59 protein-coding genes, 3 tRNA genes, 1 pseudogene and 1 other annotated feature (1 of these 64 cut by a window edge) are annotated in these 57,358 nt (G+C 49.1%); of the genes and pseudogenes, 10 read left to right on the forward strand and 53 right to left on the reverse strand.

Annotated elements, in window-relative coordinates:
* A partial coding sequence (locus A3849_RS33330; RefSeq protein ID WP_218619241.1) for a hypothetical protein occupies window positions 1-199 on the reverse strand: 199 nt, incomplete at its 3' end.
* 404 nt (window positions 200-603) lie between these two features.
* Here A3849_RS33330 and A3849_RS15345 point away from each other — a divergent pair.
* Window positions 604-1,200: a recombinase family protein gene (locus tag A3849_RS15345; RefSeq protein ID WP_074112209.1), complete on the forward strand. Its 597-nt coding sequence runs from the start codon at window positions 604-606 to the stop codon at window positions 1,198-1,200.
* A gap of 411 nt (window positions 1,201-1,611) precedes the next feature.
* Here A3849_RS15345 and A3849_RS33995 read toward each other — a convergent pair whose 3' ends face one another.
* The 5 genes from A3849_RS33995 to A3849_RS15370 all read right to left on the reverse strand — a co-directional run bounded on the left by A3849_RS33995 (window position 1,612) and on the right by A3849_RS15370 (window position 3,789).
* Window positions 1,612-1,830 (reverse strand): tyrosine-type recombinase/integrase, encoded by a 219-nt coding sequence (locus tag A3849_RS33995; protein ID WP_372237770.1) that lies wholly within the window; start codon window positions 1,828-1,830, stop codon window positions 1,612-1,614.
* Between the two features lie 153 nt (window positions 1,831-1,983).
* Window positions 1,984-2,193: a hypothetical protein gene (locus A3849_RS15355; RefSeq protein ID WP_074112211.1), complete on the reverse strand. Its 210-nt coding sequence runs from the start codon at window positions 2,191-2,193 to the stop codon at window positions 1,984-1,986.
* A 164-nt stretch (window positions 2,194-2,357) separates the two neighbouring features.
* A tRNA-Leu gene (locus A3849_RS15360) sits at window positions 2,358-2,443 on the reverse strand.
* 140 nt (window positions 2,444-2,583) lie between these two features.
* Window positions 2,584-3,030, reverse strand: a complete 447-nt coding sequence (locus tag A3849_RS33580; RefSeq protein WP_074112212.1) for a WGxxGxxG family protein — start codon at window positions 3,028-3,030, stop codon at window positions 2,584-2,586.
* Between the two features lie 72 nt (window positions 3,031-3,102).
* Window positions 3,103-3,789, reverse strand: a complete 687-nt coding sequence (locus A3849_RS15370; RefSeq protein ID WP_074112213.1) for a M15 family metallopeptidase — start codon at window positions 3,787-3,789, stop codon at window positions 3,103-3,105.
* 205 nt (window positions 3,790-3,994) lie between these two features.
* On the opposite strand from A3849_RS15370, the gene A3849_RS32920 reads away from it, so the two are divergent.
* The gene (locus A3849_RS32920; protein ID WP_178382708.1) at window positions 3,995-4,156 is read left to right on the forward strand and encodes a hypothetical protein; all 162 of its coding nucleotides are present in this window, start codon (window positions 3,995-3,997) and stop codon (window positions 4,154-4,156) included.
* Between the two features lie 55 nt (window positions 4,157-4,211).
* Here A3849_RS32920 and A3849_RS15375 read toward each other — a convergent pair whose 3' ends face one another.
* Both A3849_RS15375 and A3849_RS15380 read right to left on the reverse strand, forming a co-directional pair.
* Window positions 4,212-4,547, reverse strand: coding sequence for a YolD-like family protein (locus A3849_RS15375; protein WP_074112214.1), 336 nt, complete (start codon window positions 4,545-4,547; stop codon window positions 4,212-4,214).
* Between the two features lie 268 nt (window positions 4,548-4,815).
* Complete coding sequence (locus A3849_RS15380; protein ID WP_074112215.1) at window positions 4,816-5,454, reverse strand: hypothetical protein; 639 nt, start codon at window positions 5,452-5,454, stop codon at window positions 4,816-4,818.
* Window positions 5,455-5,750: 296 nt separating this feature from the next.
* Between A3849_RS15380 and A3849_RS15385 the strand changes: the two genes are divergently transcribed.
* Window positions 5,751-6,251, forward strand: coding sequence for a PH domain-containing protein (locus tag A3849_RS15385; RefSeq protein ID WP_074112216.1), 501 nt, complete (start codon window positions 5,751-5,753; stop codon window positions 6,249-6,251).
* A 15-nt stretch (window positions 6,252-6,266) separates the two neighbouring features.
* On the opposite strand, the gene A3849_RS15390 is transcribed toward A3849_RS15385, so the two are convergent.
* Window positions 6,267-7,742 carry a glycosyl hydrolase gene (locus A3849_RS15390; RefSeq protein WP_074112278.1) on the reverse strand — a complete coding sequence of 492 codons (1,476 nt, stop codon included), beginning with the start codon at window positions 7,740-7,742 and terminating at the stop codon, window positions 6,267-6,269.
* Window positions 7,743-7,883: 141 nt separating this feature from the next.
* Window positions 7,884-8,300 (reverse strand): cytidine deaminase, encoded by a 417-nt coding sequence (locus tag A3849_RS15395; protein ID WP_074112217.1) that lies wholly within the window; start codon window positions 8,298-8,300, stop codon window positions 7,884-7,886.
* Window positions 8,301-8,484: 184 nt separating this feature from the next.
* On the opposite strand from A3849_RS15395, the gene A3849_RS15400 reads away from it, so the two are divergent.
* Entirely contained in the window at window positions 8,485-8,925 is a 441-nt protein-coding gene (locus A3849_RS15400; RefSeq protein WP_074112218.1) for a NucA/NucB deoxyribonuclease domain-containing protein, read from the forward strand.
* A gap of 62 nt (window positions 8,926-8,987) precedes the next feature.
* Here A3849_RS15400 and A3849_RS15405 read toward each other — a convergent pair whose 3' ends face one another.
* Entirely contained in the window at window positions 8,988-9,200 is a 213-nt protein-coding gene (locus A3849_RS15405; protein WP_143191829.1) for a hypothetical protein, read from the reverse strand.
* A gap of 560 nt (window positions 9,201-9,760) precedes the next feature.
* Between A3849_RS15405 and A3849_RS15410 the strand changes: the two genes are divergently transcribed.
* From A3849_RS15410 to A3849_RS32925, 3 genes are all read left to right on the forward strand, one after another.
* The gene (locus A3849_RS15410; protein ID WP_074112219.1) at window positions 9,761-9,937 is read left to right on the forward strand and encodes a YjfB family protein; all 177 of its coding nucleotides are present in this window, start codon (window positions 9,761-9,763) and stop codon (window positions 9,935-9,937) included.
* Window positions 9,938-10,049: 112 nt separating this feature from the next.
* Complete coding sequence (locus A3849_RS15415; protein ID WP_074112220.1) at window positions 10,050-10,592, forward strand: ImmA/IrrE family metallo-endopeptidase; 543 nt, start codon at window positions 10,050-10,052, stop codon at window positions 10,590-10,592.
* Between the two features lie 85 nt (window positions 10,593-10,677).
* Window positions 10,678-10,839, forward strand: a complete 162-nt coding sequence (locus A3849_RS32925) for a hypothetical protein (RefSeq protein WP_178382709.1) — start codon at window positions 10,678-10,680, stop codon at window positions 10,837-10,839.
* 100 nt (window positions 10,840-10,939) lie between these two features.
* On the opposite strand, the gene A3849_RS15420 is transcribed toward A3849_RS32925, so the two are convergent.
* A complete protein-coding gene (locus A3849_RS15420; protein WP_256700789.1) occupies window positions 10,940-11,704 on the reverse strand; it encodes a 2-phosphosulfolactate phosphatase in 765 nt (254 codons plus the stop codon).
* Between the two features lie 30 nt (window positions 11,705-11,734).
* The gene (locus A3849_RS15425) at window positions 11,735-12,013 is read right to left on the reverse strand and encodes a hypothetical protein (RefSeq protein WP_256700790.1); all 279 of its coding nucleotides are present in this window, start codon (window positions 12,011-12,013) and stop codon (window positions 11,735-11,737) included.
* A 132-nt stretch (window positions 12,014-12,145) separates the two neighbouring features.
* Here A3849_RS15425 and A3849_RS34000 point away from each other — a divergent pair.
* Window positions 12,146-12,715, forward strand: a pseudogene (locus A3849_RS34000) (transposase).
* A 449-nt stretch (window positions 12,716-13,164) separates the two neighbouring features.
* Here A3849_RS34000 and A3849_RS15440 read toward each other — a convergent pair.
* The 4 genes from A3849_RS15440 to A3849_RS15455 all read right to left on the reverse strand — a co-directional run bounded on the left by A3849_RS15440 (window position 13,165) and on the right by A3849_RS15455 (window position 16,230).
* On the reverse strand, window positions 13,165-13,830 hold the full coding sequence (locus tag A3849_RS15440; RefSeq protein ID WP_074112282.1) for an SDR family NAD(P)-dependent oxidoreductase: 666 nt from the start codon (window positions 13,828-13,830) through the stop codon (window positions 13,165-13,167).
* Window positions 13,831-13,951: 121 nt separating this feature from the next.
* The gene (locus A3849_RS15445) at window positions 13,952-14,704 is read right to left on the reverse strand and encodes an SDR family NAD(P)-dependent oxidoreductase (RefSeq protein ID WP_074112222.1); all 753 of its coding nucleotides are present in this window, start codon (window positions 14,702-14,704) and stop codon (window positions 13,952-13,954) included.
* Window positions 14,705-14,835: 131 nt separating this feature from the next.
* Window positions 14,836-15,423, reverse strand: coding sequence for a TetR/AcrR family transcriptional regulator (locus A3849_RS15450; protein ID WP_074112223.1), 588 nt, complete (start codon window positions 15,421-15,423; stop codon window positions 14,836-14,838).
* Between the two features lie 270 nt (window positions 15,424-15,693).
* Window positions 15,694-16,230, reverse strand: a complete 537-nt coding sequence (locus A3849_RS15455; protein WP_074112224.1) for a TetR/AcrR family transcriptional regulator — start codon at window positions 16,228-16,230, stop codon at window positions 15,694-15,696.
* A gap of 275 nt (window positions 16,231-16,505) precedes the next feature.
* Here A3849_RS15455 and A3849_RS15460 point away from each other — a divergent pair, with 275 nt between their 5' ends.
* Complete coding sequence (locus A3849_RS15460) at window positions 16,506-17,297, forward strand: SDR family NAD(P)-dependent oxidoreductase (protein ID WP_074112225.1); 792 nt, start codon at window positions 16,506-16,508, stop codon at window positions 17,295-17,297.
* Window positions 17,298-17,665: 368 nt separating this feature from the next.
* Here A3849_RS15460 and A3849_RS15465 read toward each other — a convergent pair.
* The 14 genes from A3849_RS15465 to lspA form a co-directional block, all read right to left on the reverse strand.
* A tRNA-Ile gene (locus A3849_RS15465) sits at window positions 17,666-17,739 on the reverse strand.
* 46 nt (window positions 17,740-17,785) lie between these two features.
* Window positions 17,786-17,862: transfer RNA gene (locus A3849_RS15470), tRNA-Met, on the reverse strand.
* Window positions 17,863-17,945: 83 nt separating this feature from the next.
* Window positions 17,946-18,110, reverse strand: a complete 165-nt coding sequence (locus A3849_RS32930) for a hypothetical protein (RefSeq protein ID WP_019909365.1) — start codon at window positions 18,108-18,110, stop codon at window positions 17,946-17,948.
* Window positions 18,111-18,229: 119 nt separating this feature from the next.
* Entirely contained in the window at window positions 18,230-19,726 is a 1,497-nt protein-coding gene (locus A3849_RS15475) for an ABC transporter substrate-binding protein (RefSeq protein ID WP_074112226.1), read from the reverse strand.
* 298 nt (window positions 19,727-20,024) lie between these two features.
* The gene (pyrE, locus tag A3849_RS15480; protein WP_074112227.1) at window positions 20,025-20,666 is read right to left on the reverse strand and encodes an orotate phosphoribosyltransferase; all 642 of its coding nucleotides are present in this window, start codon (window positions 20,664-20,666) and stop codon (window positions 20,025-20,027) included.
* The gene (gene pyrF, locus A3849_RS15485; RefSeq protein WP_074112283.1) at window positions 20,663-21,433 is read right to left on the reverse strand and encodes an orotidine-5'-phosphate decarboxylase; all 771 of its coding nucleotides are present in this window, start codon (window positions 21,431-21,433) and stop codon (window positions 20,663-20,665) included. The genes pyrE and pyrF overlap by 4 nt, the downstream gene beginning before the upstream one ends.
* A gap of 181 nt (window positions 21,434-21,614) precedes the next feature.
* On the reverse strand, window positions 21,615-24,836 hold the full coding sequence (gene carB / locus A3849_RS15490) for a carbamoyl-phosphate synthase large subunit (RefSeq protein ID WP_074112228.1): 3,222 nt from the start codon (window positions 24,834-24,836) through the stop codon (window positions 21,615-21,617).
* A 1-nt stretch (window position 24,837) separates the two neighbouring features.
* The gene (gene carA, locus A3849_RS15495) at window positions 24,838-26,016 is read right to left on the reverse strand and encodes a glutamine-hydrolyzing carbamoyl-phosphate synthase small subunit (RefSeq protein ID WP_074112229.1); all 1,179 of its coding nucleotides are present in this window, start codon (window positions 26,014-26,016) and stop codon (window positions 24,838-24,840) included.
* A 136-nt stretch (window positions 26,017-26,152) separates the two neighbouring features.
* Entirely contained in the window at window positions 26,153-27,433 is a 1,281-nt protein-coding gene (locus A3849_RS15500) for a dihydroorotase (protein ID WP_074112230.1), read from the reverse strand.
* A 103-nt stretch (window positions 27,434-27,536) separates the two neighbouring features.
* Window positions 27,537-28,445 (reverse strand): aspartate carbamoyltransferase catalytic subunit, encoded by a 909-nt coding sequence (locus A3849_RS15505; protein ID WP_074112231.1) that lies wholly within the window; start codon window positions 28,443-28,445, stop codon window positions 27,537-27,539.
* A gap of 2 nt (window positions 28,446-28,447) precedes the next feature.
* Window positions 28,448-29,029 carry a bifunctional pyr operon transcriptional regulator/uracil phosphoribosyltransferase PyrR gene (gene pyrR / locus A3849_RS15510; RefSeq protein ID WP_074112284.1) on the reverse strand — a complete coding sequence of 194 codons (582 nt, stop codon included), beginning with the start codon at window positions 29,027-29,029 and terminating at the stop codon, window positions 28,448-28,450.
* A 539-nt stretch (window positions 29,030-29,568) separates the two neighbouring features.
* On the reverse strand, window positions 29,569-30,822 hold the full coding sequence (locus tag A3849_RS15515) for an LL-diaminopimelate aminotransferase (protein ID WP_074085633.1): 1,254 nt from the start codon (window positions 30,820-30,822) through the stop codon (window positions 29,569-29,571).
* Window positions 30,823-30,969: 147 nt separating this feature from the next.
* Window positions 30,970-31,944 (reverse strand): RluA family pseudouridine synthase, encoded by a 975-nt coding sequence (locus A3849_RS15520; protein ID WP_074112232.1) that lies wholly within the window; start codon window positions 31,942-31,944, stop codon window positions 30,970-30,972.
* Complete coding sequence (gene lspA / locus A3849_RS15525) at window positions 31,937-32,440, reverse strand: signal peptidase II (protein WP_074085635.1); 504 nt, start codon at window positions 32,438-32,440, stop codon at window positions 31,937-31,939. The genes A3849_RS15520 and lspA overlap by 8 nt, the downstream gene beginning before the upstream one ends.
* Window positions 32,441-32,683: 243 nt before the next feature.
* Here lspA and A3849_RS15530 point away from each other — a divergent pair, with 243 nt between their 5' ends.
* Entirely contained in the window at window positions 32,684-33,412 is a 729-nt protein-coding gene (locus tag A3849_RS15530; RefSeq protein ID WP_074112233.1) for a TraR/DksA C4-type zinc finger protein, read from the forward strand.
* 142 nt (window positions 33,413-33,554) lie between these two features.
* Here the strand turns inward: A3849_RS15530 and A3849_RS15535 are convergent, their stop codons facing one another.
* From A3849_RS15535 to A3849_RS15645, 22 genes are all read right to left on the reverse strand, one after another.
* The gene (locus A3849_RS15535; RefSeq protein ID WP_256700791.1) at window positions 33,555-33,968 is read right to left on the reverse strand and encodes a DUF5665 domain-containing protein; all 414 of its coding nucleotides are present in this window, start codon (window positions 33,966-33,968) and stop codon (window positions 33,555-33,557) included.
* Between the two features lie 163 nt (window positions 33,969-34,131).
* Complete coding sequence (gene ileS, locus A3849_RS15540; RefSeq protein WP_074112234.1) at window positions 34,132-37,224, reverse strand: isoleucine--tRNA ligase; 3,093 nt, start codon at window positions 37,222-37,224, stop codon at window positions 34,132-34,134.
* Window positions 37,225-37,732: 508 nt separating this feature from the next.
* Window positions 37,733-38,010: a binding site (T-box leader), on the reverse strand.
* Window positions 38,011-38,088: 78 nt separating this feature from the next.
* Window positions 38,089-38,574: a DivIVA domain-containing protein gene (locus A3849_RS15545; RefSeq protein ID WP_074085638.1), complete on the reverse strand. Its 486-nt coding sequence runs from the start codon at window positions 38,572-38,574 to the stop codon at window positions 38,089-38,091.
* A gap of 366 nt (window positions 38,575-38,940) precedes the next feature.
* Window positions 38,941-39,723 (reverse strand): YlmH family RNA-binding protein, encoded by a 783-nt coding sequence (locus A3849_RS15550; RefSeq protein ID WP_074112235.1) that lies wholly within the window; start codon window positions 39,721-39,723, stop codon window positions 38,941-38,943.
* 9 nt (window positions 39,724-39,732) lie between these two features.
* Window positions 39,733-39,999, reverse strand: coding sequence for a YggT family protein (locus A3849_RS15555; protein ID WP_074112236.1), 267 nt, complete (start codon window positions 39,997-39,999; stop codon window positions 39,733-39,735).
* Between the two features lie 7 nt (window positions 40,000-40,006).
* On the reverse strand, window positions 40,007-40,450 hold the full coding sequence (locus A3849_RS15560; protein ID WP_074085641.1) for a cell division protein SepF: 444 nt from the start codon (window positions 40,448-40,450) through the stop codon (window positions 40,007-40,009).
* Complete coding sequence (locus A3849_RS15565) at window positions 40,450-41,142, reverse strand: YggS family pyridoxal phosphate-dependent enzyme (RefSeq protein WP_074112237.1); 693 nt, start codon at window positions 41,140-41,142, stop codon at window positions 40,450-40,452. The genes A3849_RS15560 and A3849_RS15565 overlap by 1 nt, the downstream gene beginning before the upstream one ends.
* 3 nt (window positions 41,143-41,145) lie before the next feature.
* Window positions 41,146-42,003: a peptidoglycan editing factor PgeF gene (gene pgeF / locus A3849_RS15570; protein ID WP_074112238.1), complete on the reverse strand. Its 858-nt coding sequence runs from the start codon at window positions 42,001-42,003 to the stop codon at window positions 41,146-41,148.
* Window positions 42,004-42,166: 163 nt separating this feature from the next.
* A complete protein-coding gene (locus A3849_RS15575; RefSeq protein WP_074112286.1) occupies window positions 42,167-42,478 on the reverse strand; it encodes a YlmC/YmxH family sporulation protein in 312 nt (103 codons plus the stop codon).
* Window positions 42,479-42,676: 198 nt separating this feature from the next.
* Entirely contained in the window at window positions 42,677-43,459 is a 783-nt protein-coding gene (gene sigG, locus A3849_RS15580) for an RNA polymerase sporulation sigma factor SigG (protein WP_019909334.1), read from the reverse strand.
* Between the two features lie 78 nt (window positions 43,460-43,537).
* A complete protein-coding gene (gene sigE / locus A3849_RS15585; RefSeq protein ID WP_074085644.1) occupies window positions 43,538-44,260 on the reverse strand; it encodes an RNA polymerase sporulation sigma factor SigE in 723 nt (240 codons plus the stop codon).
* Window positions 44,261-44,371: 111 nt separating this feature from the next.
* A complete protein-coding gene (gene spoIIGA, locus A3849_RS15590) occupies window positions 44,372-45,328 on the reverse strand; it encodes a sigma-E processing peptidase SpoIIGA (protein WP_178382710.1) in 957 nt (318 codons plus the stop codon).
* 373 nt (window positions 45,329-45,701) lie between these two features.
* Window positions 45,702-46,631, reverse strand: a complete 930-nt coding sequence (locus tag A3849_RS15595) for an Rpn family recombination-promoting nuclease/putative transposase (RefSeq protein ID WP_074112239.1) — start codon at window positions 46,629-46,631, stop codon at window positions 45,702-45,704.
* 118 nt (window positions 46,632-46,749) lie between these two features.
* Entirely contained in the window at window positions 46,750-47,859 is a 1,110-nt protein-coding gene (gene ftsZ, locus A3849_RS15600) for a cell division protein FtsZ (RefSeq protein WP_074085646.1), read from the reverse strand.
* Window positions 47,860-47,922: 63 nt separating this feature from the next.
* A complete protein-coding gene (ftsA, locus tag A3849_RS15605) occupies window positions 47,923-49,188 on the reverse strand; it encodes a cell division protein FtsA (RefSeq protein WP_074112240.1) in 1,266 nt (421 codons plus the stop codon).
* Between the two features lie 345 nt (window positions 49,189-49,533).
* Window positions 49,534-50,298, reverse strand: a complete 765-nt coding sequence (locus A3849_RS15615) for a cell division protein FtsQ/DivIB (RefSeq protein WP_074112242.1) — start codon at window positions 50,296-50,298, stop codon at window positions 49,534-49,536.
* A 65-nt stretch (window positions 50,299-50,363) separates the two neighbouring features.
* Window positions 50,364-51,647, reverse strand: coding sequence for a UDP-N-acetylglucosamine 1-carboxyvinyltransferase (gene murA / locus A3849_RS15620; RefSeq protein ID WP_074112243.1), 1,284 nt, complete (start codon window positions 51,645-51,647; stop codon window positions 50,364-50,366).
* A 221-nt stretch (window positions 51,648-51,868) separates the two neighbouring features.
* Window positions 51,869-52,984: an undecaprenyldiphospho-muramoylpentapeptide beta-N-acetylglucosaminyltransferase gene (murG, locus tag A3849_RS15625; RefSeq protein ID WP_074112244.1), complete on the reverse strand. Its 1,116-nt coding sequence runs from the start codon at window positions 52,982-52,984 to the stop codon at window positions 51,869-51,871.
* A 5-nt stretch (window positions 52,985-52,989) separates the two neighbouring features.
* Window positions 52,990-54,087: a stage V sporulation protein E gene (gene spoVE / locus A3849_RS15630; protein ID WP_074112245.1), complete on the reverse strand. Its 1,098-nt coding sequence runs from the start codon at window positions 54,085-54,087 to the stop codon at window positions 52,990-52,992.
* Between the two features lie 49 nt (window positions 54,088-54,136).
* Entirely contained in the window at window positions 54,137-55,555 is a 1,419-nt protein-coding gene (murD, locus tag A3849_RS15635) for a UDP-N-acetylmuramoyl-L-alanine--D-glutamate ligase (RefSeq protein ID WP_074085653.1), read from the reverse strand.
* Between the two features lie 3 nt (window positions 55,556-55,558).
* Complete coding sequence (mraY, locus tag A3849_RS15640; RefSeq protein ID WP_074112246.1) at window positions 55,559-56,524, reverse strand: phospho-N-acetylmuramoyl-pentapeptide-transferase; 966 nt, start codon at window positions 56,522-56,524, stop codon at window positions 55,559-55,561.
* A 14-nt stretch (window positions 56,525-56,538) separates the two neighbouring features.
* Window positions 56,539-57,358: the 3' portion of a UDP-N-acetylmuramoyl-tripeptide--D-alanyl-D-alanine ligase gene (locus A3849_RS15645; RefSeq protein ID WP_074112247.1), read on the reverse strand. The gene runs 596 nt beyond the window's last position; only the last 820 of its 1,416 coding nucleotides appear in the window; its start codon lies off the right edge, out of view; its stop codon occupies window positions 56,539-56,541.

Genomic DNA, 57,358 nt, shown 5'->3' on the forward strand with positions numbered 1-57,358 from the left:
CTATTATCGTTATGTAATATACAATTCTTATAAAAAGAGTTCGCCATTTGCTAATTAAAGAACCATAACATATACCTGCTATAGTGAAAAAAAGCGCACTAATATTAAGACATGCGAGTGTATAATCACTTAAGTTGAAAACACCAATCTGCATTAAAACTCCTAATACTATTAATAAAAACGCCAATACATAATTCATCGCTTTTCACTCCTCTCACTTACATCTTTTAATAAGTTCTTCATTGTGTGAGCATACAATTATATTCAAAAAGAGTTTTTCTTATTTCCAATATTAGCATATCAATTGGGACCCAATATACATTTAATTTTTTATACGAAGAATTAAAAGCCCGCGTATAATCACCAGATTCACATGGTACTTTGTTCTTAGAAAACTTATTTACTCTAAAATATTTTTTTAGAACACATATTGAATGTCCATCTTCAATAAATTCTTTATGTCGTCCAAAAGTTTCGACTTCTGCCATAGTCAAAATATTGTTTGGAAGTTTAAAACATTTAGACTTGCCATTGTCTAAAAGATAGTCTAAAATTTTTGGTATAGAAGTTATATAACATTTAGACTAATCGGAGTGATTGACAATGACTATTTACGGCTATGCTCGAACTTCTACACTTGGACAAGATAACGGATTAGACACACAGAAGCACCTTCTCAAAGAAGCAGGTTGCGCTAATATTTATCATGAACAAGTTACAGGAACGTCTACAGATAAACGTTCTGCACTTAAGGAACTATTACAAGCACTTTCAGAAGGAGATACGCTTGTCGTAACAAAGATAGACCGTCTAGCCCGTTCTATCATCGATCTAAACAACATCGTTAATGAATTGCTCGCTAAAGGTATCAATGTGAAGTTCTTGAAGGACAATCTAGACTTTGAAGCTGTAGAAAAGGCTAGTCCCATGCAAACATTGATGTTCAACATGTTAGGCTCATTCGCACAGTTTGAAAGAGACTTGATTGTAGAACGTACCACAGAGGGTAGAGAAAGAGCCAAAGCTAAGGGTACTCATATGGGGCGTCCTGCACAGGATGTTAGTATCATTAAACGTGCATTGGAACTATATGCTGGGAGAGAGTCAAACAAACTGACAGTAAGCGAGATAATTAAGTCCACTGGCATACCGAAAGCAACATTGTACGCTGAATTAAAGAAGCTAAATCTGGTGACTTAATCAAATTATTGTTACCTTTTCACAATAAAATCCTCTGATTTATGAAGTTCTCAATTCAATTAACAGCTTGTTCAATATCCTCAAATCACCTCATTGCTAGACGCTCATTTTTGGTTTGTATGCCTCTTTTTACTTGATGCGCACTTTCGTATTTCAACATCTTAAGTAGGCTTAAACTGGCGTTGAGCCATCTGTAATAGAGTCGTAGCATCAGTTGTTCCTAATAGTTCCCCAACACATTTTATTTTTGTAGTTTCCACTTACCAAGTGGACTATGATTTAGATATTTTTACACAATCTCTTGTTGCTATAAATGTATGACGATTCAGTGCCTTTCTCTCAAGTGTGCAAAAGATTGGAGCCTGTACACTCCACAATTCAGATCTGACATTTATCAGTTGTTGGATAGCCTTAATAGTAGGTATTGAGATAGGCAATGTTCTGGACCCTTGTTTTTGCCTTTTCTGAGGTGATATAAATCTCCTGCGAATGTGCATTAAAGTCTGGAATGATTAGCGACAGAGCCTCTTTCGGTCTGATACCTGTGTCTAAGGTTAAAAGAATCAAAGCATAGTCCCGTAATCCCACAAAAGTATCCCTTTTAGGAAGGGAAAGTAACTTTATTAGCACCTCTTGATCTATATTTACAACTCGTCCTTCGTCTTTGCGCTTCTTGAGCGATTTTATAGGATTAAAGTCGATCAGTTCTTGTTCAACACACCAATTCAAAAAAGTCCGTAGATAAACAAGACGGTTATTATAGGTACATGGCTTAATTCCATCTTATCCAAGATATTCAAACAGATTGTTTTTCAGATAACCTGCTGTCTCAAATGAGTTGCAGTATCTCTTGAAGAAGAGCTTTACATGCTGATCATTGTCCTTTTGTGTCTGTTCGCTTACTCCCTCTGCCTTCTTCCAAAATAGGAACTGCTTCAATGCCTCTGTCCAAACCACTACCTTGATGTTTTTGATTTTTGTAACTCTAGCCATAATAAAAAATCCTCTCCAGAACTTGTGATTAGACAAGCACTGAAAAGGAGTATTATCGTCAGGGTCCTGTGTGTTAGAAAGTTAATCCTAGACACACAGAACCTTTAGCTTTTGACGGAAGCTTTATTCAAGGGTTACAGTCGTATACCCTTATAAATCAAGGATGCCGAGGACGGGGGTCGAACCCGTACGGTAGTCACCTACCGCAGGATTTTAAGTCCTGTGCGTCTGCCTGTTCCGCCACCCCGGCATGGTTAGTGCGTTGCTTAACGCGACAAGAAATATGATATCACGTATTCTGTGAATACGCAATCACAATTTCCATTAAGTTGTGCTTAACAAAAAGACCCGCTCAGCCGGAGCTGCTGCGGGCCTCAGGTACTGCAAGAATTAGTGGCGTTCGCGTTCGCCGCTTTTGCTTCTCATGCCAGCCAGACCAAGCAGGCCGACCAATCCGAGCCAGCCCCAATTGGAGCGGTTGTTGTCGTTGTCTGTTGCGTTGGTCGTCGTGCTTGTGGCCCGGTATCTGCCAGTTGTCGTGGTGCCCGACAGTGGAGAGACAGTGGTGTTATCACCGGTGCGGATCTTGTCTCTCATGATCGTATCATTGTTACGCAGGGTGCCGGTGGTGTTATTCATCATGGTGTTGCCCTGCTCATTCATCATATGGGTACCGGTACCCGTGTTAGTCATACGGTCAGTGGTGGAAGAACCGTTATATACCGGTGCCGTCCCCCCCATACCGGTAGTACCGGAAGCACTGGATGCATATCCTACACCCAGCAGACTCATGGACAATACAGTGCCGCAGGCAAGACTTGTTATCAGCTTGTTCAAGATGTGATACCCCCTTATGTGGTTTTTCGCTGATAATTTCCCCCTTAGGCGCCTAAACTATGCAAGTCATTTTTACACAGTCACCACATTCACTGTCTTGCTGGCAGGATCATAAGACACCTTGGCTCCGAGCGCTTCAGCCAATGCACGTACGGGAACATAGGTGGTTCCATTATCCAGTACCCCAACCGTAAGCTTAATCCCATTCAGATTGATGGTAATTTCCACATCCTTGTTCACTTCAGCCTCACCTCCGGTGATCCGGCTTAAGGTTTCCTTCACCTGCTGGGCGGTCGGACGCTGACCTTCCTTAAGCTGTGCAATAGTCAGGCCAAAGGTCATCTGCAAATGCGAATAATCCTTAAAAGAAGTCCAGTCCCCACCCCACTCAAGTCCTAGCTTAGTCGCTTCCTGCACGACCTCCTGCCAGTCTGCCAGCTTATCTCCATTCCCATCCCGGTTCATGTCCCATGAGACGTTCTGCCCATCCGGCAGCAGCAGCGCGAAGTCCATCGCCAGACCATAATTATGATAGCTGCTGCCACCCCTGGCATTGGTTACAATGCTGCCCTTCTTAGTTCTCCCCTGTGCGTACAGCGCATCCTGTTCGGCTATGGTACGCATGCCCTGGGTAATGACAATAGGGATACCTTTGGCATAACATCGCTGTATCAGGACATTTGCAGCCGCCAGCAGGACGGGATGAAGACCGCCGAGCCGGGCTGCCGATTTACTTTTCAACTCATCTATAGTCAGCATCGAATCCCCTCCTGATACAGTAAATGCCCTATATTCCGCTGTTGCTTGTACCTTCTCACTTCATTGTAAAAGAAAAAACCCCGAACTATGCGGGGCCTGAGCATCTTGCCTATACGGGTGTGCGTTTACCACCATCTGCCCGCCGCTTTCCGGAATGATTTCTGCCCAAACAGGCTAAGATAAAAGTGAAAGGTGGGATAACAGCATGGACATCCATAGTGAAAGCTACAAAGTCGCTGCATTAAGTGAACAGGAGGATGCGGTAGAGATCATCCGCCAGGCCGAAGCGGCGATTGCTCAAATGAACGGCAATAAACCCGTGACCCTGATCGCTTATGAGAGAACAGAAGCCCCATTCCACAAATAGATGTTTTTTTAAATAAAGAACAGGGACCCTTCCTGAAATGGGTCCTCTCTGACCCTCAGACAATATATGCCTCCACAACATCATCGATATCAATCCACTTCCATTCCTCCGCCCACTGCAGCTTGATCTCGCGCGAGTGGGTGTGAATGGAGGTCACAAAGCCGTTCAGCTGCTTATTCTCAAAAGCATCAAACAACACCACCGTTACCCGGACATGACTCCGCAGCGACAGCGCCAGCGTGAACTCGATCTCCTCCAGCTTCTGCTCATCCAGAACAGGCTTCATGCGGCGAAGCATTTCCCGCTTATCATTCCAAATCCGGCTCTTGTGCTCCGGCAGCATCATCCGGCTGCTATCCCATAGGCTGTTCCTTTCCAGCTTTTCTCCCATTGCCATTCCTCCCCCCAGGGTAATTTTAATTCGTTTCAGTGATTGCATTCTCGCCATACACGAACGTATGTTTGTATTATACGCCCATCTCCGCTTTTTAATCAATCAGAAAAAAATGTATGCATCCGCCGCAATGGATGACTAAAGTGAAGTCCAGACACTTCAATTTCAGTCTTGTATAATAGCTAACAAAAAGGCGCTCACAGTTATTCTGTGCAGCGCCTTTGTTAATGTCTGATGTAAGGAAGTCGCTTATGCAGCGTTCCTTTTACTTAACGTCAGTGACCGAAGTTCCTGAACCTGACTTTGTATTCTTGTCTGTAGTGTCTGTATTGGCTTGTGTGTCTGCAGCGGTGCTGGTATCTGTACCAGATAAGGTTCCTTCCGCCGCACTTCCCTTCTCGATCAGCCCTGCGGCCACTCTGGCTTCATTCAGCTTGGAGATGCCGTACAGCATCGCCACATCCGCCTGCTGGTTCATATCTTTGAACTCATCGGCTGTAACGTCCGGGGAAACCGCACTTTTCGAGGCCTGCTCCTTAATGGAGTAAGCGCTCTGGAACGCAATTATGGAGTCTTTTAGCAGCTTTTGAATATTCTCGGGCAGGCTTTTGGAAATTCTCACATCTTTGACTTCATCAGCGATATCCGAAGCCGTGTCCTGAAATTGATCCATCGCCTTTTCCAATTCCTTGTCCGTTGCTTTTCCTGTCGAAAATGAGCTTAAGGTCGTGTTGAACTTCTCTAATGAGGATTTGCCCATTTCATCAAATTTTGACATTTCATTATAAAAGCTTTGTACCTTCTCCTGCACTTCTTCGTGGGAAGCTGGTGCCGAGTTATTGTTGCTGCAGGCGCTTAGAACCACAACTACCATTAGTAACGCTGCCAGTAAGGCTTGTCTCATATTTAAAATCCCTCCAATTAACAGAATAATATCGAGTATTATAAAGTGCAACTGAAAATAATGTAAAAATAGCAGGAATGATATATTTGGCGGAATTGAAGCATAACCATTCAGTGAAAAAAAGTAGAACGGTAATACCCCCTTTTAAGGATAACTACCGTTTCAGCGGGAAATAGAAGGATAAGGTATAGTGTTGAGCTTATAAATTTCAAAAAAAAAAGACCGCCAGCAGTGTCTGGAAATCTCTGTTTATACTATAATGATTGCAACATGATTGATAGAGAGGATGATAGCCCATGCCTTATTGCACTAGCTGTGGCGCAGAATACAAGCAAGGCGCCAAATTTTGCGGAGAATGTGGAGCAAGTACTGAGGGGGATTCGTCTGCACCCATACGCCGTCCCTCGGCTGGAGCAGCACCCGGATCGGGTTCAGGACCTGAAATTGAACTGTGGCAAGGCAAACCGGCCGGTATTTCCGACCGCCTCAAAGGCATTATACGCCTGAACACAACTACATATACAATCACCAGCCAGCGTATTATGGTCAAAACCGGACTGATTGGCAAAGACGTTGAAGAAATCGAATTATTGCGGGTAAATGACTTCTCTGTTGACCAGTCCATCATGCAGCGTATTCTCGGCATCGGAATCCTTACGGTATATTCGGATGATGCTTCATCGCCCCAGCTGATATTGCGCAGAATCCGCCATCCCCAAACCGTTAAGGATGTGCTCCGCAAAGCCGTGCGCGACGAAAAAATCGCCAATAATATCAGCTACCGCGAACAAATCTAGATACCGCCCTGCTTGTTAAGGAAGATAGAATGCCCCGGCCGGAATAACGCCTTTGACCTGTCTGGGGCTTTCCCACATCAGAACCGCCCGCGCATCACCCTGGTTTTCATAATACTCCACCTTCAATTCATGCAGCTTCCCGGCAATCAGATTCACCATACCCTGCCGTTCCTGCCCGCTCTGCTTCACCCAGCTGTCAATGACCAGCAACCCGTCTATCCACACCCGGATGCCATCATCTGAGGACGAATATATCGTATAGCTCTCTGTGTAGGCCGCACTCAGCCTGCCGCTCCAGCGAACAGAGAATACATCGACTGGAAGTGCCGGATCGGGAGCTGACAGCCGCCAGACAAAATTGATATCTGCATCGGTCCGCGTAACCGCGGGTGTTCCGCTAAGCGTTGCATTACTATAATATTGCCCATATAACCCCGGCATAGGGGCTGCTTCAGGCATAGAGGCATATATTGCCGCCTTTGCCGTATATTCATCCAGGGTGAACACAAAGGAATCCTTCATAAAAGACTTGATCGCCACATCACTGTTCTTCTCAAACAGCAGCTTGCCCCAGTTCATCTGGTAAGACCATTTATTCTGGGAATTGGCCAGCACAGCCGGAGGCGGAAGTTCCCCATTTTCACCAATGGCAATGAGTTTGCCGCGCCCCAGCTCCCATAGAGAATCTTGATGGCTAGCCTTGAAATCCGCATCATAGATATCCATTGCCAGTACGTCCACTCTGCTGCTGCCCGGATAATAGTTGCCCGGTTCATCTGACCATTGGTTCTTGGCATTGGGGCTCCACACCCACAACAGATTATGAAGTTTATGATATGCCGTATACCGTTCGAACATGATGTCCCACAACTGGCTGAACGAGCTTTTCCGCCCCCACCAGAACCAATCGCCATTCATCTCATGATACGGCCGCCAGAGCACCGGGACACCTGCATCATTCAGTTTTTTTAACGACTCGGCTGTCTTGTCCAGATCCGTAATTAGTGCATTGTACTGGACAGTACCCGGCGAAATATACTTGGCAAAATCTGCGTCACTGAGACTCATCTGGACATTCTGCCACTCCGGAGCTTTTCCCGGCAGTTGGGCATGATAGGTCAGCGTCACAATTCCGCCCGCTTTATTCCACTTGATCGCGCTGTCGACCACCGCTTGCCGCTGGCTGTCGATTTGCTGTACCGTCTGGTTCTCAATAGCTCCCAGCTCATAGCCGTGGATTACCGCATATTGACCGCTAAGCATCTTCAGCTTGCTGCTGGACTCATCGGGGCTCTCCAGATAATCATGTTGCCCACTGAGAATTCCTTTTCCTTGCAGCCGGTACAACATTTTCAGCAGCTTCACTGCCGCGGGAGCGAGCGCAGCATCTGCCGGAGTCATCAGCACATTTCGAAAGGCTGCCTGCCACTGCACGTCTCCTACCAGCCGTGAGGCGGAATCCAGTAAATCCCGAAGTATACGCGATTCCATCTTTTCCACCATCCTATCCCTTTTTTCTACATCATATGGGGACTTGTCGGACAAGTGCACGGCGAATCGACATGAAATCGGCATACCTATACAGGCACAGAATCTAAAAGCCATATTCAAACTATGTATATTCCTTTTCAGCTATCTCGAATACCTCATTGGCAGCAACCCGGCTGCATTCACCTTGGCCAAGCCTCCCTCTACAGGCACAATCACCTTGCAATCCTTGCCGTAATCAGCAATCAGCTCTCTGCACATGCCGCATGGCGAGACGACTTGAATCTCCCGTTCAGCACTATCCGGATCGGGATGTCTTACCGCAACTATTGTATCAAACTCCTTATATCCCTCGGATATTGCCTTTCCGATCACCATCGCTTCCGCACATACGGTAACTCTGGATAGACTGGCCTCCACATGAACTGCGGTAAAGATCTCCCCCGTCTTGGTCCGGAGAGCTGCTCCCACATGATGTCTCTCCCATTCATAGCGTTTCTTAATGATCTCCTGTGCGCAGGCAATCAGCGTCTGATCCCCGGCTGTAATCTCATAATCCATGATCTGTACCTCCTTTTTAATATTTTCAGTATACTAAATGGGACGGAATTTAAGATATACTGGTTAAGTCTACGTTTGGCGAAAACATAGGCTCACAAAACTTAGGCTTATGCTTTCGAAGCTGTTTTGTACGAAGCTGTACATTTAGAAGCATAGGCTCACAAAACTTGTAGGGGGCAGCAAAGTGAAGTCCAAGAAATTCATCCCAAGTCTTATCATCGTCCTACTGCTCTTGGTAGCCGCATACTGGTTTGAGGAGAAAGGGCCACTGCCTGGCAGTCAGTCTACTACAGGAGACACTGATGTTGTCCAGTTGGTGTTCCCCAGTGACCGTTACCCGGAGACAGCCAGGCACATTCAGGATGCCATCCGAAGTGGAGAATCGTCCATTTGCACCATTGACCGGCAGGAAGCCGAAGAGAACCGCAAAGAATCCTTGAAGGGGATTCCGACCAAAAAAGGATATGACCGCGACGAATGGCCGATGGCCATGTGTGAGGAAGGTGGCAGCGGTGCTGACATCGAATACATAACGCCTAAGGACAACCGCGGTGCAGGCAGCTGGGTGGGCAATCAGCTGGATGAGCTGCCTGACGGCACGCGGGTAGAGTTCATGTTCAAATAGCCCGGCACCCGCTATGGTGCTTCCCGGATTGGTACATGATCCGCAGTAGCTTACACGCTGTATCACCCGGCATGGCTTACCTTATCCCGCCGCCAGGCGAGAATCCGCTCCACCCGAAAAACCCGGGGGCCGCCGCTTGTAAAACAAGTTGTTCTGAGAAGCCCGGCTTTGTGTCCGTGCACTTCGATTCTCCGCTGTGTAATTTTGCCTGACTTATCTTCGTATATAATTTCAACCACCTCACCGATCAGCTTTTCTATATCCTTCGGTTTCAAATCAGCCCCCCCCTTCCAAGAAACAGAGCATTTGTATGTATTATATGCAAACAAATGTTCTGTATTCAAAAATCTGCGAAAAAGACGCATTATCAGAGAAATAGCCCCATCCGGCTTTTGCCAGACAGAGCCACATTTGCAGATTGAAATGCTATAATGCGGTTCTAGAATATACAGGCTCTAGTGATAATAACCAGCAGAATGAACAGTACCAGAATCGCACCTGTCGAAGTAAAGGGGCTACAAACCGGCATTACTGGAGGACCCTGATTTACTCCACCAACATTATTACCACAACCGCAACCATAATCTGCTCCCATAGTTAATTCCTCCTCATAAATATTGACTACAGCACAGAATATGTTGCAGGCTAATGTGCTGCATGGGCCAATTGGCAAAGAAATCCCATTCACCTAATCAATCGTGCGAAGAAAGTCGATATACAATAGGAATGCTCCTCTTCAAGCCATGCTCACAAAACTTAAGACTATGCTTCCGAAGCGAGTTTTGTACGAAGAAGGACAGGAAGCCATGCTCACAAAACTTTTAGGAGGTGTGAAATGGATATTGCCGCTTTATCCGTATCCTTAGGTCAGGCCAGTCTGCAACAGGCTGCAGGCCTGCAAGTGCTCAGCATTGCCAAGGATCAGGCAGAGATTCAGGGACAGAATATGGCTCAAATGCTTCAACAGAGCGTACACCCCAACTTGGGAAAAACACTTGATATTAGAGTTTGATTGCTTTATGCTTAGATACATAAGAACACAGGTTCGCGTTACCCTTAAGCCCTTCGGGCTTTTCTTTTGGCCATAAATACGAACATACGATCTTGTATCTGAGGTGAATCAAATGCATTCTTACTATCAAATGACTGCTCTGGAGAAGTGGACGGAAGATTTATATGAACGGTTGGATATCCATAAGCCTGCACAAATTTCGATTGCATATATTGCCGAGCGCCTGAATATTTGGGTGCATTATTTGGATGTGAGGAGCAAAGGAATTGAGGCCTCTGCTGGTATGTACAGCATGTTTATCGATAACCGGCTTCCGGATGAACTTCAGCGCCTGGAATTTCTGCATGAGCTCTGCCATCTGCTCCGTCATGCCGGCAGCCACACACTGATGCCTGAGCAATTTAGTCAAGCGGAACAGGATGAATCGGAACGGTTTATTCTGTATGCGGCAATGCCTTACTCCATGATTTCGAAGATGACTCTGCCTGAACACCGTGAAGATGCGATTCAGGAGCTTGCTGCTGCTTTTCAGGTACCCTGCGAGCTGGCTCTGCAGCGGATCGATCAAATTCAGCGGCGTGTGTTCCAGGGCCAGCTGATTGCTGTGATGGAGCGAAACGAGGACAGAAAATTAAGCCACAGACATATTCGGTAAACGCTGAGGAGATACTAATGCAGACATGCATTTATCTGAGATCAGAGCCTATAGATTCAAGAAATTACCCTTAGGGGGGAGCGGTATGGAAGCCATCGAAGTTATCCACCTGTTGTTGACCCACCCGGATTACAGCGTGGACGCAGTACACCCCGATATTCCGGATTTTGTGAACATCGAAGCCATTGAAGTGAACCATGAGACCCAGACTTTTTCCATTCTCCTGCAAGAACCGCAAGAAGATTAGAAACTTATGCCATAGCGTTGCCCGGTTATAAAAGCGGCCCCGCCGTCATCCGGCAGGGTCCAATTATTTGAATAGGAGGACCCCGCCTTCTTTTCCGAAATCACCTGTCCTCTGCTTCTGTAAAATACTCCTCATGCAGCATCGGCACCACAGCATACTTGTCGAGTTGGCAGCAGTAGGTCACATCTGCATCATACCCCCGCTCACGCAGTTCACGTGCACTTGCTGACTCCCTGATCAGCCTCTCTATCTTATGCCTCGAGTATTCATAAGCTCCTGCACAGACCTCTGCTTCCGGCGACTTGCTTCCTTGAAGCTGCGCAATGATCGCTCCTGCAGCCAAGTAGTCTTCAATGCCGGGACGCAGGTTATTTTCCTGATTGACCGCATCGGACCACTTCTCTCCGCAGGTAATGACAGTGATATCTCTATTCAGTTTCTGCGCAAACCGTTGGGCGGATTTTGCCACAGCCGAGGCGTTCAGCAGACAGCCAATGAGCAAAGCGGGAACCTGTGAGGCTGCAGATGTGCACAAAGCCCCGTTCAATGAGCACATGACATAATTACGTGCCCGATCCCCCGCTCCGAAAGACAATGGAGACAGCGAATGCCCGCCCTCTCTAAGGGCTTCAGCTCTTCCCCACACCATTTCTGCATTCTTAGTTTGGGCGTAAGCCTTGGCTTGCTCATTTAGGGGTGGCGGGTACGGGTATATGATTGCCTGATGCTGCACTGCAGTCACCACCGTGGAAGAAAAACTGAGCACATCCACGATAATCACAATATCCCCACGTTGCGAAGCTGCACGAGTCCCTCTGGCCCCCCACTCCAGCTTGATTTCATAATCCATTTGGTCATAAAACAAGAAATCTCCTCCTTGATGACAATCCAAACGTTAAACCCCTAGAACGATTACACCTAGCGTCATATACAAAAAAAGAAACAGCATTAATGCTACATTCCCGCCAATTGCCACCTTTTTGAGCTTAGGCTGTGTATTGTCCCTGTTGGTAATTGCCATTAGCAGCCCCAGCGGGCACAAAATGATGATCATCCCAAACCAAACACCTTGCAGTTTCTCTCCGGCCTCAAAGGGAAATACAAAGCTGTAGACCGTAAACAAACCCGTAAGCATGAAAAACAGTAACGGCAGAATAACCCCTAAATTCTTCAAATCATACCTCCTGAAAATATGTATTTGAAAGCATTCATTGAGGTTCCTATAAATAAAATTGCATTTATATTAGGCTGTGTCTGAAAACTAAATGACATTGTAAGATTTGAGAAAACGAATAGGGCGTCAAGCATGATTCCAAGACGGTACGAAATAAGCGATGAACAGTGGGAACAAATTAAGGGCATGTTTCCACCCTATAAAACTGGACGTCCGTCAAAATGAAGTGAAAGAACCATGTTTAACGCTTTTCTATGGATTGCTCGAAGTGGTGCTGCCTGGCGCGATCTACCGGAGGAACGCTATGGTTCATGGAAGACGGTCTACAGTCGCTTCTGCAAATGGCGAGACGAGATACCGGACTACTTGTCGCGATCTTCCAAACTCTTCAGGTCGAACCTGACTTTGAAAACTTGAGCATTGATTCTACATCGGTCAAAGCACATCAACATAGTGGCTTATGGATTAGAATCGATTCGGAATTGGATTACAGCCAAGCAGGCATCCTACACCATCCCGCCTAAAACGAATAGTCAAAACCCATGGAAAGTCGATGGGTATCGCTACAAAGAACGCCACTTAGTGGAGTGCTTTTTCAATAAAATCAAACATTTTCGCCGTGTGGCTACTCGTTACGACAAGTTGGCCAAGTCATTCCTGGCTTCTGTATACGTAGCTGCCATTTTCAAATTGACTGAATGAAAAGTTTTCAGACACGACCTAATTTCCCTGCCTTTTCAATATAATTCATAGACAAAAATGGGACTATCCCATAATCCATGAAATGGCTGCTTGGGACGCCCCTTCGTTATTGGAGTCGGATAGATGTTTGCACTTGGTGTGGACACTCCACGAACGGACCGTTGTTCCAATCGCAGTTGTATCCAGATTTCATTTATTTTCCTTTGCGGTAAAAATCCGGATACAAAGGTGACCGCTGACGCTTTTCCACAATCAGTCCGTCCTCTCCGCTGTTTAAGCGGGAATTGTTTCAACAATAAATCCCCGGGAAGACAAGTAGCCTATAGGATTGAGACATTAATGTCTCATCCCTACAGGTTTTTCTATTCCTGAAACATAGCTTCGTAAGCAAATCAAATTCGATACTTCATTTCCCATCTTACTATAAATATCAACACGAGTATTCTGTTTCAATTGATAAATTGCATGATTCCCTTTGGAAAAGTATCCTCCGCCTCTGTTCTTTTCTCATACAGATTGTACCAAGCTTCCGCCACTTGATCAGGATCAAAACCTGTACCCTTCTTGATTAGAGGACTAATGGATAAATGGCCCACAAATACTCCATGAGGAAGCAAACGCTCGTGTAAACTAAGAATATAGTTTCGGAGTCCTGACATGGCGATACCTGAATTTCCAAACATCGGGCTTGGACTCATTGCGGAAAGATCGCTTGTGAATAGAAGCGCCCCTTCACCCCGTTCAGTCATTTCTGGAATGACTTGTCTGGCTGAATTGATAGCCCCAATGACAACATTATTAAAAATTTGAAGTGCGCTCTCATCCGTCGTATCCAGAACGGATGTCGTAGCAACATTTCCACTATGCGGGCTAAACTCCATGACATCGATTGTACCAAACGTATTCTTAATTTCTTGAAAAGCCTTGATAAGCTGCATTTTGTTAGTAATATCGGCAGCAAAACCCTGAGCTTCAATTCCCATCTTACCCAGCTGCTCAGCATATTGGTCCAGCTTCTCCTGTGTTCTTGATACCATGGCGATACGGAAACCGTTTCTTCCAAAAGTCTTGGCCAATGAGAAGCCCAGACCTGGTCCTGTACCGATAATAACCATTGTTTTCAAATTACACACCTTCTTTCAACATAGAAACATTGATTATCTTGATACTGCCCATACTTAGACACTCCATAATTTTCCATTCTTTAATGAATTTAAGCGAATAGATGGATTCAAATTAAAACTCTGAAATGATTGGATAGATTTGGCCTCTCAGATTGAAATCATAGTTCTGGTCAACGATCCCTACCACTTCGTTGCTATCATATAGCTCTACCATGAAACCCGCCATTTGTTCGGCAGTGTGGTACTTAGGCATGTTTGCTTTGTAATCAAATTCTTCAGCATCGATCGATTTTTTCACAAATTCCGTTTCGGTTATTGCTGGTGCTAACACTTTTGCTTTTAATTTCGCACCTTTAAGCTCCAGTTCTTTGGCAAGCCCTTCGGTGAAGGCACTAACATAATATTTTGATGCAGAATAAGCAACGCTACCAACAGCAATGGCATATCCCAGTCCGGAGGATACATTAATTAACTGAGTGCCTTCTTCATCAGCATAATCCCGCACAAATAGTGTGGACAGGATCGTCAAGGATTCGATATTAACACGTAACATAGTTTCAACTTTAGTTAAATTCTGCTCCGCTACAAAAGAACCTTCACCAAGCCCGGCATTATTAATCCAGGTCTCAATTTGGTATTCCTTCAAGGTGTTATACAGTGTGTAGGCCTGCTCTGTAACAGACAGGTCACTTGATTGAACAATAACAGTAACATTAGGATCAATAACCTGAATTCTAGATTTGAGCTCTTCTAATTTATCTAATCTTCTGGCTGTCAAAATCAAGTTTTTGCCGCGTGCAGCGAACGCCAATGCTGTCTCATATCCTATACCTGAACTTGCTCCTGTAATCACTGTGTACTTCATATTCATCTCTCCCTTTTAATAAATATTCATTAGGTAATTCAAGAACGACCATTCTACTATAGACAAAAAAAACGGATAGATCTGATTCAACAAGAGAAAACCCACAGACAGTTAGTAGCTGTAGCCTTTGTTTAATCTAATCCTTTTACTATAAGCATCATGGATATGTTGGCTATACGATGAAGCTTCTTCTTTGAAATCGAGGTTCTTGCCATACTCCGTAAACCAACCCCTACGTTATGCAGATATTCCGCCAACTCTCCAGCGTCATAATCAGAGGTAAATTCACCGTCACGCTGCCCCCAAAGAATTATTTCCTTTAGCAACTGTTCTGTTTTTGTAAACGCATCAGTAGACCTTTTATTAACATCGGCATCGCGCACTGCCAACTCCACCGCTGAATTCACCATTAAGCATCCATTAGGCGTGTCCTCTGCCCCACAGATCAGGGTTCCAACAACAAACTGGAGTGCTCCTGTTGCAGTCTTGGAGGTCTCAACTCCTCTTGCAAGAGTGCCACTGACTTTACTATCATAACGATCCATTACCCTCAGAAAAAGCGTATGCTTATCACCAAATGTATCATACAAGCTTCTGCGGTGAATTCCCATTTGTTCAACCAGATCTGTCATGGATGTTTTTTCATAGCCCTGTTCCCAAAAAAGCCACATCGCCTTATCCAATACCTCGATTTCATCAAACTCCTTGTTTCTTGACATTTCACTTCCCTCCTGTTAATAATTCAACAGATTGAAAACAATTAATCCCCCTGTCTCACGATTTCAGTTTAGCATATCGAGAACGATCGGTAAAGAATAAGCTGTTGTGACAGTCCATAATTATTCTAGAAGCCGTAAATAACAGCATAGCAGCGATTCTTGAATTAAGGGAGAATCGCTGCTTGCATTTTTGGTATACTACGACTTTGCTTCAACACTATATAGATATAGCAAACTGAAACCATACTGTAAGCCTTCTGCTCTGCTAACCTACACCTTTATGGCTTTCCAACACGCATCCAATGTCTGGCGAATCTGCTCCTCGCCAAAAGGATATTTTCCTCCCAAATATCCTCTGATTGAAGTAGCAACCATACCTTTGATGAGATGACAGCAAAACATTGGATCCATTTCACTGACGATACCCTGCTTCTGACCTTCTTCAATAATGGCAAAAATCTCAACCATCGCAGGATTCATCATATTTCTCACTTCTTCGTAAATATAAGGAGAATCGCTGTACCCTTCCAGAAACATTATTTCTTTGGGAAAGCTCAGCCCGTAATCTACCATGCTTTTCAGAATGCCCCTGCTTCGTTCAAAAACAGTAAGATTAGGATCATAGCCGGTCATGATCACCTTTCCCATGTGGAAGAATACATTTTTATAAAGCTCACTAACCAGCTCTTCTTTATTATTAAAATAATTATAGAAGGTACTGGAGCCGACATTCGCTCGTTTGAAGATTTTTGGAAAAGTTACGGACTGTATGCCCTCTTCAATAATCAAGTCCAGCGTTGCAACCATAATATCCTCTCGCTTACCCGTGTTTACCCCTTCCTTTCAGGAATTTATTTTCCATTTAATCATAGACTCGGAACGTGATAGTGTCAAACTCGGAAATTTAATTCTAATATTGAAGTCTTTTTATTATAGTTTTAATAGTTTTTTAGGTGTAAACACGAATTAAGGAAATTTTATTCTATGTAATTGACTTCGAAGTTCTCGTTTGTTATATTATCCGTAGAAAATATTTTCTAATTTTGATTCATAAGCTTCTTACAAATCAGGAGGTCATATCAATGGTCAATTATAAGGGCAAAGTCGCATTGGTTACAGGAGCTTCATCCGGAATAGGAGAGGCATACGCAAGAGAGCTTGCCGCAAGAGGCAGTCATGTCATCGTTGTTGCACGCTCCAAGGATAAACTGGAGGTTCTCGCAAAGGATTTGAAAGCTGTACATGGAGTAAACACCTATGCACTGGCTAGCGATCTTTCTAAGCCAGGGGCTGCTGGAGAGCTGGCAGAACAAGTTAAGGCTCTTGGCCTGAAGGTGAACATTCTGATTAACAATGCAGGGTTCGGCACGCACGGCCGGTTTGAAGAAACCCCCATGGATCGTTACCGGGAAATGGTTGATCTGAATATCACATCACTCATGGATATGACCGCTCAGTTTTTACCCTACATGCAGCAGCAGAAGGATGGCATCATTGTTAATGTTTCTTCGTTTTTGGCTTTTTATCCATTCCCTTATATGGGGGCTTACGCCGCTACCAAAGCGTTTGTGTTATCCTTCTCGGAATCGCTCTGGGCTGAGAACCGGCACTTGGGAATTCGTGTTCTGGCACTGTGTCCGGGAGCGACCAAAACTGGCTTTTTCGATGTGGTTGGTACTACGGATTTGCCCGGAGGCGTTACCGGTACTCCTCAGTCCGTTGTCAGAACCGCCTTTCGTGGAGTTGAGAAGAACCGCACCTATGTGGTAGACGGTACCGGTAATTACTGGCTCTCCAACAGCAGCCGCTTTGTCACACGTAAATTTATGGCCGCCCTCTCTGAGCGCTTAGCTCGCCCTTCATCGAAGAACTAAAGCCGGTACTTTTGAAGTTTTTTTACTGATCGTTCTAGAAATGATTACACTTGCTGTTTGAATATGATAAGATCTGCATGGAAAATGAAACGGGGGCTGTCCAAAAGCCATGAAATGGCTGCTTAGGATAGTCCTCTGTTTTTTAAGTAGGATCAGCCTTCTCCCGATCATGCAGGAAGAAGCCGTTGACAGAATTGAAATTGAACTCAATAAATTCGCAGAAAAACAGCTTGAACCTGTGGAAAAAAAACTCCGTTAGCAAATCCGTTAGCAAGCTCAAAAACATGGCCTTTCCCCATTCTCTCCGGTTCACTTCAGCGAGTCTATAAACAGCAAAAACCCCTTGCTAGGCAAGGGGTTTTGAGAAGTGGGCCCTACAGGACTCGAACCTGTGACCAATCGGTTATGAGCCGACCGCTCTAACCAACTGAGCTAAGGGCCCGGATCTAGGATTCCGTATATACAATGGCTGTCTGAGAAAATAAAATTGGTTGCGGGGGCAGGATTTGAACCTGCGGCCTTCGGGTTATGAGCCCGACGAGCTACCGGGCTGCTCCACCCCGCGTCAGTAATCATATTCAAACAGCGACAATAGATAATATACATCATATCCGGGTCAAAAGTCAAGGATGATTTTGGTTAATGAGCTCAAGGAAGAAAACGAACCCCATAACGGCCCTTGCGTGAACGGTAGATCTCCACAAAACGCGGGTCATGATAACCATAAATCCAACCGTCCTGTTCCAGCCTTTTGGCCAGACATCCGGCTTGAAATCTTGTCCTGAACAGCTTCGCGAAGTATATCCAATTCATGATGCCTTCTTCTCCTTCTCCGCAAAATTAAGGTCTCTCTGTTTCTAAAGATATCATGCCCATTTCCCAAAAAATAAGCCGCCGGTTTCCGGCGGCGGTTACGTAATTTTTGGATATGTTTATTTTTTCGTTACACTTTTATCAGGCCAGCCATTCTGAAGATCAAAATATTGATCAGGGTCTTTCTGCAGTGCCTTCAGCATGAAATTACCCTGTTTCTCCCAAGCTTGAAGCGCACTCGCAACCGTTCGTTTGCCTTGATACACCTCAGTGAATAGTATCTGCCCGGCATCGTTGATCTGGGTTATTCCTGGAAGACGCGCCTTCAGACTGTCCATGACCGGGTCACTCGCCGGTAGAGGCTTCTGGATGTAGAATGGGGTAAGATCCAGCGCCTTTTCCGGGAATCCATTATAATCTTTGCGTGCGGTTAGCTCGTAACGGTTATGGGCTTTGATTTTGGCAACCTCATTGCTGTTGACGAATTGGATCAGATCCCAGGCATCCTCTTTATTCTGTGCGAGGCTATTGATTGCCATCAAGCTGCCAAGTGTGGTTCCCATCGCTACCCCTGGCTTTTCTGCAAAAGTAGGTACTGAAACGATGCCCCAGTCTACAGGCTTGAAATTTTTAATAAGGGATGCATTCCTGTTGGCTACCATAAGTTCGTTGATATAATTGTATTCCCCAACTGCCATGGCAGTTTTGCCTGTCAGAAACAGGTCACCAGCTAAAGGAACAGCCTCTTCCAAGTAATTAATCACATTCGCCCCAGGAATGATCTGCTTCTTTATCAGACTGCTGTAGTCGGTCCAAGCTTTGCTCCAGGCAGGTGTGTTCACGGTCATTTTTCCGCCTTTATTATCGTACATCGCGAGCTGCAGCGGAGAAAGGTAATTCTGCATATCCCAGAAGGGATCGCTTAAATAACGGTTAAAGGCCAACCCGTAGACACGATCTTTGTCCTGTTTGGACACTTTGGTAACCTTTGCCGCGAGTGAGATCAGTTTCTCCCAGGTCATCCCGTTCTCAGGGTAGGCTACTCCGGCAGCATCGAATATCTTTTTGTTGTAAAAAAGTGCACTTGAAGAAAAAGTAGGCGCCAACGCATACAGTTCCCCTTTGCCGAGCTCCCGTATGCCGTCCAGAACAGTGGGGGCCATATTGTTGAGGTCGTAATGGTCACGATCAATCAGCGGCTGCAGCGGGTCCACCAGATTGTAGTCAGCCAGTCTCTTAAGCAGCGTATTATCGCCGATAACCACATCCACCGGCTTAGCACCGCCCATGATAGCCCGCATATCGTCCAGATTATCCGGACTTGTCATAGGATTTGAGGTGCTGAAGCGGAGCTTCTCTGTATCAACGGCCGGGACAATCTCCAGCTTCACTTCAGGATGCGTCAGTTCATAGAGATCGGTAAACTGCTGGCGGAAATAATTGTCGTCCCCCCCGCTCCATAAGTTTCCGATACGCAGCACCCGCTGCCCTTCAGAGGCCTTAGAACCATCGGCGGCGGCAATTCCTCCTCCAGATGTCAGCGGCAGCGCCAGTGCCGTACAGATGCCAAGTAACAGCGAGCGTTTGGCTGCCATACTGATTCCCTTACTATTCATGTGTAAATCCCCTCCTGGGCGAAATTCGTTCTCTCCCTTAACGGAAGTGAACCTTTCCTATAATTAGCATTATATAGAGTTACGCGGGCGGGAAAGTTACAGGCAGTTTAAAGATGCACTACGATTTCTTCATCGGATGTAAAAAGAAACGGCTTCGCCGTCCTCTGAAAGAGGCGGCATTCGTTTCTCCAAAAATATAAGGATAATTTATAGCGTGAAACATATAAATTCTTATATTTCCAAAAAAATCCCCACCGTCAGGTGAGGACTTGAAGAGAGCTCTTTATAATTTCAGATCTCACACGCCAAAAGACGCGGGATCCTTGCGCCACGATTGCAGCAGCTTCACATCCGTATCGGCAATGGTTCCCTGTGCCAGGGCCACATCAATGAGGGTAGTGTAGTTGGACAGGGTCTGCAGTGGCACCCCCGCTGCGGCGAATGCTTCGGTAGCACGATCCAGCTCATAGCTAAAAATGGCCAGTACAACCAACGGAATGCCTCCCGCTTCCTGAACGGCTTGAGCGGCCTTGATGGAGCTTCCGCCGGTGGAGATCAGGTCCTCAATCACGATGACCTTTTGCCCCGGGGTGATCAGGCCTTCAATCTGGTTCTGCTTACCATGTCCTTTAGCCTTGTCACGAATGTAAGCCATCGGCAGGTTGAGCTTGTCTGCTACCCAGGCAGCATGCGGAATGCCAGCAGTAGCCGTACCTGCAATCACTTCAGCATCTGGATAAGTTGTGGCAATCGTCTCTACAAAGGCATCGGCGATGTAGCCCCGGACTTCAGGGAAAGACAGCGTCAGACGATTGTCACAATAGATGGGTGATTTAATCCCGGAGGTCCAGGTAAAAGGGTCCTGCGGACGCAGCGCCACCGCGCCGATCTTCAGCAGGTAACGGGCAACTTGTTCACTTTTATTCAATAATGGGCTCATGCTTGGCTCATCTCCTCAATAATGTTAAGTGCGGCCTGACGCGGGTCTGCCGAAGCCGTAATCGGGCGTCCGACTACCAGGAAGTGGCTTCCCTGAAGGATGGCTTGCCCAGGTGTCATCACACGGGACTGGTCATCCATGGATGACCCTGCAGGACGAATTCCCGGCGTTACTGTGCGGAACTCCGGTCCGCAGGCAGCGGAGATTACCGCTGCTTCCTGCGGTGAGGCCACCACGCCGTGCAAGCCTGCTTCTGCTGCAAGCTTGGCATAGCGCACAACGGTATCGGTTACCGCACCCGCGATGCCAATCTCAGTGTTCATGATCTCCTGGCTGGTGCTCGTAAGCTGTGTTACTGCAATGATAAGCGGAATACGCAGCGATGGATGCAGGCTGGCCGCCTTCGCCGCGCCTTCCAGCGCAGCAGCCATCATTGCCGTCCCCCCGGCTGCATGCACATTGAACATATCCACCCCCAGCATGGTCAGGCTCTCTGCTCCGCCACGGACCGTATTCGGGATATCATGCATTTTGACATCAAGGAATACGGAATAGCCGTGTGCCTTCAGCTCTCTGATGAAGTCCGGGCCCGCCGCATAAAACAACTGCATGCCAACCTTCATATAACATGGAATACCTTCCAGCTTCCCGATCAAACACTTCGCTTGCGCCACATCCGGATAATCGAGGGCAACCATGAGGCGGCCCGCCATTTCCTCCCGCTTCTCCACTTGTCCGATATTCTCATGCCCGTGCGGTGTAACCATCCGTTCCAATTGTCGATCCTCTCCCTTAGTCATCGTGTATCGCTCCTTGCCCTTGAGCTATTTAACCTCAGCAGCAGCCTCCACTTTACTAGGATTTATCCCCGGGCGCAGCGGAACGGTCTGCGCTAACGCAAACCGTCCCTGTGGCCCGCCCCGAAAGGCTGCCTTGTTCATTCATAGATTATTGTCCGACAAAAGCAGGCATCGACTGCGATGAGAAGTTGATCGTCTCGAGCATTCTCAGGAGCGCCGTTACCGTATCGAGCGATGTCATACATACAACACCGTTCTCTACCGCTTCACGGCGGATGCGGAAGCCGTCGCGCTCCGGCGTTTTGCCCTTGGTCAGGGTATTGAAGACGAAGTTGGCTTGACCGCCGCGGATCAGATCGAGGATGGTCGGCTCTCCTTCATCCAGCTTGTTGACATTCATCACGTTCAGGCCCGCTTGTTCAAGCGCAAGCGCTGTGCCGCCCGTGGCAATGATTTTGTAGCCCATGGCGTGGAAGCCCTTCATCAATTCCACCGCTTCTGCCTTGTCTTTGTCCGCTACCGTAACAATGATGGCTCCGGTTGCCGGTATCTTCATGCCCGCTCCGATCAGCCCTTTATAAAGAGCTTTGGCGTACAGCTTATCGCGGCCCATAACTTCACCGGTCGATTTCATTTCCGGTCCGAGCGTAGGCTCTACTCTGCGCAGCTTGGCAAAAGAGAACACGGGGACTTTTACCGATACATAGTCACTCTCCGGCCACAGGCCTTCTGTATAACCATCCTCTTTCAGCTTGCCGCCGAGGATGATTTTGGTAGCCAGATGGGCCATCGGAATGCCGGTCACCTTGCTGAGGAAAGGAACCGTACGCGAGGAGCGCGGGTTAACCTCAATGACATACACTTCATTTTGATAGATCACGAACTGGATGTTTACCAGCCCGATGGTCTTCAGCTCTTTGGCGATCTTGATGGTAATCTCCGCAATCTTCTGCTTCAGGCCTTCATCCAGATACTGTGGCGGATAGACGGCGATGGAGTCGCCGGAGTGCACGCCTGCACGCTCTACGTGCTCCATAATTCCCGGAATTACTACTGTCTCACCGTCGCAGATGGCATCTACCTCAACCTCTTTGCCAAGCATATAACGGTCGATCAGCACCGGATGCTCCGGGTTGACCTTCACCGCTTCAACCATATAGCTCAGCAGCTCTGTATCGTTGTAGACAATCTCCATTGCACGGCCGCCCAGCACATAGGAAGGACGAACCAGGACCGGATAACCGAGCGATTGGGCAGTTTCGACAGCCTCATCAATGTTGATAACGGTCTTGCCCTTCGGTTGGGCAATATCCAGACGCGCCAGCAGTGCTTCGAATTTCTTGCGGTTCTCGGCTTCATCGATGCTCGCAAGGCTGGTGCCCAGAATATTCACACCCGCCGCAGCCAGCGGTGCTGCCAGGTTGATCGCTGTCTGTCCACCGAATTGGACAATAACGCCGATTGGATTTTCCTGTGCAATCACGTTCATGACATCCTCAAAGAACAACGGTTCAAAATACAGCCGGTCCGAGGTATTAAAATCCGTAGATACCGTTTCTGGATTGTTATTGATAATAACAGCTTCATAGCCGGCTTTTTGAATCGCCCATACCGCGTGCACTGTAGAGTAATCGAATTCGATACCCTGGCCGATCCGGATAGGGCCGGAGCCAAGCACTATGACCTTCTGTTTATCGGAATGAATAACCTCATTTTCTGTTTCGTAAGTCGAGTAGTAATATGGCGTTGAGGCTTCAAATTCGGCGGCGCAGGTATCGACCATTTTGAATACCGGAACCAGTCCTTGCTGAATACGCATCACGCGGACTTCGGACTCTGTGGTCTGTTCAAGACCGGAACGTCCTTCCGCCCGGATCTCAGCAATGGCCCGGTCCGTGAAGCCTTTACGCTTGGCCTGATACAGTGTTTCCTGCGACAGTGTTTCTTCGCTGCGGATCTCATCTTCAAAGTTCACGAGACCCTCTATCTTGGAGAGGAACCACCAGTCCACATTGGTGATGTCCTGAATCTCCTGCAAACCATAGCCGCGGCGGAAGGCCTCAGCGATCAGGAACAGTCGCTCATCATCCGGTTTGGCGAGCCTTGTGCGAAGCACGCTGTCCTCCAGTAGCTCAGCGCCCGGCAGGCGGAAACGGTGAACGCCGATTTCCAGGGAACGGATTGCTTTGTGAATCGACTCTTCAAAGGTGCGGCCGATCGCCATCACCTCGCCGGTTGCCTTCATCTGTGTACCCAGTTTGCGGTTGGCATAGATGAACTTATCAAACGGCCAGCGTGGAATTTTGCTCACGATATAGTCCAGTGTAGGCTCGAAGCAGGCATAGGTCTGACCGGTAACCGGATTGACGATTTCATCGAGCGTGTAGCCCAGGGCGATTTTGGCTGCCATTTTGGCAATCGGATAACCGGTCGCTTTCGACGCCAGCGCCGAGGAACGGCTGACACGCGGGTTCACTTCAATCACGTAATACTGGTAGCTCTGCGGATCGAGTGCGAACTGCACGTTGCAGCCGCCTTCGATGTTCAGCGCACGGATGATCTTCAGCGAAGCGCTGCGCAGCATCTGGTACTCACGGTCGGACAAGGTCTGGCTTGGCGCTACGACGATACTGTCACCTGTATGCACGCCAACCGGATCAAAGTTCTCCATGTTGCACACCACGATACAGTTGTCATTCGCGTCACGCATCACCTCATATTCTACTTCTTTCATGCCGGCGATGCTCTTCTCCACCAGGCATTGACCGATCGGGCTATAGCGGATCCCTGCCTTTACGGTCTCGCGCAGTTCTTCTTCGTTGTCACAAATCCCGCCGCCAGTTCCTCCCAGCGTATAAGCTGGACGAACAATCAACGGATAGCCGATGCCGGCTGCGAAGTCCATGGCTTCTTCCACAGTGGTAATAATGGAGCTTTCCGGTACCGGCTGCTCCAGCTCGCGCATCAGTTCACGGAACAAGTCGCGGTCTTCCGCCTTCTCGATGGATTCTAGCTGTGTACCCAGCAGCTTCACGTTCTCCGTTTTTAGCACGCCAGCGCGTGCCAGTTCTACAGCCATATTCAGCCCGGTCTGGCCGCCCAGCGTAGGCAGGAGTCCGTCCGGACGCTCCTGGCGGATAATTGCAGTAACGAATTCAAGGGTAATCGGCTCGATATAGACCTTGTCAGCCATATTGGTATCTGTCATGATCGTGGCCGGGTTGCTGTTGATTAGAACAACCTCAACGCCTTCTTCTTTGAGGGCCTGACAGGCTTGGGTTCCGGCATAGTCGAACTCGGCGGCCTGGCCGATGACGATCGGGCCGGAGCCGATCACGAGAATTTTTTTAAGCTTATCGTTCTTTGGCATGTTATAGAGCTCCTTTCACGGCTTCAAGCTGCGGTGTAATGTTCGGTGCCGTGATTCTGGCATTGGCTGCAAGCTGCGCCTGGCGCGAGCCTACCGGTCTTTGTGCCTTGTGATCGGCAATCATCTGGAGGAAACGGTCGAACAAATAGCTGCTGTCATGCGGTCCCGGCGCCGCTTCCGGATGATACTGCACCGAAAAAGCGGGGTAGCGGGTATGTTTGACTCCCTCGACGGTCTTATCATTATTGTTAATATGAGTCACTTCAAGCTCGGTTTTCAGCACAGATTCCTCATTTACCGTGTAGCCATGGTTCTGGGAGGTGATGAAACAGCGTCCGCTTTCGAGCTCTTTGACTGGATGGTTACCGCCGCGGTGGCCGAATTTAAGCTTCTCTGTATCCGCGCCGCAAGCCAGTGCGAACAATTGATGCCCCAGGCAGATTCCGAAGATTGGATATTCACCGAGCAGTTCGGAGATCGTCTGGACTGCGTAAGGCACATCTTTGGGGTCGCCAGGTCCGTTGGACAGCTGAATCCCGTCCGGATTCAATCTGCGGATCTCATCGGCAGTCACATCATGCGGTACTACAACCACATCACAGCCGCGGCTGTTCAGTTCGCGCAGAATACCGGTCTTCGCACCATAGTCAACAAGCACGATCCGCTCCTTGTTGCCAGGGCTGCTGTAGGTCTTAGTGGTAGAAGTGCGTGCCACCTGGTTACGCAGTTCTTCAATAGTGGTGTCGCCCATCATTTCCATCAGCTCTTCCACGCGCTTATTAGAGGTGGTGAGAATTGCTTTCATGGTGCCGTAGTGGCGGATAATGCGGGTGAGCATCCGTGTATCGATTTCGCTGATTCCCGGAATGTCATATTCCTTCAGCAAGTCGTCTACACTATACTCAGCGCGCCAGTTGCTGGGAACTGTCTCATGGCGGCGCACAACAAAGCCGTGTACGAATGGACGCACAGATTCAAAATCATCGCGGGTAATGCCGTAGTTTCCGATCAGCGGATAAGTCATAGTCACGATCTGGCCGCAGTAGGAAGGGTCTGACAGCACCTCCTGATAACCTGTAATCCCTGTGTTAAAAACAACCTCGCCCGTCTTTTCACCTTCCGCACCAAATGCGGTACCTGTGAACAGCGTTCCGTCCTGAAGCAGCAATCTCGCCTGCATTTCCTTCCACTCCTTCTTGTTTCTGTAGTCTGGTTCTTATATCTTGCTTGGATTTCCGGAGCAAGCGCGCGAAAATGCCGCCGTATGTTAAATCCTGCCCCATACAGCCGGCAGCTTCGCTCTACCAGTCCGTCCGTTATTCTTCAGTCCATACGGCTGCGCCGTTTACCCATGTCTTAACCGGCCAGCCTTTAAGCTTCCATCCGGCAAAAGGAGTATTGCGACCTTTGCTGGCAAACGAAGCGGGGTTCACTTCTTTTTCTTCCGTAAGATCAATCAGTGTCAAATCTGCCGGGAAACCCACCGTCAGGCTGCCTGTATTCAGCCGGAATACCCGGGCCGGATCAGCCGTCATACGCTGTACCAGAAGCGACAGGTCCCATTTGCCGGTGGCTACAAAAGCCGTATAGAGCAGCGGGAACGCTGTCTCAAACCCGACGATGCCAAAAGGCGCAAGCTGCATGCCTTTAGCCTTTTCTTCTTCGCTGTGCGGCGCATGGTCGGTGACGATGATATCCAGCGTACCGTCCAGCAGACCGGCGATGCAGGCTTCCACATCACGGCGGGAGCGCAGCGGCGGGTTCATTTTCCAATTGGCATCCATGCCCGGAATATCTTCTTCTGAGAGCAGCAGATGATGCGGACATACCTCTGCAGTTACCTTAATGCCAATTTCTTTGGCCTGGCGGATGAGCCGGACAGATTGTTCTGTACTGACATGGCAGACATGATAGTGTACTCCTGTTGCTTCAGCGAGCAGGATATCACGTCCGACGTGAATGGCCTCCGATTCATTCGGAATTCCTTTTAAACCGTGCTTATCGGCAAAAGTGCCCTCAGCTACCGCACAGCCTTCCACCAGCGAATTATCCTCACAGTGGGCAATAACTGGCATATCCAGCCCTGCCGCGATTTTCATAGCATCCTTCATCATCTGGGCGTTCTGAACGCCTACACCGTCATCCGTGAACCCAATCGCTCCAGCCTCTTTCAAGGCGGAAAAATCAGTCAGTTCGCGCCCAAGCTCATTTTTCGTAATCGCTGCATAAGGAAGCACCTTCACCAGTCCGGCTTCATCCGCTTTATCCTTCACGAGCTTCACAACTTCAGGACTATCCGTTACAGGCCGGGTATTCGGCATGCATGCAATAGTGGTAAAACCGCCTTTGGCGGCCGAACGTGCCCCCGACTCAATAGTTTCCTTATGCTCAAAACCCGGCTCCCGCAGATGCACATGCATATCGATCAGCCCTGGAATCAGCAGCTTGCCTTCCGCTTCAATGATTTCCCCGGCTTCGTCCACGGCCTCGTCGCCGTTCTTGATCGCTAAGATGATTCCATCCTGTACTACGATATGTTTGCGCTCTAGCACGCCTTCCTCATTCAGTACACTGGCGTTCTTGATGATCACGGTTATGATTCTCCTTCTACCCGCAGGCGATCGGCCTCGAGCTCTGTGATTATTATATAATAAAAATTCATCTTTGTGTATATTTATTAACGAGATTATGTTAGGTTTTTTAGAGCATTGCTCTTTCCATCACTGCCATGCGTACAGGCACACCATTAGCCATCTGGGGGAAAATACGCGACTTGTCGCTCTCCACGACGGCATCGTCAATTTCGACGTTCCGGTTCACCGGTGCAGGGTGCATGATGATGGTACTCTTGTCCAGCTTCGCGGCGCGCTCTTCCGTAAGTCCGAACTGTTTCCGGTATTCCTCCGCCGATAGCAGGATACCTGAAGCATGGCGTTCCAGCTGTACACGCAGCATCATGACCACATCTGCTTTCAGTGCTTCTTCCATGGTTACATAAGGCGCGAACTCCGCAAGCTCAGGAGCCTTCATGTTATCCGGTGCACAGAACTGCACCTTGGCGCCCATCTTCGTTAGTCCCCAGAGGTTCGAGCGGGCCACCCGGCTATGCATAATATCCCCGATAATTGAAACTTTAAGGCCCTTTAACTCTCCAAAATTCTTGCTCATGGTGTACATATCCAGCAGTGCCTGTGTCGGATGCTCGTTATTGCCATCCCCCGCATTGATCAGCGGGACTGACACCTTTTCTGCCAGCTGCTGCAGTACCCCTGCGGGCTTCAAGCGCACAACTCCTGCATCAATCCCCATCGACTCCAGCGTGCGTACGGTGTCATAGATGGATTCGCCTTTTTCAACACTGGAAGCCGCAGCCGTGAAGTTGAGCACCTGAACGCCCAGGCGCTTCTCAGCCATTTCGAAGGAAAACCGGGTCCGCGTGCTGTTCTCAAAAAACATGTTGGCTACAAAATGTGACCTTAGCACCGGTGTCAGCTTCTCTGCTTGATTATCCCAGTAGGCTGTTCTGTTCAAAAGCTGCATAATTTCTGTCCGGTCCAGCTCCTTAATCCCCAGCAAACTGCGTTCCTTCACCTTGGTTGCGGTCATCATTGTTATCGTTCCTCCCGGTTAGAAATAATGTAAACCTCATCCTTACCATCGAACTCGGTCAGAGCCACTTCGATCTGCTCATGTTTGGAGGTAGGTACGTTTTTGCCGATATAGTCCGGCCGGATCGGAAGCTCACGGTGTCCCCGGTCTGCAAGCACTGCCAGTTGGATCATCCGGGGCCGTCCGCAATCCATCAGTGCATCCATGGCAGCACGTATTGTACGGCCTGTGTACAGGACATCGTCGAACAAAATCACTTTCTTGTCATGGATGCTGCTGGACCCGGCTGGAAAAGTCAGATTGCTGTTCACCACCGTACGGTCCATGGCTTCGCGGTTGTCTCCGCCGCTCTCGCGGTCATCACGGTAATGCGTGATGTCCAGCTCGCCGTAAGGAATCTCGATCCCTTCAATCTCCTTAATGCGCTCCGCAATCCGCTGTGCCAGAAACACTCCGCGGGTACGGATTCCCACCAGCAGGCAATTCTCAATACCTTTGTTCTTCTCCAAAATCTCATGGGCAATGCGTGATAGCGCCCGGCGAATTGCCGTTTCGTCCATAATCACATTTTTCTCAGTAACCATCATCCCTGCCATCCTCCTGCTTGATCGCCTGTTCAAGTTCCGCGGATAACAAAAAACTCCTTGCCCGAAGCAGGCAAGGAGTGAAATCCGCAGATTCAAAAAGATGGCGTGTCCGCGCGTATATAAAGACCCTCCGTATATATACGGATTCCTCTTTACATGTCGCGAACCTCGATTCACGTTACCTTGCCAGCCTCACGGGACTGAATTAAAGGCGCATATTCAACTACAGAAATTATGACAGATGTTGCGGCGGGTGTCAAATGGGAGGAGGAATGAATTAAGAAACTCAATTGTCAGGTGTGGGCCGTAACTACGGTGAATGTTGGACTTCCGGTCGCTGTTGTCTGCAGATTTCTTTGATTTATACCGCTCCTCACGGTGGAAATCCGCAGACAAAGGCGAACGCATTCGCTCCTCCAGTTCCAAAATTCTCCTCCGGTACTCTGCACCCTTTACAAGGATTTTTTAGTTCAAGAGAGAAAAAGCAAAAAAAGCCGCCGCAGATTTCTCTACGGCGGCTTACAAAACAATTTCAATTAAAATTCGAATTCAACGTCGCTAAGACGTCTTTGTATTTCGGAAATGACACGTTTCTCTTCTTCTTCACCTTTGGCGATGAAGGTTACAGAGAAGCGCACGAATGGGCCGGCATCATCCCAAGGCACAGTGGAGATCAGTTTCTCGCGGATCAGGAACTGCGAGAAGTCTTCGCCGGATTCAAAACGGCGTCCGCCTTTGATCCCTTTTGGAGCGGCCACATAAAGGAAGAAGGATCCTTTGGGTTTCTCTGCGGAGAAGCCAAGGCTATTCAGCGCGTCTACCAGCATGTTATGGCGGCGGGAATACTTGGCGGCAATCGCCTCAGTAATCTCTGGATGAGCCAGACCATAGGCGGCTGCCTTTTGAATAGCAATGAATTGTCCGGAATCATTGTTGTCCTTCACATCACTGAACGCTTTGACTACCAACGGATTACCGGCTACGAACCCGATTCTCCAGCCTGTCATGTTGTAGGACTTAGACAGGGAGTGAAGCTCTACACCGACATCCTTAGCGCCAGGTACAGACAAGAAGCTGAGTGGCTTCTTACCGTCATAGGTCAAAGCAGAATACGGAGCATCGTGAATTACAACCACATCATATTTCTTTGCCCAGGCTACAACCTCGCTGAAGAATTCAGGAGTCGCACTAGCGCCCGTTGGATTATTAGGATAGTTCAGGTATAACAGCTTCGCCTTGCGGGCAACATCCTCCGGAATGGAGTTCAGGTCCGGCAGGAAATGGTTTTCCTTCTTAAGCTCCACCGTGAATACTTGTCCACCCAGATATTTGGTGTGGGTACCCAGTACCGGATATCCCGGAACCGTCATAATCGTAATGTCACCCGGGTTAATGAAGCAGGACGGCAGCATCGCCAGCGCCGGCTTCGAACCAATGGAGTGGACAACCTCGGTTACAGGATCAATGCCGTCCACACGGAAAACTTCCTTAAGGTAAGCTGCTGCTGCGGCCTTGAACTCAGGAATCCCGTTGTCCGAATACCCGCGGTTTTCTTCTTTGGCTGCTTCTTCAGCGAGTTTAGCGACAATGCCTTCATCCGCCATTTCATCCGGTTCACCGACACCCATATCAATCAGCTCAATATTCGGAAAATCCTGTTTCGCCGATGCTTTAGCGCGTTTGATTTTCTCGAATTTGTAGATGGCTGTATCTTTGCCATAGTTCGCGCCGCCGATACGGTCTGCAAAATTAGTCTGAATGAAGGTCTCCTGATATTGTTCAATACTCATAATTTACGTCTCATCTCCTGGCTAATTTTAAAATAAAAGCATTGGCTCCCTGTAAGGACAGTAAAACCGTGTCTGCTTGTTCCCATGACTTAAATATGACGTAAATCCGCCTTCAAAACCATGGATTTATAATCACTTGATTTGTACTTATCTGCTGCGCAGAGTAAATAGCACTTCTTCCATATCCGCCGGAATCGGCGCACTGTATTCCATATATTCACCCGTAGAAGGATGCACAAATCCCAGAATAGCGGCATGCAAGGCTTGTCCGTTCATGGTTGTTCCTTTGCTGCGTCCATAGATTGGATCTCCGACCAGAGGATGACCGATAAACTTCATATGCACCCGAATCTGATGCGTACGGCCAGTCTCCAGCTGCAGCTCCAGCAGAGTATAATCACCAAAACGCTCCAATACAGTAAAATGAGTCACGGAACGTTTGCTGTTCTTCTCCGTTACAATATAGAGCTTGCGGTCATGCGGATCACGGCCAATGGGGGCATCAACCGTACCCTTGTCATGAGACAGATTTCCGTGCACTACAGCTATGTAGCGGCGGGTTACACTATGCTCCTTAAGCTGGGCTGCGAGCGAGGCGTGACTGGCATCATTTTTGGCAGCCATAATCAGTCCTGAGGTGTCCTTGTCGATACGATGCACAATACCCGGACGAATCTCGCCGTTAATGCCCGACAGATCCTTGCAGTGGTACATCAGCGCATTGACCAGAGTCCCGGAAGGATGACCCACTGCCGGATGGACCACCATTCCGCGCGGTTTGTTCACTACGATAACATCGCTGTCTTCATACGCTATTTCAAGCGGAATATCTTCAGCAATCAGATCTGTAACCTCTGCTTCAGGTACAGTAACCCCAACCACATCACCTTCGGTCAGCTTGTAATTCGCTTTGACCGGGGCACCGTTAACGGTTACATGTCCGCCGCTGATCCACAGCTGCACCTGTGAGCGGGAAACCTCTTCTTCCCAGGACTCCGTAATATATTTATCAATCCGATCCCGGGCATTTGCTCCAGAAACAATCCATTCGGTGACGTCCTTATCTTCTTCGAAGGCGCCGGTTGCCGCCTGCTCATTGACGTCCTTATTCAAATCATTCATTCCCTTCCTTAACTTCCTTGGTTTCCTTCACTTCGGTGATTTCATCTCCGCTCTTCATATCACGCAGAGTATCCAGAATAATCAGCGCCACGCCGACAACAATACACGAGTCGGCTACGTTAAAGATTGGAAAGGTGTAGCTGCCGAAATTGAACATGAGGAAGTCAACAACCTCTCCGTTCAGCAGCCGGTCCAAAAAATTGCCTACGGCTCCGCCAAGCACCAGTGCCAGTGCAGTGGGCAGCAGCTTCCGGGTCGCTCTGGCCTTGTTCAAATACCAGACGATTCCGGCAACCACTATAACGGTAATCAGAAAAAAGAACCATTGCTGTCCCTGAAGAATACCAAAAGCCGCTCCTTGATTGCGGTGGGAGGTAATGATGAAAAAATCCTTGATTACCGGGATCTGCTCCGCGAGCTCCATTCGGGTAGCAATTAAATACTTGGTACCCTGGTCCACCAAAAATACGATTAGCGCTATCAGATAGTACACCACAGAAGTTGTCACTCCGTTCTTATTTTTCCCGCTGAAAGCGGTACGAATACTGTATAAAGACTTGTATATTGTAGCACAGGCCTCAAGAAGCCGTCCATTGCAAGGACATACCCACTCTCTCCAAACCGGGGAGGATTTGCCATCGCTAAAAAACCGGCTCTCCGGTCAACCTATCCAAGAAGCATCCGAAACCGTTTGGAAATGAACGATGCTAAGGAAGCGACACGAAAGGAGCTAACACCCATGAGCCATCTGCCAGCAGAACAGCTCTCAAAGCTGCGGGCTGCGGTCATTCAGCAGCGGGAAGATATCGAGCATAGACTAACAAACAATGCGCACTACGGGCTGCAGGACTCCATGCGTGACATGACGGGAGACCTGACCGAGATCGACAACCACCCGGGCGATGCCGCCACAGAGCTATATCACCGGTCCATGGATATTTCACTGCTGGAGCGTGATGAGCATGAACTTGATGACATTGCTGCCGCCCTGGCTGCTATGGATGAAGGAACATACGGAATCTGCGCAGTCTGCGGTGAAGCAATTCCCCTTGAACGGTTGAATGCCGTACCGCTCACCCGCTTCTGCAAAGAGCATAATCCCCGGCAAAGCTCACCTTTCACAAGACCTGCAGAAGAGGAATTTCTATACCCGCCGTTCGGGCGGACCAGTCTGGATGAACATGAGCAGAACGGATTCGACGGTGAAGATGCCTGGCAGATTGTGGAGAGCTGGGGCAGTTCCAATTCACCCGCCATGGCCGAAGGCAATGATATTTCCTCTTATAATGATATGGAGATTGAAGCGGACGAAACTGAGGGCTTCGTAGAGCCTTGGGAAAACTTTATCGCCACCGACATTGCCGGAAACCATACGATGGTCATTAAGGGATCAAGCTACCGCCATTATATGGACAGTGAAGAAGGAAGCTACCTGCTTGATCCTCAGGCCAAAAAACAAAGGGAGTAGCCCATGGGCTACTCTTTGTACAAAGATAAGAATTTATATGTTTCACGCTATAAATTATCCTTCTCTTTCTCGCTGAAACGGATGCTGTCCTTTTTAAGGACGGCGTAGCCGTTTCTACTTGTATTTTCAGGTATGATCTCCCTTAGAAAGTCTTCAGCTCCAGCTGATGCTGTACGATCCGTACGATATCTGCAATGTAATCACCGATGATCGGCAGATTAAGTGCTCCAAGAACCTGAAGCACGTAAATTATAGTCGCGGCAAAAAAGGTAAAACCCAGCGCGATCCCCAGTCCCCGCGCTGTTCCCGACAATACATTCAGCCAAATCAGACGCCAGGGTGAATTCAGGAGCTGCGTGTACTCGGCAATCCTCGCTTTCTCCATTTGCTGGACCAATCCCGATGTCAGCTTGTAGATGGCATTCAGCTTTTCTTCCTGCGGAATGTCATATGGATTCTCCTTGATGCCGTTCGAACTTCTGCCAGCCCCTGATGTTCTGATGGAGATTCTTCCGGATCTCCCGAACCGGTGCTTGTCCCCTTCCCGTCCCTCCATGGCATTGACTCCTCCCTAGCGGCCTGCAGGGTCCACACAAACGAGCCCGGTCAAAAGAGAGAAGACTCTCCTTAAGTACCGGGCTCGTCATTTTGCTGCTAACCCCTAGAACCTTTTCCTTTGCCGCTAGTATATGCCAGTTGGGGACAGGTCATGCAGGGCTTTAGACTTCGATGTACATTCCGAACGATTTGCCGCCGGCATCTACAGTCTCAAAAAGTTGCTCTCCATCAAAATCAACCGTAGTTACAAGCACATTCTCACGAAGCACATGTTCAAATGCCAAGGCTGCAGCTTTGAGCTCGTCGTCTAACTTGAGTGTCAATGCGATCCGTTTATCGATTGGCAGATCCAGGCGTTTACGGTAATCCTGAACCGCCCGCACAATCTCACGCACCCAGCCTTCCTGTACCAGTTCAGGCGTGATCTCTGTATTCAACGCTACAGTGAGACCGTAGCCGGAAGCTGAGGCAAAGCCAGATTTGGCCTGTTTCTCTACAAGCAGCTCCTCAGAGGTGATCTGCAGTTCTTCCCCTTCCGGAGAGACGATCGCAATGACACCCTCCTGTACCGTTTTGCGGGTAGCTTCACTGTCGAGTGCCTTCAGGAAGCCCTGGAGGAAGCCGACATTTTTACCGTACTTCTTACCTGCTACCTTCAGGTTAAGCTTCAATGTAAAATCAACGAATCCGCTGTCGCTGTGCTCGACCACAATCTCTTTTACGTTGATCTCTTCCTTGATGATGTCTTCATAATCCGCTACATGGAAGCTGCGGTCGATGGAGACAATCAGCTCGGACAACGGCTGACGTGTCTTGATGCCCGACTCATTACGGACATTTCGTGCCAGTTCAACGATTTGTCTTGCACTCTCCATATCCTGCTCCAGTTCAAGATCAATCAGACTCTCATCCGCCACCGGATAGTCAGCCAAATGCACGCTTTCGCCGCCACCCAGGTTCGTAAAGATATCCTCGGACAGCATTGGTGTAAAAGGTGCCATCAGTGTGGCTGTAGTCAGCAGGACATGCGTCAATGTGCGGTAGGCATCAAGCTTCTCTTCACCCAGGCCGCTGCCCCAGAAACGGTCACGGGAACGGCGGATATACCAATTGCTCAGCTCATCCACAAAATTCTCAACAGCCCTGGACGTATTGACAAAATCGTTAATGGCCAGGCCTTTGTCCACTACGAGAATCAGGCTGTTCAAGCGGGAGAGAATCCAGCGGTCCAGCTTATGCTCTGACACTTTGAACGGGTGATCTGCCGGGTCGTAACCGTCAATGCCGGCATACAGCGTAAGGAATGCATGGGTATTGACCAGCGTATCCACAATTTTGGATTTGGTCTCACCCACCAAGCCGCGCGAGAAGCGTTTATTATTCCATGGCGCGCTGTCGGAGAGGATCGCCCAGCGGAATGCGTCCGTTCCGTATTCGTTCATGATTTCCCAAGGATCAATAACGTTGCCTTTGGATTTGGACATTTTTTGACCATTCTCATCGAAGATGTGGCCGTGGGCAATTACTGCCTTGTACGGTGCTTTGCCCTTGAACAATGTCGACACCGCGAGCAAGCTGTAGAACCAGCCGCGTGTCTGGTCAATCCCTTCGCAGATCATGTCTGCCGGATACTGATCCTCGAACTTATCTTCATTCTCAAAAGGATAGTGGCTTTGGGCGAACGGCATCGAGCCGCTGTCAAACCATACGTCGATGACCTCGGGGGTCCGCACCATCTCTCCGCCTTCGCTGAACGGGCTGCGCAGCTTAATGTTGTCTACGTAAGGCTTGTGCAGCTCGATATCTTCAGGCACCTCGCCTATCGCCATCGATCTCAGCTCAGCGATGCTGTGCGGCGCAAATTCCTTGCCTGTATCCTGGCAGACCCAGATATTCAGCGGAGTTCCCCAATAGCGGTTACGGCTAATGTTCCAATCCACCAGTTCCTCCAGGAATTTGCCGAAGCGGCCATCACGCACATGTTCCGGGTACCAATCCACACTGTTGTTGTTCGCGATGAGCTGATCCTTGATTGCAGTCGTTTGGATAAACCAGCTATCTGTTGCATAGTACAACAGCGGAGTATCGCAGCGCCAGCAGAACGGATAGCTGTGCTCGTATTTCTCTTTGCTGTACAGCAGCCCTCTCTCAGAGAGCACCTTCACGATATCCAGATCGCAATCCTTCACAAACCGTCCGGCAAAATCAGAAACCACATCGGTATATTTCCCGGATGTATCCACCACATTCACGAAGCTGATACCATTCTCGCGGCAGCTCTTATAGTCATCTTCCCCATGCGCCGGAGCCATGTGTACGATCCCGGTACCACTGGAATCCGTAACGAAAGATGCGCCTACGATAACATTGTGTTTCTCCGCCTTGATGTATCCGAATGGCGGTGTATAGCTCTGTCCGATGAAATCTGTTCCCTTGTGTGTGGACAGGACCGTGTAATCACCCTTCAGTACTTCATCCGCAAGATTCTTCGCCAGGATATATACGCCGTCTTCCTGCTGGGCGCGGACATATTCCATATCCGGGTTCATCGCCAGCGCCATGTGTGCCGGAAGGGTCCAAGGTGTAGTCGTCCATGCTAATACATAGTCTCCGCTGCCCTCCAGCTTGAACTTGGCCGTTGCACTGAGATCTTTGACTGTCTTGTAGCCCTGTGCCACTTCATGCGAGCTTAGTGTCGTCTGACAGCTTGGGCAATATGGGCTTACACGGTGTCCGCGGTACAGCAGCCCTTTCTCATGAACCGTAGCGAGGATATTCCATACACTTTCAATGTACGTATTGTCCAAGGTTACATAAGGATTGTCGAGATCGGTCCAGTAACCGATGGCTTCCGTGAACTCGCGCCACTGTTTCTCGTATCCGAAGACACTTTCCTTGCACTCCTTGATAAACTTCTCCACACCATATTCTTCAATATCCTGCTTACCAGAGATACCCAGCTTCTTCTGTACGCCAAGTTCTACCGGCAGGCCGTGAGTATCCCAGCCCGCCTTGCGCACCACCCGGTAGCCTTTCATTGTCTGGTAACGGCCGACAAAGTCTTTGATAACCCGGCCCAGCACGTGCCCGATATGCGGCACACCGTTTGCCGTCGGCGGACCTTCATAGAATACATAATTCGGGCGGCCTTCACGGTTCTCCATAGATCTGCGGAACGTATTTTCGTCGCTCCATTTCTTCAAGATACGGACGTCTCTGGCCCGTGCTTTTTCTTTGACATCTACTTTTTGCATGATAGGTCAATCCTTCCGTGGTTTGGTCTTAAACCCTTTTCGAATCTTTTCGATCCCTCCCAAACCCTCCCTTAGCCAAGGGAGGGCCCCAAGGGGTCCCCCCTCTGGACACCTGGAACATTGTCTATTTCCAGGGGAGAGGCGGGTTTTGATCTAATGTGACTGTAGTGCCCGCTTGTCGCCGCAAGCGGCACGCTCTACCTCAGGCGTTCCGGCCCGCGAACCCGTTAGGGCAGCGCTGGGCCGGGAGCCTTGGCGGCGTGGGGCGAAGCCCGCCGCGCTTGTCTGGCTCTTCGCTCTGGTCGCATGTAAGGCCCTGCAGGCGTTCCCGCATGGGGAGCCTAAGAAGGGCCGCTCCCCCGCCGAACAAATCCTTTCCCTTCCGCCGACGTCCATCATACCTCGATAATCCCTTATTGCGGGTGTCCAGAGGGCGGCTAGCCCTTGGGGTCCCCCTTGTAAGGGGGATTTAGGGGGATGTAAACATAAATAAAGCGTCGCTCCGCCCCAAAGGGGCGAGACGACGCTCGCGATACCACCCTAATTCTGCGCTCCATGCACATCCTTAAGGGGAGTGTATTCAGCACAATCTCAGTTCTGCGTAAAGATAGCCACGCAGGTCCGGGATAACGTCCGGCAGACGGCTTAAGCTTACACACGTTGCTAACGCTTCAGCTTAGCTTCTAGGGGAAGATCTTCCGAGCAAGGCATGAACATCGGCTCACAGCAAACGCCGACTCTCTGGAGAACGTTACCTTATCGTACTTGTCCCGTCATCGAATACATATGAACAGATTACAGATATGCTCTAGTTATAGACGTTTTAAGTGAAAATGTCAATCTTGAAGCGAATCAGTCTGTGATTCAGAGGGTGTTCTCACTCACTTCACGGCTTTCCAGGGCATTCCAGTCATCTGTGGACAGCAGCTCCAGCTGAGCTTCTAGCAGTGTCCGGAACCGGGTACGGTAGATCGAGGCCTGCTTGCGCAGTTCTTCTGTCTCGATTGCTACCTTGCGGGATTTGGACAGTGCTTCGTTGATAATCCGGTCGGCGTTTTTCTCTGCTTCCTTGATAATCAGCTGTGATTCCTTCTTGGAGTTGTTCTTCACATCATCTGCAGCTTCCTGAGCAACGAGAATGGTCTTGGACAAGCTCTCTTCAATATTCACAAAATGATCAAGCCGCTCCTGAATGGACAACAGCTGATTGTGCAGCTCTTTGTTCTCACGAATGACGCTCTCATAATCCTTGATCACCTGATCCAGAAATTCGTTGACCTCGTCCTCATCATAACCGCGGATTCTCCGGGAGAATTCCTTGTTATGTATATCGAGCGGTGTTAATGGCATGCTGTGCACCTCCTAGAAATTTCGGACCTCTTGTGCCCCTGAACCTTAATTTGTCCGAAGACAAAGAGGAAAGACTGTATTGAAGTGGGAACGGTTTCGCTGGTCTTTTAAAAGCTTATGTTCCCAAAGCAGCGATACGATGTATCGCTTTCAGGTATCCGTATCTGCGAGAACTACATGTTCGGGACATAGAATATTACTATATGTCCTTAGATAGTTCAAGTATTCGCGGATCGCCGAATTTCATCCGGTACCCGCGCTTACAGTCCGCCTCTTCTACAAGTATCGGCGTCCAGCTTGCAAAATGTTTGTCTCCCTATAGAGATATTCAATTTCGACAAGCCGTGCCGGATTCCTGCATGAAATTCAGACAAATTTGCCAACTTGCACCCGGTAACGGCCTTTTTTGGTCAGGCTCCCGATCTCCAGAACCTTGAAGCGTCCAAAACCCTGAATCGAGACCATATCACCGTCCTTGAGCCCGCAGGAAGGATCTTCCTCTACCTTCCAGTTGACGCGGACGCGGCCTGCTTTGATGGGAGCAAGAATTTTGCTCCGGCTAAGCCGGGTCACATCTGCAGCAATACCATCCAGCCGCAATGAAGCTACCGTAAGCTCCAGTTTCTCCAGCTTAACACTGCTGCTGCGCAGACTGGACAACGGTAAAATCTCTGTACTGACATTGATCCGGTGCACACCGGTCAGATTCATCGCTAAATAATTGGCAATATCCTCAGCGACGACTACATGGCAACCATCCGGAAGCACATGAATATCACCAATTTTGCCTCTTTTGATTCCCAGGCCAAGGATTGCCCCCATGTAGTCGCCGTGTTCCAATTCGAGGAATTTCTGTTCGCCCGAGGAAATCGCAAGCACCCTCAACTCCATATCCTCTTCCTCAAGATTACGGTAATCGGGAGCTACCAAGGCTCGCTTCCGTTCAGATTCCTCGGTCCCTCCCTCCCACCTTACGGCTACATCGGGATGACGGTTCACAAGTGTCTGAAGAATAAACCCTTGGCGGGGATCTAAAAATTCAGTCAGCTTGGTTTCGTGGTATTCTCCTGCAGAGGTAACCCATTCCCAGGCCTTGTCCACAAATTGCCGTTCATCGGGGTGGAAATGTCCGTAAATTTCATTCTTCATCGCAGCAGCCTAAAATACATATGCAACAATGTACTGCAATCCGGTTTTCGCAAATTCCAGCACGAACAGTGCAATAATCGGGGAAATATCAACTGTGCCGAACAACGCCGGGATAAACCGCCGGAACGGTGACAGATACGGTTCCACCAGCTTGCCGAGCAGTTCACCGATGAAGCTGTCCCGTACATTCGGCAGCCAGGACATGAGGACGTAGATTAAGATCATTACAAAGTAGATGTTGTATAGAATTTCAATAATTAGATTGATTTGGGACAAAGCCCGTTCACCTCATTCTGTTGTAGTCTTGATCCTCACCCAGAATCTCCGAAATGGAGCCTTGAATTTCAACAGTATCCGGGGTACACATGAATATATTGCCCCCAATTTTGGAGATTCCTCCACCCAGGGCATAAACAGTTCCGCTGAGAAAATCAATGATCCGCATCGCCTGGTCATTCCTCACACGTTGCAGATTGATTACCACCGTGCGGTGGGCCCGGAGATGGTCAGCGATTTCCTGAGCTTCTTCATAAGAGCGGGGCTCATACAGCACGACTTTCACATTTTTTTGGGAATGAATACTGACGACGTTCGCCCGCTGATTTTTGCGGGTTTCTACAGGGGCGGGCTCGTACTCATCTTCATCGCGGGATATTTGTTCCCGCTCTACAATCTCCTCTTCCTCCTGCAAGCCCAAAAAACTCATAAAACGGTTCATCACGCCCATCATTCTCCCTCCTCATGACCTACTAATACCGTTCCCAGGCGCACCCGGGTGGCTCCTTCCTCTATCGCCACTTCAAAATCATTCGACATTCCCATCGACAGCTCTTGTATAGGCTCAGGTGTTAAAGCGAGCAGATTCAGCTCATCACGGAGCTCTCTAAGTCCGCGGAAGACAGGACGGGTCTGCTCGGGTTCCGCTTCATAAGGTGCCATAGTCATCAGTCCGACGACCTTTACGCGGTGCAGAGCGGCAATATCGCGCAGAAAACCCGGCACCTCCTCAGGGGCAAGACCAAATTTCGTGTCTTCTCCTGAGATGTTCACCTGCAGAAAAACATTGACGGTAAGTCCTGCCGCTTCAGCCTTTTTGTGCAGTTCCCGCGCCAGTGACAACCGGTCAAGCGAGTGTATATATTGAAATTTACCGATAACTTCCTTAACCTTATTGGTCTGCAAATGTCCGATGAAATGCCAGGTTCCCTTATGCCCCAAGGCGTTCCATTTCGGTTCAGCATCCTGCCAGCGGCTTTCGGCGATATCCTCAAGGCCTGCATCCAGCACAGCGGATACCGTTTCCAGAGACACATATTTTGTCACTGCGATAACCTTGACGTCCGCCACATCCCGGCCACTTGCCGCACAGGCACGTGCAATACGTTCCTCTACCCCGGCTATTCTTTCCTGCAGTGTCAACGTTCAACTCTCCTTTATTCCGATCCAGCTCGTCATTCTTCCTGTAACTCCGTTTTCCTTCCGGTAAGAAAAGAACAGATCCTGATTACAGCTTGTACACCATGATGTACATTCGATATGAGTCGGCAATATTCCTGCTTTAATCATAATGCGTCGATTCATTTCTTTCAAGTTCAGCATACTTTTGCTTCCATCTGCTTCCGACTTTCTGTATAAGTTTGGGTATGCCCCGGACGTAATCACTGGCTTCAGTCCCACTTCAAGGCGGCGGACATGATCCATCACATAATCATCCACTTCATAGCAGCAGTCGCCAATGGAAGGTCCAATTCCGGCAAGAATATCCTGCGGACGGCTGCCATAAACAGTCTCCATTCTGCCTACCATCGCGGCGGCAATCTCCGCTACAGTCCCTTTCCAGCCTGCATGTGCGAGTCCTACCACTTGCTGCTGAGGATCATAGAAATAAAGGGGAACACAATCAGCATAAAAAGAGGTCAACAGCACACCTGGCACATTAGTAAGCAAACCATCCGTTGCTTGAAAAGCCGATGTTCTATCCAGACTACCCCGGCCGCGGTCTTCTTCTCTGACCACTGCTATATCTTTTCCATGAGTTTGCTCTCCGCAGGTCCAATTCTCTAGTGTAAACCCGAGGCTCTCGGCAAGAATTTTACGGTTCCCGAGAACATCCTCCGGTTCATCCCCAACATGAAAGGCACAATTAAAGCTGTCATAAGGCACCTTGCCTATACCACCCTGTCTCCCTGTGAAACCTGCCGTAATTTCAGCGTGCACCGCATACCAAGGTTCCAGATGAAGCAGCATAGGTGTGCCGCCTTTTTGAATAAACGGTTCCATATCTTCACCTCCGCCTAAGTGTACCACAAGTGCCCGAACAGAGTGGGGTCAAACTGCTGGTGAACCAGCTTTGGCAATCCCCTACTTCATACATCCCCAAAATAAACATGTAGAAACGGATATGCCTTCTTTTATAAAAATATGCAATTAAAGATGCCTCCAGTCAATAAGTGCGCCGATCGGTGCGGTCTCCCCGTTCCAGATACATGGTCTCCCGCTCTTCCTGATTTTGCGGCATCCGGATTTCCTCCATCTTGACGAGCACGACATCAGCGCCGATCTTCACGATATTCCGCCAGGGAATGATCAGATCCGTACCTCCTCCAAAGAGGCCCATAAAACGTGTATACCCCGGGATAACGATCGCGTCAATCACGCCGCGGCGGAGATCCAGCTCCAGATCACTGATCTGCCCGAGCCGCTTCCCGTCGACAATATTGATCACATCCTTCGTCTGAAAATCGGAGATTTTCATTTTCTTGCTGCTGCCTATCGAATCGTCGTTCACTTTCGCCACCCCTGTACATTCAGACGTATAGTCCAATATATGCCCCTCGGGCTTGGCAACATGCTTATGATTCATTTGGCTAAGCTCGAAGTAATAAAAAAGGGTGCTCCAGTAGCGCTTTCCCACGCTTCCAGACCACCCTAGTGACAATCCTGTTATGTGTTTTTATGACTTAACATGCTTCTGCATCTGCTGTATGGCCGACTTTTCAAGCCGGGAAACCTGCGCCTGTGAAATACCGATTTCGTCCGCAACCTCCATTTGGGTTTTGCCTTCAAAAAAACGCATCGACAGAATTCGCTTCTCCCGCTGCCCCAGCCTCTGCATCGCTTCACGAAGCGCTATTTCCTCGATCCACGACACATCCTTATTCTTGTCATCGCTGATCTGGTCCATCACATAAATGGGATCTCCGCCGTCATGGTAAATAGGTTCGAACAAAGAGACCGGGTCCTGAATGGCATCAAGAGCAAATACCACATCTTCTTTGGGAACCCCAAGTGCCTCGGAGATTTCAAAAATCGTTGGTTCCCTTGAATTCTGATTGGTCAGACTGTCACGCACCTGTAATGCTTTGTAGGCAATGTCTCTCAGGGAGCGCGATACCCGTATCGGGTTGTTGTCACGAAGGTACCGGCGGATTTCACCAATGATCATTGGTACCGCATAGGTGGAGAACTTTACATTTTGTGATAAATCAAAATTATCGATGGCTTTCATCAGCCCGATGCAGCCTACCTGGAACAGATCATCAACGAACTCTCCCCGGTTGTTAAACCTTTGAATCACACTAAGCACAAGTCTAAGGTTACCGTTTACCAATTTCTCTCTGGCGGATCGCTCGCCCTGCTGCTGCAGCGAAGTGAACAATTCCCGCATTTCCACATTCGTTAGAACGGGCAGTTTGGCGGTGTCCACACCGCAAATCTCGACTTTATTTCGGGTCATGATGATTTACCTCCCAAGGAGAAACATTACTGTACATTATCTCCCCGGCCCGGCATTTTATTCCTTGACCTCTTCAGGTTACACCATCTTGTTGAACTCTTTGCGTAGCCGCTTGATAATTCTTTTTTCCAGACGTGAAATGTAAGATTGGGAGATTCCCAGCAGATCGGCAACGTCCTTTTGCGTTTTTTCTTCCCCGCCGCGCAGCCCAAACCGCAGCTCCATGATCAGTCTCTCTCGCTCACTGAGCTTTTCCAGCGCCTTCTGCAGCAGCTTGCGGTCCACCTGTTCTTCAATGTTACGGTAGATGGTGTCATTCTCCGTACCCAGCACATCCGAGAGCAACAGCTCATTGCCATCCCAATCGATATTCAACGGTTCATCAAAAGAAACCTCGCTCCGGGTTTTGCTGTTGCGCCGCAAATACATCAGAATCTCATTTTCAATACAGCGCGAAGCATAGGTGGCCAGCTTGATTTTTTTCTCCGGATCAAAGGTATTAACAGCCTTAATCAAGCCAATCGCCCCGATGGATACCAGATCCTCAATGTTGATGCCGGTGTTCTCAAATTTGCGGGCAATATAGACTACCAGCCGCAGGTTGCGTTCAATCAGCATGGCGCGTACTGCGGCGTCACCGCTTGAGAGCCGCTGCAGCAGAAACTCCTCTTCCTCTCTTGTAAGGGGTGGGGGCAATGCCTCGCTACCGCCGATATAATAGATTTCCTGACTTTTCAGCCCCAGCAGAAAAAGCATCCGGTAATATTGAAGCTGCAGCACAATCTTCCATTTGACCATTATTGTTCCTCCTTCAAGAAGTACACCATTACCCTGAGGTAGTTATTAGTCCCCTGACCTTTTTGCCACATCTTTTCCAACCCGACAGGGTTGTTGCCCAAACTCTGTTCGAGCTCAGGAAGGCATCGCCGCCTTTGCAGGGGACTCTCTTTGGGTCAGGTCAGGATGTATGACCGCCCGGTACACACCGTCTCCCGACAGTGTTCCGCCATCCAGCCCGATGAGGACCCTTTTGCTGAAAAAAGTCTCCTCCCCAAGCTTTATCGTCACCAGATCCGGCTTCAGCGCAAGCATAAAGGATGCTCCGCGGTTGATACCCCTATAGGGAACAAGCCGCAATCTGTCCTGCCAGGCAAAGGACTGCCCGTCCGCTTCCAGAAGAAGCTGGTCGGCACTAATCTGGGTAAGCCTTCCTTTCCAGGAGGCCGGAAGATGCCCCTCCCACAGTGAAGCTTCCATCACCATCACTGGAATCCGTGTCAATGGATCGTTCAGACGGTTCCCGGTGTCCAGCAGTCCGGGACATGACACGCTCACCCCTTCGATCTCTACGCAAACTTCACCTATATAAGTCTCTAGCTGTTCTCTCCGGGCTCTGGAGGAATGGATCATCTTGAAGAGAAACAGCACCACAGGTAAAAGCGCAAGCACGAACCAAAACCCGATTTTCAGCCGGTAAGCTTGGCCGCCCGAGGAGGTGAATAGAATCCCGTTCCAGATGTCGCCCGAGCTCTGCAGCAAATAGTGAACGCCGACAATTCCCCCGGCAGCTGCAAAATTAATGATATAGAATGCCCCCAACGCCCGAAGGTAGCTTTGCAGACTTGTGAAACCAAAAGCGATCCACAACATCACTACCGACAATCCAAACTTGATGAGAAAGGTGTACAGGAACGAAAGCTCCGGCACAAACATCATCACCACATAGAGTGCGCCAACCAGCGCCGAACTTATGAGCCGCCACCAAGAGACCTTCTGCTTGACCAGCCAGCCTGTCAGCCACAACAGAATACCATCGATCAATAAATTGGCGGTGAAAATCAAGTCAATATAAACAACCAGCGGATTCACCTGCCTGTAAGCGTGGTATCTATCCGAAAGACCAAGGTTCCGGCTCTCATTTTGGACGATAAGATTAGTATAGAAAGACTCCCATCCAAAGTCTGTCTAAACTTGGGGGGCAATCCTGAGGTTTTTTTGTCGGTTTATAGCGTCATGCCAGTTATATGCTACCTTCACTGTAATTAGCGACTCATCCGCAAAGTCCGACTACTGGAAGCAGCGTAAACAGCTAAGGTATAAGGAGAGCTACTGAGTGCGATTTCACAGCTAATACTCTAAATCATGTAGAGGGAGATTTATAATGTGAAACAGATAAATCCTTATACTCGCACAAAAGCCAGCCTGTCTAGGGCTGGCTTTTGTGCGAGTATATTGAATTTCATTAGATAGATTGAATTTCTTCTTCAGTCAGACCCGTCGCAGCTTGTATGGATGAAAGATCCAGCCCCATAGCCAACAGATTCTTTGCTACTTCGAGCTTACCTTCTCTCAAACCTTCTTTCAAGCCTTCCTTCTTGCCTTCCTTGATCCCTTCCTTGATCCCTTCCTTGATTCCTTCCTTGATTCCTTCTTGTTTCCCCTCTTGCATTCCTTTAGCAAAGCCTTCTCTTTGAGCCCCGTCTCTTTGCGAGGCTTCATCATGCAGAAACTTCTGACGGTCTTCATATTTACGCCGGGCTTCAGAATCCTGACTTAAAAATTCCAATGTTTCCATTGCCTTTCTCAAAGCTGGTTCATTCATCCGCAGTACCTCCCAATTCGAATTGTCGCTCCCTTTCAAAAAAAGCAGCCAATTGACCAAACCGCTCTCACCCGGAACCGCCGGCTGATTCAGCTTAGGGAGCTCCAGGAAATGAATCTCTATGTCATCTGTCAGTCGTGAACCGCTGATGTCCTCCCGTAGATGAAAGACACTGTGAGTGTGTTCATTAGGTAATACCTTATAATTCAAGATATTAATCGTTACGCATTTTTTGAGGTCTGTGTACCTGCCGCCAGTCTGCAACTGGCCGGAGTAGCGTTTGCTCCAGTAATATAAGGTCCGCTTCTCCATATCATATCTGTTGAACAGCTGCATTTCGATATTGATCAGCTTTCCGTCCTCTGTCTTTGCCCAAATATCAAAGATCGACTGCTTATCCAGCGGGTCATCTTTATCTGTATACGGGTTTAGAAGCACCACTTCGTTTAAGGGAGCGTCTCCGGCATCCATAAGAATACGGTTCAAAAACGCCAGCAGCACATCCTTGTTACTCTCGCTTGCAAAAATTCTTTTGAATACAAAATCCACCCGGGGGTCCAGCAATTCCATTATATCCACTCCCGTTATCCGTATTATATCAGCTTAAAAAACAAAAAACACCGTATCCGGCCATAGCATTCTGCTATGCGGATACGGTGCTTCCGTAAACGTATATGTGTCTTTTGGTCTAATCGTTGTTTCCGCGTGTGCGGTTGCGTAAGAACGTCGGGATATCGAGCTGGTCAGAGGTTGTCTGATTGCCAAAAGGACGCAGGTTGGCGTTCTTGTCAGCGGCAGGCTCACTGCTAGTTGCCGGACGGCGGTTAGGCGCAACAGGGGATGCCTTATGTTCAAAGCCGGTAGCAATCACCGTAACTTTAATTTCATCCTTCATACTCTCCTCAATCATGGCCCCAAAAATCATGTTGACTTCAGGATCAGAAGCGAAATTCACAATCTCGGCAGCTTCGTTGACCTCATACAAGGAGAGGTTCGAGCCGCCAGTAATGTTCATGATTATGCCGCGCGCACCTTCAATAGAAGTTTCGAGCAGCGGGCTCATAATAGCTTTGCGGGCGGCTTCCGAGGCACGGTTCTCACCAGTGGCAATTCCGATGCCCATCAATGCCGAACCGCGTTCTGTCATGATCGTCTTCACATCGGCAAAGTCAAGGTTGATCAGACCCGGAACGGCAATAAGATCAGAGATCCCTTGAACCGCTTGCCGGAGCACGTTGTCCGCTTCGCGGAAGGCTTCCAGCATCGGTGTTTTCTTGTCGACAATTTCAAGCAACCGGTCATTCGGAATAACGATAAGGGTATCTACCTTTTCCTTCAACGCTTCAATACCAAATTCTGCCTGGTTGGAACGTTTTCTTCCTTCAAAAGTAAACGGACGCGTCACAACGCCAACCGTCAGCGCCCCGCATTCTCTGGCGATTTCAGCAATAACAGGCGCAGCCCCTGTACCTGTACCGCCACCCATGCCCGCAGTCACAAATACCATATCTGCGCCCTTGAGCGTATTGGAAATCAGATCGCGGGATTCTTCGGCCGCTTTCTTGCCCACCTCCGGATTGGCGCCAGCGCCTAGTCCACGGGTCAGCTTGTCCCCGATTTGCAGCTTATGCTCCGATTTGGCCATATGCAGCGCTTGGGCATCTGTATTTACTGTGATGAATTCAACACCCTGAACGCCATTTTCAATCATCCGGTTGACAGCATTGCTTCCGCCGCCGCCAACGCCGATGACTTTTATTTGAGCCAAGCTCCCCATTTCAAAATCAAATTCCAACATATTGTTCCATCTCCCCCTAGAATAGTGCTTGGATGGCCGGTCCAAGTATATCTGGACTTACACTTATATGAACTCGCTGAACATATTCTTAAGACGTTCCACCAAACCGGGCTTCTTCCCGGTATCTTGGCTTGGAACGGCGTTCTGCTTGTTTCGGTTGACCGTTTTCTTGTTGCCGCTTCCTCCGCCACTGTTGCGTCCACGGTAACTGCGGACAACATTGTGCAGGATGCCTACACCACCGGTGAAACCAGGGTCCCGGACACCGATATAATCAGGCACAGCTATGCGTACAGAGGCAGTTAGTTCAGTTTGCGCCGCCTTCAGAACACCAGGCATGGATACAGTCCCACCCGTAAGTATATAACCTCCGGGAAGCTCTGTGTAACCAAGCCGTTTCACTTCTTGGCGGATCAGATGAAAAATTTCCTGTACTCTTGGCTCAATAATTGCAGCCAAATCTTCCTGGTTGAACTCTTTTTCAACATTGCTTCCGATTCGTAACACCTTGAATACCACATCCGAAGCGGCATCATCAACCCAGGCGCAGCCATATTTCAGCTTAACCTTCTCTGCCTGGTCTGTAAGTGTCCGAAGTCCGTAGGCAATATCATTCGTTACAAATTCTCCGCCGATCGGAATCGTGGATGTTGCACAAAGGGAACCCTCTTCATATACGGCTATCGTCGTTGAACCTGCACCGATGTCTACCAGTACAGCGCCCATTGATTTCTCATCTTTGGAAAGCGCCAATCCACCGGCTCCAAGAGACATCAGCACAAGATCTTTAACTTTCAGCCCTGATTTCTCTACACAGCGAAGCAGATTATGTATTGGCGTTTTGGCTCCGGTAATGATTGTTGCCTCAACTTCCAGACGGACACCGATCATTCCGCGCGGATCCTGGATACCTTCAAGACCGTCTACGATATATTGTTTGGCGACAACATCAATCACTTCGCGTTCAGGAGGCAGTGCGATGACTTCCGCAGCTTTAATTACCCGGTCAATGTCATCCTCACCAATCTCACGGTCCTCATTCTGAACGGCTACAACACCGTGACTGGACTGCAGTCCGATATGATTGCCGGATATGCCTACGTAGACCTCGGAAATTTGGATGCCTACCATTTGCTCCGCATGGTCTACCGCACTTTTGATCGATTGCACGGTCTGGTCGATATCGACTATCGCACCTTTCCGTATTCCTTCTGAATCAGCAGATCCAACGCCAATAATATTAAAGGTTCCATTGGTAACTTCCCCAATTATAGCCCGAACTTTGGATGTACCGATGTCCAAACTAACAATGATGTCATTGTTGCTCAAGCTCTATGGCACCTCCTGTTATGATAAAAATAGATGGTGAAGCCAGTAAAACAGTTTGCTCCCGGTCCCGGGAAACTTCTCTGTACATATTCAACATACCTAATCCTTTCCCTCTTTTTTCTACAAATTTTTTGAGTGGAATAATATAACAAGCATTCCGCATAAACATAGATGCTTTCCTAAATCCATGAAACTAGCAGACTATAAAGTTAAAATAAGTGTAATCAAGAAACATCATCCATATTTACGGCATTAGTTCAAAAAATCCGGAGAAAAAAGAGGGATCCAGCTTATTGCCCGTAAATCCGATTGTAGCATTTTTCCCGCTCTATTAGTAGGGACTATTTACTCTTGTGCGTCTCCTTTATCCTCATTTGTTACTTGTGGAGCTTGAAACGGAACATATGAATCGGCTTCCAGCATCTTAATCAGTCCGGGCTCCTCGGTCTCAATGACCTGATTCAAATATTCCACCTTATCCTTAAGCAGAGAAATCGCTGTTATGACTTCAAAATGCGAACGGGTATACAGCTTAATCCGGTCCGGAAAGGATAGCGTCGGTGAAGGTACGATCTCGGAAATATCACCGGTCAGTTCATTGGGAATGCTGGCGAGCACCTGGCACAGCTTGGCCTTATAAGGGTCCTTAGCGTCCCAGCCTGTCAGAACAGGCTTCTCCACCGCAATTCCGGACTCATTCACGCCTACAGCCGCCCCGCTGGACAGAATGGCTTCAAGTTCACCGGACGGGTCCAATTCATAAGCAACTGCAGGATATTCCTTAATAGTAATGGTAACCTTGCCAGGAAAACTTTTGATTACCGAAGCCTCCTGGACGGTCTTAAGCTCCTTCAGGGAATTCTTCACGGATGTCTTAGAGACGGCAAAGAACTGTCCTCCGACCGAAAGCCCGCTTTGGGACATCAGTTCTTCCCGGGTCGTGTACTTATTACCCTGAAAGTGAATCTCTGTAATGCGGCTGAGCGACGAACGAAAAAAAATCACAGCCAGCAGCGCAATGAACAGCAGCAGCAGGATCATAGTGACCTTCCGGCTCATTTTTTTGCTTGGCTTGTCCTCTTTAAGCAGAGGTAAACGGGTTTTAGGCATTCTCATATCTCCGTAATAAGGCCCTGTCTCCTTCCCTCGCGTGAAGCCGAAGGAGACAGGGAGCTTTAATTGGCCAAATCTAACGGACCCGGCACAGGTACTTTGCGGCTGATGCGTGCTCCAAGCTTCTGGAACAGCTTCTCAATACCATCATATCCGCGGTCAATATGGTGCGCCTGCTCAACTACCGTAGTACCTTGAGCTGCGAGTCCAGCGATCACCAGGGCAGCCCCTGCCCTCAGGTCGGTAGCTTCCACCGTAGCTCCGTATAACCTCTGCACCCCGCGTATGAATGCACGGTTCAGATCAATAGAGATATCTGCCCCCATACGGGCCATTTCCTCTACATGCTTGAAGCGTCCCTCGAATACAGTCTCTTTGATCACACTGAATCCGTCGGCCAGTGACAGCAGTACCATCACTTGGGACTGCAAGTCTGTGGGAAAGGAAGGGTAAGGAGAGGTTACGATTCTCTCAACCGCACGGGGACGTCCCATACAACTGATATTAATTATATCATTGCATACTGTAATTTGAACACCAGCCCGTCTGAGCACATGAATAAGCGAGGTTAAATGCCCGGCATTCGTATGGGTCAATGTCACATTTCCACGTGTCGCAGCCGCTGCGATCATCACTGTACCGGCTACAATCCGGTCCGGGATCACCTCGTAGCTGCAGGGCTGCAGTTTTTTGACCCCTTGAATCGTAATCGTATCGGTGCCTGCGCCTATGATCTGAGCACCCATTGTGTTCAGATAATTCTGCAGATCCTGAATTTCAGGTTCTCTGGCTGCGCCCGATATCGTTGTAGTGCCTTCAGCCATGGCAGCCGCCATCATAATATTCTCCGTCGCTCCGACACTCGGATAATCCAGATGAATATCGCTTCCCGTCAGCTTGGCAGCCCGGCAGGAAATCCGTCCGTTAACTTCCTCAATCTCCGCACCAAGCTGTTTGAGCCCCTGGAGGTGAAGGTCAATCTTGCGTTCACCGATCGCACAGCCTCCCGGCTGGTAAATCGTCACCTCGCCAAATCTGCATAACAGCGGCCCCATCAGAAAAATTGAGGATCTCATCTGCCGCATCAGATCCTCTGGAACATGGGATGTATCCACAGACGAAGTATCCATCGTTACTGTATCGTCCTCGTGAGTGCAACTGCACCCCAGCCGTTCCAGAATGTGCAGCATCGTCTCAATGTCCAGCAACTTCGGCACATTATGCAGTGAGTGAACTCCTTCGGCAAGCAGGCTAGCCGCCAGAATCGGCAGTGCCGCATTTTTTGCTCCATGGATACGTATGGTGCCTGACAGGGGGGTTCCACCCTCAATCACCAATTTGTCCAATGTATCACCTCCGAGATTACCGCTCACCCACCACAAGCACTTCCTGTACAAAAATCAATTACGGTCAGGAAAAGCTGCCCGTGCCCGCATTTCATGGACCGGAAGTGCTCTGGGTGATAGTCACGATTATAGGATTATCCTATGTTCGTGCCCTCGGGTGTGTGACAGTGAAGACCAATAACAGGAAGCGTCTTCCAGCCTACTGGAAGCAAGTCTCTCTACTACGACTTCCGCATTGCGGCCAGCCTGCGCAGCTCGCTAACGACAAGTGCCGCAGAATCCCTTTTGCCTAAACGCCGAGAGGCTTCAGACATTTGCTTGCGCACGGACTCCACACTGATAATTTTCTGTACAGCCTCCATCAGTGCCTGGCCATTCAAATCCTTCTCAAGCAGCACTACTGCTGCACCTTCCCTTTCCAATTGTCTTGCATTCGCCTCCTGGTGGTTATTCGTCACGTTAGGGGACGGGATTAGAACAGAGGGAATACCTAGTGCTGTAATTTCAGCCAGAAATGAAGCGCCCGCCCGGTTCACGATAAGAGAAGTACAAGCCAGCACCTCAGGCATATTATGGATGTAAGGGAGAAGATGCAGCCAATTCGGCACGCCCCCCAGCTTTTCGCGCAGAGCTTTGCGGGTTTCTTCGAAATAGGACTCACCGGTTACATATACATAATGAACACCATTACCCTTACCCACAAATGGAGCCATCTCAATCATAGCCTGATTTATGGCTCTTGCTCCGCCGCTGCCGCCGACCATCAGAACCACCGTACTGCCCTCAGGAATACCGAGTGATGCAAAGCCGCGCTGGGGGTTGGCGGTGGTTACAGTGGTCGCCCGGGGATTCCCGGTATAGATCACATGTTTCCCGCCGGGAAACGCCGACTCCGTTCCTTCAAAGCTAACGGCAACCGTATCGGCATAGCGGCTGAGAAAACGGTTCGTCAGCCCCGGTATCGCGTTTTGCTCATGAATAAGGGTAGGAATACCAAGTTTAGAGGCCGCATAAACCACCGGTCCGCATACGTATCCGCCGGTACCGATCACGACATCCGGCTTAAATTCCCTGAGCATTGCCTTGGAGGCTTTGACCCCTTTCAAAAAACGCATTACAGTCTTCACATTGTCCATAGATAACTTGCGCCGGAAACCTGTGATATCAATCGATTTGAACGGAAGGTTCTCTTGCGGAACCAGCTTGCTCTCCAGCCCACGCTTTCCGCCAATATACAGAAAAGCCGAGCCTTCTTCTTCCGCTTCCAGTTGCCTTGCAACAGCGACAGCAGGATAGATATGTCCGCCTGTGCCGCCGCCGCTTAATACGATACGCATGTCTTTCACCTCGCATAACGGGATAGGTTGAGTAAAATGCCGAGTGCTGTGAGCATTAGGGTCAGCGATGAACCCCCATAGCTGATCAGCGGAAGCGTAATGCCTGTAACCGGCATTAGGCCGATGACAACGCCAATGTTAATGATGACCTGGACGGCTACCATACAGACGATGCCTACCGCCAAATAGCTGCCGAACCGGTCTGGCAGACTCATTGCCACCTTCATGCCCCTCCAGATCAGAATCAGGAACAGGACCAGAACAATCAGCCCACCAATGAAACCAAGCTCCTCGGCCAAAATGGAAAAAATAAAATCGGTCTGCGGCTCCGGCACATAGCTGTACTTTTGCCGGCTCATACCAAGTCCCAGACCACCAAGACCGCCGGGGCCAATTGCATAGAGCGATTGGATAATCTGATAGCCCTTCCCCAGCGGATCGGACCAAGGGTCCAGAAATGCTGTAATCCGCTGCAGACGGTAAGGAGCTGCAGCAACCAGTGCGGCGAACCCAACCACTCCCAAAGAGCCCAGGGAGAGCAGGTGCTTCATACGTGCTCCGGCAGTAAAAATCATCATGAGGGCAGCGCCGAACATGACGGTGCCTGTCCCCAGATCCGGCTGAAGCATAATAAGGGCAAATGCGGAGCCGATCAGTGCGAGCGGGGGCAGCAGCCCTTTTGTGAAGGAAGAGATATCATAATCATCCTTCCCCAGCCAATTGGCGAGAAAGAGGATCATCCCCATTTTCATGAATTCGGAGGGCTGAATCCCGAAAGAGCTGATGCCGAGCCAACTTCGGGCTCCTCCGCGCACAACGCCGATACCGGGGATCAGCACCATGACAAGCAGAATGAAGCAGATCATCAGTGCGGGTCTGGCAAATCTCTTCAGCACCAGATAATCGGTGTTCGCGGTAACGAACATTGCGCCAAGCCCAAGCCCCGCAAATAACAGTTGCCTTTTGACAAAATAAAACGAATCGCCATAATTGCGGAAGCCCAAAACAGAACCTGCGCTGTAAACCATCACCATGCCGATTAACAGCAGGGACACAATAGCCATAAGTATCCAGATATCGGGCGCATGACGGGATTTGTTCATCAGGAGCACACCTCTTGCATCTGTAGTAGGGGCTTATCCACCCCCCTACTTAAAGGTTATGCACCGCCTCTTTAAAAATACGCCCGCGCTCCTCATAGGATGTAAACATATCCCAACTGGCGCAGGCAGGAGACAGGAGAACAATATCCCCCGCTTCCGCCAGAGCGGAAGCCTCCCGCACGGCCTTTTGCAGCACGGCGGCGGCGCTCTCCCCATTATCGACGGAGATGATGCGCTTTACTCCTGCCATGCCTGCGACGGCCGCGAGCTTGTCCTTGGTCTGTCCGAGCGCTACAAGCGCTTTGACCCCGCCGAGGACAGGCAATAGCTCCATATAATCGGAACCGCGGTCGAGTCCGCCGGCTATCAGAACAACCGGCTTCCGGAAGGAGGCCAGCGCCATTGAGGTGGCTTTGGAGTTGGTGGCTTTGGAGTTGTTGTAATAAGCGGCTCCGGCTTTATCTGCTACATATTCCAGCCGGTGCTCGACACCTCTGAAATTTGCCAGCACTTCGGCAAGTCCGGCAGGGTCTGCACCTGCGGCGATTGCAATCCCGCAGGCAGCCAGGGCGTTCTCCACATTGAAGCGGCCCGGCAGTCCGATAGTATCAACGTCGGCAATTTCCGTCTCACTCTCGGAGTAATCCCGATAGACAATTACCCGCTTGAGATCATCTTCGGTACCCTGGACAAATGAAGGACGGACAAAGACACCCTGAACCAGCTCTTCGGTCATTGAAAAGGGCAAGATTCCTGCTTTGATATAAGGCACTAGTTCTCTACAGACAGGGTCATCCCAGTTCAGCACCGCTGTGTCGCTTGGCCCTTGCCGCTCAAACAGCTTAGCCTTGGAAGCAATATAATCCTCCATACCGCCATGATAGTCCAGATGGGTCTCTGCCACATTCAGCAGACAGCCTATCTTAGGGCGGAACTCTTTAGTACCTTTGAGTTGAAAGCTGCTAAGCTCGACTACCATCCAATTGTCATCATGAGCCTCCTGTGCGGCCTGACAGAGCGGTGTGCCGATGTTCCCGGCCACAATAGGGTTCATTCCCGCAGCGTCCAGCATACGCCCCACCCAGGTGGTTGTCGTCGTCTTGCCGTTAGAACCGGTGATACCAATCATAGGTGCTGCGCAAAGGTGGTAAGCCACCTCCACCTCAGTCACTACCTCGATACCCAGCTCCATTGCTTTTTGCACCGGAGGTACGGAATAGGGAATTCCCGGATTCTTCACTAGCAGGCTCACGCCCGGATGAATTAATCCCTCCGGGTGACCTCCGCATATAACAGAAATTCCCAAAGATTCCAGTTCGGAAGCTTCGGGACTTTGATCTCTTTCTTTTTTGTCATTGACCGTTACAACGGCGCCGTGCTCATGCAGCACCTTGGCCACCTGGACACCGCTTTTGGCAAGGCCCAGGACGACCACTTCTTCACCACGGTATTCATCCGGATGCTTCATTCTTTACAACCCCTTGCTTAAGATTAGTCCTACTGCTGCCAGTATCAGGCTCACCGCCCAGAAGGATACAACTACCCGCCATTCCGACCAGCCGCCAAGCTCAAAATGATGATGGATCGGGCTCATGCGGAATATGCGTTTACCGCGGGTTTTAAATGAGGCCACCTGCAGCACGACAGATAGCATCTCAATGACGAATACACCGCCGATGACAACAAAAAGCAGCTCGCTTTTGGTAACAATGGCAATGGCACCAATGGCTCCACCAATGCCGAAGGACCCGAAATCGCCCATAAATACCTTCGCCGGATGTGCATTGAAGACGAGAAAGCCCAGTACCGCCCCAATCATTGCCGCCGCACAAACACCTGCCGCAATCGAGGTAGCCTGCATAGCTACAACGGCAAAAGCAGCTAGGGCAATCGCACTGACGCCCGACAGCAGCCCATCTACTCCATCGGTAAAATTCACCGCATTCGTTACAGCCATCATCATAATGATAATAAACGGATAGTAAAACCAGTTCCCCCAGTCAAAGCTGACCGAAGTTCCCGGGATGCTGATTCCGGTGTTGTGCCCGGCGTTAATCAGAAGTCCGCACATTACGGCACCGACCAGCAGCTGACCCAGCAATTTCTGACGCGGTGTCAACCCCAGTGAACGCTTGAACGCAATTTTGATATAATCGTCCAGAAAGCCGATCAGCCCATAGCCAAGCGTAGCTACCAAGAGGACATAGAAGTCTGAGTCTACAACCGAAAATTTCAAAAAAGACAGCGTGAACGCCACCATGATGATAATTCCGCCCATCGTAGGCGTTCCGGCTTTTTTCAAGTGAGTCTGAGGTCCGTCATCACGAACCTGCTGTCCAAATTTCATCCTCCGCAGAAGCGGAATGAAGAGCGGAGCGGCAATGACCGCAAGGATAAAGGACACAGCAATAGTCAGCAGAAGTAATTGATAATCCATGGGTACACCCCCTCCTATTTATCCGGATCCGTCTGAGAATGCTCATTCAAGCTGTGCAGCACTTCCTCAAGACGCATTCCCCTTGAAGCTTTGAAGAGTACAACATCTTTGGGATCGATTCTATTAAGCAAGGCAGCTGTAAGCTCCTTTTTATCCATAAAAGCAAATACGCGTTCAGGTCCAAACCTTTCCTCTGCCTTCTTCGCGATGTGTGCAGAAAGAGGTCCATAGGTAAAGACCAGATCCGTTAAGGATGGATCCAGGTAAGCACCGATCTCCTGATGGAAAAGCGCCTCATCCGGCCCAAGTTCCAGCATGTCCCCCAGCACAGCGATTTTTTTGCCGCTGCATTTCATGCCTTGTAGCACATCAATGGCTGCTCTCATAGAAGTAGGACTGGCATTATAGGCGTCATTCAGCATAATAAGCCCCGAAGCTGCCAGCATTATTTCAATCCGCATTCCAGTCAGTTTAAGCTTGCTGAGGCCTTCTGCGATGCCGTCTTCGGAAACGCCGTAGTGGCGGGCAACCGCTAGCGCAGCCAAAGCATTAACCACATTATGCCGGCCCGGCAGCGGTAGTGTGAAGGCGCGCTCCGCATGCAGATGGGAAGTGAAGGTCATCCCCCCGATATGGGTCATCATTCCAGAAGGATAATCATCATTGTCAGCGTTCAAACCAAAGCGGAAGCCTTTTATTCCCTCAGGTGTATGAAAGGAGGGCTCTGCCATAACTTCGGAGAGCAGCGGTTCATCACCGTTATACACCAGAAGGCCTCCTGGCTTCAGCCCTTCAGCAATTTCCAGCTTGGCCCGGGCAATTTCCTTACGGGAC

Source organism: Paenibacillus sp. P46E (genome assembly GCF_001909095.1).
Classification (GTDB): Bacteria; Bacillota; Bacilli; order Paenibacillales; family Paenibacillaceae; genus Paenibacillus_AQ; species Paenibacillus_AQ helianthi.

Bases quoted from the DNA above. Each gene is read 5' to 3' on its own strand.
- A3849_RS15345 (WP_074112209.1), top strand. From the start codon at position 604: ATGACTATTTACGGCTATGCTCGAACTTCTACACTTGGACAAGATAAC.
- A3849_RS15355 (WP_074112211.1), bottom strand. From the start codon at position 2,193: ATGGCTAGAGTTACAAAAATCAAAAACATCAAGGTAGTGGTTTGGACA.
- A3849_RS15370 (WP_074112213.1), bottom strand. From the start codon at position 3,789: ATGCTGACTATAGATGAGTTGAAAAGTAAATCGGCAGCCCGGCTCGGC.
- A3849_RS32920 (WP_178382708.1), top strand. From the start codon at position 3,995: ATGGACATCCATAGTGAAAGCTACAAAGTCGCTGCATTAAGTGAACAG.
- A3849_RS15375 (WP_074112214.1), bottom strand. From the start codon at position 4,547: ATGGGAGAAAAGCTGGAAAGGAACAGCCTATGGGATAGCAGCCGGATG.
- A3849_RS15380 (WP_074112215.1), bottom strand. From the start codon at position 5,454: ATGAGACAAGCCTTACTGGCAGCGTTACTAATGGTAGTTGTGGTTCTA.
- A3849_RS15385 (WP_074112216.1), top strand. From the start codon at position 5,751: ATGCCTTATTGCACTAGCTGTGGCGCAGAATACAAGCAAGGCGCCAAA.
- A3849_RS15390 (WP_074112278.1), bottom strand. From the start codon at position 7,742: ATGGAATCGCGTATACTTCGGGATTTACTGGATTCCGCCTCACGGCTG.
- A3849_RS15395 (WP_074112217.1), bottom strand. From the start codon at position 8,300: ATGGATTATGAGATTACAGCCGGGGATCAGACGCTGATTGCCTGCGCA.
- A3849_RS15410 (WP_074112219.1), top strand. From the start codon at position 9,761: ATGGATATTGCCGCTTTATCCGTATCCTTAGGTCAGGCCAGTCTGCAA.
- A3849_RS15415 (WP_074112220.1), top strand. From the start codon at position 10,050: ATGCATTCTTACTATCAAATGACTGCTCTGGAGAAGTGGACGGAAGAT.
- A3849_RS32925 (WP_178382709.1), top strand. From the start codon at position 10,678: ATGGAAGCCATCGAAGTTATCCACCTGTTGTTGACCCACCCGGATTAC.
- A3849_RS15440 (WP_074112282.1), bottom strand. From the start codon at position 13,830: ATGGTTATTATCGGTACAGGACCAGGTCTGGGCTTCTCATTGGCCAAG.
- A3849_RS15445 (WP_074112222.1), bottom strand. From the start codon at position 14,704: ATGAAGTACACAGTGATTACAGGAGCAAGTTCAGGTATAGGATATGAG.
- A3849_RS15450 (WP_074112223.1), bottom strand. From the start codon at position 15,423: ATGTCAAGAAACAAGGAGTTTGATGAAATCGAGGTATTGGATAAGGCG.
- A3849_RS15455 (WP_074112224.1), bottom strand. From the start codon at position 16,230: ATGGTTGCAACGCTGGACTTGATTATTGAAGAGGGCATACAGTCCGTA.
- A3849_RS15460 (WP_074112225.1), top strand. From the start codon at position 16,506: ATGGTCAATTATAAGGGCAAAGTCGCATTGGTTACAGGAGCTTCATCC.
- A3849_RS32930 (WP_019909365.1), bottom strand. From the start codon at position 18,110: ATGAATTGGATATACTTCGCGAAGCTGTTCAGGACAAGATTTCAAGCC.
- A3849_RS15475 (WP_074112226.1), bottom strand. From the start codon at position 19,726: ATGAATAGTAAGGGAATCAGTATGGCAGCCAAACGCTCGCTGTTACTT.
- pyrE (WP_074112227.1), bottom strand. From the start codon at position 20,666: ATGAGCCCATTATTGAATAAAAGTGAACAAGTTGCCCGTTACCTGCTG.
- pyrF (WP_074112283.1), bottom strand. From the start codon at position 21,433: ATGGTTACACCGCACGGGCATGAGAATATCGGACAAGTGGAGAAGCGG.
- carB (WP_074112228.1), bottom strand. From the start codon at position 24,836: ATGCCAAAGAACGATAAGCTTAAAAAAATTCTCGTGATCGGCTCCGGC.
- carA (WP_074112229.1), bottom strand. From the start codon at position 26,016: ATGCAGGCGAGATTGCTGCTTCAGGACGGAACGCTGTTCACAGGTACC.
- A3849_RS15505 (WP_074112231.1), bottom strand. From the start codon at position 28,445: ATGATGACCGCAACCAAGGTGAAGGAACGCAGTTTGCTGGGGATTAAG.
- pyrR (WP_074112284.1), bottom strand. From the start codon at position 29,029: ATGGTTACTGAGAAAAATGTGATTATGGACGAAACGGCAATTCGCCGG.
- A3849_RS15515 (WP_074085633.1), bottom strand. From the start codon at position 30,822: ATGAGTATTGAACAATATCAGGAGACCTTCATTCAGACTAATTTTGCA.
- A3849_RS15520 (WP_074112232.1), bottom strand. From the start codon at position 31,944: ATGAATGATTTGAATAAGGACGTCAATGAGCAGGCGGCAACCGGCGCC.
- A3849_RS15530 (WP_074112233.1), top strand. From the start codon at position 32,684: ATGAGCCATCTGCCAGCAGAACAGCTCTCAAAGCTGCGGGCTGCGGTC.
- A3849_RS15535 (WP_256700791.1), bottom strand. From the start codon at position 33,968: ATGGAGGGACGGGAAGGGGACAAGCACCGGTTCGGGAGATCCGGAAGA.
- ileS (WP_074112234.1), bottom strand. From the start codon at position 37,224: ATGCAAAAAGTAGATGTCAAAGAAAAAGCACGGGCCAGAGACGTCCGT.
- A3849_RS15545 (WP_074085638.1), bottom strand. From the start codon at position 38,574: ATGCCATTAACACCGCTCGATATACATAACAAGGAATTCTCCCGGAGA.
- A3849_RS15550 (WP_074112235.1), bottom strand. From the start codon at position 39,723: ATGAAGAATGAAATTTACGGACATTTCCACCCCGATGAACGGCAATTT.
- A3849_RS15560 (WP_074085641.1), bottom strand. From the start codon at position 40,450: ATGGGCGTGATGAACCGTTTTATGAGTTTTTTGGGCTTGCAGGAGGAA.
- pgeF (WP_074112238.1), bottom strand. From the start codon at position 42,003: ATGGAACCGTTTATTCAAAAAGGCGGCACACCTATGCTGCTTCATCTG.
- A3849_RS15575 (WP_074112286.1), bottom strand. From the start codon at position 42,478: ATGAAAATCTCCGATTTTCAGACGAAGGATGTGATCAATATTGTCGAC.
- sigG (WP_019909334.1), bottom strand. From the start codon at position 43,459: ATGACCCGAAATAAAGTCGAGATTTGCGGTGTGGACACCGCCAAACTG.
- A3849_RS15595 (WP_074112239.1), bottom strand. From the start codon at position 46,631: ATGGAATTGCTGGACCCCCGGGTGGATTTTGTATTCAAAAGAATTTTT.
- ftsZ (WP_074085646.1), bottom strand. From the start codon at position 47,859: ATGTTGGAATTTGATTTTGAAATGGGGAGCTTGGCTCAAATAAAAGTC.
- A3849_RS15615 (WP_074112242.1), bottom strand. From the start codon at position 50,298: ATGCCTAAAACCCGTTTACCTCTGCTTAAAGAGGACAAGCCAAGCAAA.
- murG (WP_074112244.1), bottom strand. From the start codon at position 52,984: ATGCGTATCGTATTAAGCGGCGGCGGCACAGGCGGACATATCTATCCT.
- spoVE (WP_074112245.1), bottom strand. From the start codon at position 54,087: ATGAACAAATCCCGTCATGCGCCCGATATCTGGATACTTATGGCTATT.
- murD (WP_074085653.1), bottom strand. From the start codon at position 55,555: ATGAAGCATCCGGATGAATACCGTGGTGAAGAAGTGGTCGTCCTGGGC.
- mraY (WP_074112246.1), bottom strand. From the start codon at position 56,524: ATGGATTATCAATTACTTCTGCTGACTATTGCTGTGTCCTTTATCCTT.